At 68.5% G+C, this 57,540-nt stretch carries 54 protein-coding genes and 1 riboswitch (1 of these 55 only partly in view); of the genes, 37 read left to right on the top strand and 17 right to left on the bottom strand.

Annotation, left to right across the window (positions count from 1 at the left end):
* Positions 1-910 carry the 5' portion of a bile acid:sodium symporter family protein gene (locus QM841_RS40330; RefSeq protein WP_283336391.1) on the bottom strand. It extends 95 nt beyond the left edge of the window, so only the first 910 of its 1,005 coding nucleotides appear in the window; it begins with the start codon at positions 908-910; its stop codon lies off the left edge, out of view.
* An 83-nt stretch (positions 911-993) separates the two neighbouring features.
* Between QM841_RS40330 and QM841_RS40325 the strand changes: the two genes are divergently transcribed.
* On the top strand, positions 994-1,854 hold the full coding sequence (locus QM841_RS40325; protein ID WP_105419551.1) for a LysR family transcriptional regulator: 861 nt from the start codon (positions 994-996) through the stop codon (positions 1,852-1,854).
* Positions 1,855-1,894: 40 nt separating this feature from the next.
* Here QM841_RS40325 and QM841_RS40320 read toward each other — a convergent pair whose 3' ends face one another.
* Positions 1,895-3,469: a hypothetical protein gene (locus tag QM841_RS40320; RefSeq protein WP_280779156.1), complete on the bottom strand. Its 1,575-nt coding sequence runs from the start codon at positions 3,467-3,469 to the stop codon at positions 1,895-1,897.
* A gap of 314 nt (positions 3,470-3,783) precedes the next feature.
* Between QM841_RS40320 and QM841_RS40315 the strand changes: the two genes are divergently transcribed.
* The gene (locus QM841_RS40315; protein ID WP_283336389.1) at positions 3,784-5,166 is read left to right on the top strand and encodes an MFS transporter; all 1,383 of its coding nucleotides are present in this window, start codon (positions 3,784-3,786) and stop codon (positions 5,164-5,166) included.
* Positions 5,167-5,169: 3 nt separating this feature from the next.
* On the opposite strand, the gene QM841_RS40310 is transcribed toward QM841_RS40315, so the two are convergent.
* Positions 5,170-6,861: a PucR family transcriptional regulator gene (locus QM841_RS40310; RefSeq protein ID WP_283336388.1), complete on the bottom strand. Its 1,692-nt coding sequence runs from the start codon at positions 6,859-6,861 to the stop codon at positions 5,170-5,172.
* 178 nt (positions 6,862-7,039) lie between these two features.
* Here QM841_RS40310 and QM841_RS40305 point away from each other — a divergent pair, with 178 nt between their 5' ends.
* The 10 genes from QM841_RS40305 (at position 7,040) to QM841_RS40260 (ending at position 15,832) form a co-directional block, all read left to right on the top strand.
* Positions 7,040-7,486, top strand: coding sequence for a GlcG/HbpS family heme-binding protein (locus tag QM841_RS40305; protein ID WP_283336387.1), 447 nt, complete (start codon positions 7,040-7,042; stop codon positions 7,484-7,486).
* A 152-nt stretch (positions 7,487-7,638) separates the two neighbouring features.
* Complete coding sequence (locus QM841_RS40300; RefSeq protein WP_009477440.1) at positions 7,639-8,358, top strand: iron-containing redox enzyme family protein; 720 nt, start codon at positions 7,639-7,641, stop codon at positions 8,356-8,358.
* Positions 8,359-8,426: 68 nt separating this feature from the next.
* A complete protein-coding gene (locus QM841_RS40295) occupies positions 8,427-8,783 on the top strand; it encodes a Rieske (2Fe-2S) protein (RefSeq protein ID WP_005245022.1) in 357 nt (118 codons plus the stop codon).
* 16 nt (positions 8,784-8,799) lie between these two features.
* Positions 8,800-10,038, top strand: a complete 1,239-nt coding sequence (locus tag QM841_RS40290) for an NAD(P)/FAD-dependent oxidoreductase (RefSeq protein ID WP_283336386.1) — start codon at positions 8,800-8,802, stop codon at positions 10,036-10,038.
* Positions 10,035-11,477 (top strand): aldehyde dehydrogenase family protein, encoded by a 1,443-nt coding sequence (locus QM841_RS40285; RefSeq protein ID WP_283336385.1) that lies wholly within the window; start codon positions 10,035-10,037, stop codon positions 11,475-11,477. Before QM841_RS40290 ends, QM841_RS40285 begins: the two co-directional genes overlap by 4 nt.
* A 29-nt stretch (positions 11,478-11,506) precedes the next feature.
* Positions 11,507-11,869, top strand: coding sequence for a Rieske (2Fe-2S) protein (locus QM841_RS40280; RefSeq protein ID WP_283336384.1), 363 nt, complete (start codon positions 11,507-11,509; stop codon positions 11,867-11,869).
* Entirely contained in the window at positions 11,866-13,458 is a 1,593-nt protein-coding gene (locus QM841_RS40275; RefSeq protein WP_283336383.1) for a gamma-glutamyltransferase family protein, read from the top strand. The genes QM841_RS40280 and QM841_RS40275 overlap by 4 nt, the downstream gene beginning before the upstream one ends.
* Entirely contained in the window at positions 13,451-13,891 is a 441-nt protein-coding gene (locus QM841_RS40270) for a RidA family protein (protein ID WP_283336382.1), read from the top strand. The genes QM841_RS40275 and QM841_RS40270 overlap by 8 nt, the downstream gene beginning before the upstream one ends.
* Positions 13,892-13,931: 40 nt before the next feature.
* Positions 13,932-14,579 carry a GntR family transcriptional regulator gene (locus tag QM841_RS40265; protein WP_283336381.1) on the top strand — a complete coding sequence of 216 codons (648 nt, stop codon included), beginning with the start codon at positions 13,932-13,934 and terminating at the stop codon, positions 14,577-14,579.
* Complete coding sequence (locus tag QM841_RS40260) at positions 14,576-15,832, top strand: MFS transporter (RefSeq protein ID WP_283336380.1); 1,257 nt, start codon at positions 14,576-14,578, stop codon at positions 15,830-15,832. Before QM841_RS40265 ends, QM841_RS40260 begins: the two co-directional genes overlap by 4 nt.
* A gap of 7 nt (positions 15,833-15,839) precedes the next feature.
* Here the strand turns inward: QM841_RS40260 and QM841_RS40255 are convergent, their stop codons facing one another.
* Positions 15,840-17,156, bottom strand: a complete 1,317-nt coding sequence (locus QM841_RS40255; RefSeq protein WP_283336379.1) for a M1 family metallopeptidase — start codon at positions 17,154-17,156, stop codon at positions 15,840-15,842.
* Positions 17,153-21,043, bottom strand: coding sequence for a Pls/PosA family non-ribosomal peptide synthetase (locus QM841_RS40250; RefSeq protein WP_283336378.1), 3,891 nt, complete (start codon positions 21,041-21,043; stop codon positions 17,153-17,155). Before QM841_RS40250 ends, QM841_RS40255 begins: the two co-directional genes overlap by 4 nt.
* 220 nt (positions 21,044-21,263) lie before the next feature.
* On the opposite strand from QM841_RS40250, the gene QM841_RS40245 reads away from it, so the two are divergent.
* Both QM841_RS40245 and QM841_RS40240 read left to right on the top strand, forming a co-directional pair.
* Positions 21,264-21,965 (top strand): YciI family protein, encoded by a 702-nt coding sequence (locus tag QM841_RS40245; protein WP_283336376.1) that lies wholly within the window; start codon positions 21,264-21,266, stop codon positions 21,963-21,965.
* Complete coding sequence (locus tag QM841_RS40240) at positions 21,965-23,200, top strand: RNA polymerase sigma factor (RefSeq protein WP_283336374.1); 1,236 nt, start codon at positions 21,965-21,967, stop codon at positions 23,198-23,200. The genes QM841_RS40245 and QM841_RS40240 overlap by 1 nt, the downstream gene beginning before the upstream one ends.
* Here QM841_RS40240 and QM841_RS40235 read toward each other — a convergent pair.
* The 4 genes from QM841_RS40235 to QM841_RS40220 are packed head-to-tail and all read right to left on the bottom strand — an operon-like array spanning position 23,197 to position 27,350.
* The gene (locus tag QM841_RS40235) at positions 23,197-24,222 is read right to left on the bottom strand and encodes an agmatine deiminase family protein (RefSeq protein ID WP_283336373.1); all 1,026 of its coding nucleotides are present in this window, start codon (positions 24,220-24,222) and stop codon (positions 23,197-23,199) included. The genes QM841_RS40240 and QM841_RS40235 overlap by 4 nt on opposite strands.
* Positions 24,219-25,217 carry a nitrilase-related carbon-nitrogen hydrolase gene (locus tag QM841_RS40230; RefSeq protein ID WP_283336372.1) on the bottom strand — a complete coding sequence of 333 codons (999 nt, stop codon included), beginning with the start codon at positions 25,215-25,217 and terminating at the stop codon, positions 24,219-24,221. Before QM841_RS40230 ends, QM841_RS40235 begins: the two co-directional genes overlap by 4 nt.
* A 2-nt stretch (positions 25,218-25,219) precedes the next feature.
* Positions 25,220-25,840: a TetR/AcrR family transcriptional regulator gene (locus QM841_RS40225; RefSeq protein WP_283336371.1), complete on the bottom strand. Its 621-nt coding sequence runs from the start codon at positions 25,838-25,840 to the stop codon at positions 25,220-25,222.
* Positions 25,841-25,868: 28 nt separating this feature from the next.
* On the bottom strand, positions 25,869-27,350 hold the full coding sequence (locus QM841_RS40220; RefSeq protein WP_283336370.1) for a purine-cytosine permease family protein: 1,482 nt from the start codon (positions 27,348-27,350) through the stop codon (positions 25,869-25,871).
* A 296-nt stretch (positions 27,351-27,646) separates the two neighbouring features.
* On the opposite strand from QM841_RS40220, the gene QM841_RS40215 reads away from it, so the two are divergent.
* From QM841_RS40215 to QM841_RS40205, 4 genes are all read left to right on the top strand, one after another.
* Entirely contained in the window at positions 27,647-28,894 is a 1,248-nt protein-coding gene (locus tag QM841_RS40215; protein WP_283336369.1) for an MlaD family protein, read from the top strand.
* A gap of 80 nt (positions 28,895-28,974) precedes the next feature.
* Positions 28,975-29,089, top strand: a riboswitch (SAM riboswitch).
* Between the two features lie 51 nt (positions 29,090-29,140).
* Positions 29,141-30,436 carry an aminotransferase class V-fold PLP-dependent enzyme gene (locus QM841_RS40210; RefSeq protein ID WP_283336368.1) on the top strand — a complete coding sequence of 432 codons (1,296 nt, stop codon included), beginning with the start codon at positions 29,141-29,143 and terminating at the stop codon, positions 30,434-30,436.
* A 4-nt stretch (positions 30,437-30,440) separates the two neighbouring features.
* Positions 30,441-30,533, top strand: coding sequence for a putative leader peptide (locus QM841_RS43690; RefSeq protein ID WP_368680942.1), 93 nt, complete (start codon positions 30,441-30,443; stop codon positions 30,531-30,533).
* Positions 30,534-30,582: 49 nt separating this feature from the next.
* Positions 30,583-31,209 carry an LLM class oxidoreductase gene (locus tag QM841_RS40205; protein WP_283336367.1) on the top strand — a complete coding sequence of 209 codons (627 nt, stop codon included), beginning with the start codon at positions 30,583-30,585 and terminating at the stop codon, positions 31,207-31,209.
* A 5-nt stretch (positions 31,210-31,214) separates the two neighbouring features.
* Here the strand turns inward: QM841_RS40205 and QM841_RS40200 are convergent, their stop codons facing one another.
* The 3 genes from QM841_RS40200 to QM841_RS40190 form a co-directional block, all read right to left on the bottom strand.
* A complete protein-coding gene (locus tag QM841_RS40200) occupies positions 31,215-31,724 on the bottom strand; it encodes a flavin reductase family protein (RefSeq protein WP_342365522.1) in 510 nt (169 codons plus the stop codon).
* Positions 31,725-31,888: 164 nt separating this feature from the next.
* A complete protein-coding gene (locus tag QM841_RS40195; protein WP_005244991.1) occupies positions 31,889-32,362 on the bottom strand; it encodes a YbaK/EbsC family protein in 474 nt (157 codons plus the stop codon).
* A gap of 34 nt (positions 32,363-32,396) precedes the next feature.
* Complete coding sequence (locus QM841_RS40190) at positions 32,397-33,488, bottom strand: ABC-2 transporter permease (RefSeq protein ID WP_280779132.1); 1,092 nt, start codon at positions 33,486-33,488, stop codon at positions 32,397-32,399.
* Between the two features lie 124 nt (positions 33,489-33,612).
* Here QM841_RS40190 and QM841_RS40185 point away from each other — a divergent pair, with 124 nt between their 5' ends.
* Positions 33,613-34,191 (top strand): TetR/AcrR family transcriptional regulator, encoded by a 579-nt coding sequence (locus QM841_RS40185; RefSeq protein ID WP_283336394.1) that lies wholly within the window; start codon positions 33,613-33,615, stop codon positions 34,189-34,191.
* A 2-nt stretch (positions 34,192-34,193) separates the two neighbouring features.
* On the opposite strand, the gene QM841_RS40180 is transcribed toward QM841_RS40185, so the two are convergent.
* The 3 genes from QM841_RS40180 to QM841_RS40170 all read right to left on the bottom strand — a co-directional run bounded on the left by QM841_RS40180 (position 34,194) and on the right by QM841_RS40170 (position 36,655).
* Entirely contained in the window at positions 34,194-34,556 is a 363-nt protein-coding gene (locus QM841_RS40180) for a hypothetical protein (protein ID WP_283336366.1), read from the bottom strand.
* The gene (locus QM841_RS40175; RefSeq protein WP_283336365.1) at positions 34,478-35,260 is read right to left on the bottom strand and encodes an alpha/beta fold hydrolase; all 783 of its coding nucleotides are present in this window, start codon (positions 35,258-35,260) and stop codon (positions 34,478-34,480) included. Before QM841_RS40175 ends, QM841_RS40180 begins: the two co-directional genes overlap by 79 nt.
* Positions 35,261-35,335: 75 nt before the next feature.
* Positions 35,336-36,655, bottom strand: a complete 1,320-nt coding sequence (locus QM841_RS40170; RefSeq protein WP_283336364.1) for a monooxygenase — start codon at positions 36,653-36,655, stop codon at positions 35,336-35,338.
* Positions 36,656-36,737: 82 nt separating this feature from the next.
* On the opposite strand from QM841_RS40170, the gene QM841_RS40165 reads away from it, so the two are divergent.
* Both QM841_RS40165 and QM841_RS40160 read left to right on the top strand, forming a co-directional pair.
* On the top strand, positions 36,738-37,568 hold the full coding sequence (locus tag QM841_RS40165) for a crotonase/enoyl-CoA hydratase family protein (protein WP_280779129.1): 831 nt from the start codon (positions 36,738-36,740) through the stop codon (positions 37,566-37,568).
* Between the two features lie 114 nt (positions 37,569-37,682).
* Complete coding sequence (locus QM841_RS40160; RefSeq protein ID WP_280779128.1) at positions 37,683-39,380, top strand: MDR family MFS transporter; 1,698 nt, start codon at positions 37,683-37,685, stop codon at positions 39,378-39,380.
* Between the two features lie 112 nt (positions 39,381-39,492).
* On the opposite strand, the gene QM841_RS40155 is transcribed toward QM841_RS40160, so the two are convergent.
* Positions 39,493-39,984, bottom strand: coding sequence for an inorganic diphosphatase (locus QM841_RS40155; protein ID WP_009477470.1), 492 nt, complete (start codon positions 39,982-39,984; stop codon positions 39,493-39,495).
* Between the two features lie 131 nt (positions 39,985-40,115).
* Between QM841_RS40155 and dacB the strand changes: the two genes are divergently transcribed.
* The 4 genes from dacB to hpt are packed head-to-tail and all read left to right on the top strand — an operon-like array spanning position 40,116 to position 44,106.
* Positions 40,116-41,501 carry a D-alanyl-D-alanine carboxypeptidase/D-alanyl-D-alanine endopeptidase gene (gene dacB / locus QM841_RS40150; RefSeq protein ID WP_283336393.1) on the top strand — a complete coding sequence of 462 codons (1,386 nt, stop codon included), beginning with the start codon at positions 40,116-40,118 and terminating at the stop codon, positions 41,499-41,501.
* Positions 41,501-42,547: an Rv3626c family coenzyme F420 biosynthesis-associated protein gene (locus QM841_RS40145; protein ID WP_280779126.1), complete on the top strand. Its 1,047-nt coding sequence runs from the start codon at positions 41,501-41,503 to the stop codon at positions 42,545-42,547. Before dacB ends, QM841_RS40145 begins: the two co-directional genes overlap by 1 nt.
* A gap of 22 nt (positions 42,548-42,569) precedes the next feature.
* On the top strand, positions 42,570-43,547 hold the full coding sequence (gene tilS, locus QM841_RS40140; RefSeq protein ID WP_283336363.1) for a tRNA lysidine(34) synthetase TilS: 978 nt from the start codon (positions 42,570-42,572) through the stop codon (positions 43,545-43,547).
* A gap of 4 nt (positions 43,548-43,551) precedes the next feature.
* Entirely contained in the window at positions 43,552-44,106 is a 555-nt protein-coding gene (gene hpt, locus QM841_RS40135; protein ID WP_005244976.1) for a hypoxanthine phosphoribosyltransferase, read from the top strand.
* 15 nt (positions 44,107-44,121) lie between these two features.
* Here hpt and QM841_RS40130 read toward each other — a convergent pair whose 3' ends face one another.
* Entirely contained in the window at positions 44,122-46,260 is a 2,139-nt protein-coding gene (locus QM841_RS40130; RefSeq protein ID WP_283336362.1) for a serine/threonine-protein kinase, read from the bottom strand.
* A gap of 164 nt (positions 46,261-46,424) precedes the next feature.
* Between QM841_RS40130 and QM841_RS40125 the strand changes: the two genes are divergently transcribed.
* The 12 genes from QM841_RS40125 (at position 46,425) to QM841_RS40070 (ending at position 57,481) form a co-directional block, all read left to right on the top strand.
* The gene (locus tag QM841_RS40125) at positions 46,425-47,771 is read left to right on the top strand and encodes an amidase (RefSeq protein ID WP_283336361.1); all 1,347 of its coding nucleotides are present in this window, start codon (positions 46,425-46,427) and stop codon (positions 47,769-47,771) included.
* A gap of 211 nt (positions 47,772-47,982) precedes the next feature.
* Positions 47,983-50,256, top strand: coding sequence for an ATP-dependent zinc metalloprotease FtsH (gene ftsH, locus QM841_RS40120; protein ID WP_283336360.1), 2,274 nt, complete (start codon positions 47,983-47,985; stop codon positions 50,254-50,256).
* Between the two features lie 60 nt (positions 50,257-50,316).
* On the top strand, positions 50,317-50,934 hold the full coding sequence (gene folE / locus QM841_RS40115; protein WP_025431746.1) for a GTP cyclohydrolase I FolE: 618 nt from the start codon (positions 50,317-50,319) through the stop codon (positions 50,932-50,934).
* Positions 50,931-51,788, top strand: coding sequence for a dihydropteroate synthase (gene folP, locus QM841_RS40110; RefSeq protein WP_283336359.1), 858 nt, complete (start codon positions 50,931-50,933; stop codon positions 51,786-51,788). The genes folE and folP overlap by 4 nt, the downstream gene beginning before the upstream one ends.
* The gene (gene folB, locus QM841_RS40105; protein ID WP_280779122.1) at positions 51,781-52,143 is read left to right on the top strand and encodes a dihydroneopterin aldolase; all 363 of its coding nucleotides are present in this window, start codon (positions 51,781-51,783) and stop codon (positions 52,141-52,143) included. Before folP ends, folB begins: the two co-directional genes overlap by 8 nt.
* Complete coding sequence (gene folK / locus QM841_RS40100; RefSeq protein WP_283336357.1) at positions 52,140-52,652, top strand: 2-amino-4-hydroxy-6-hydroxymethyldihydropteridine diphosphokinase; 513 nt, start codon at positions 52,140-52,142, stop codon at positions 52,650-52,652. Before folB ends, folK begins: the two co-directional genes overlap by 4 nt.
* A 20-nt stretch (positions 52,653-52,672) precedes the next feature.
* On the top strand, positions 52,673-53,140 hold the full coding sequence (locus QM841_RS40095) for a DUF3180 domain-containing protein (protein WP_192817860.1): 468 nt from the start codon (positions 52,673-52,675) through the stop codon (positions 53,138-53,140).
* A 70-nt stretch (positions 53,141-53,210) separates the two neighbouring features.
* Positions 53,211-54,179 carry a DUF6779 domain-containing protein gene (locus tag QM841_RS40090; RefSeq protein WP_283336356.1) on the top strand — a complete coding sequence of 323 codons (969 nt, stop codon included), beginning with the start codon at positions 53,211-53,213 and terminating at the stop codon, positions 54,177-54,179.
* A 147-nt stretch (positions 54,180-54,326) separates the two neighbouring features.
* Positions 54,327-55,253, top strand: a complete 927-nt coding sequence (locus QM841_RS40085; RefSeq protein ID WP_011596825.1) for a Rossmann-like and DUF2520 domain-containing protein — start codon at positions 54,327-54,329, stop codon at positions 55,251-55,253.
* A gap of 5 nt (positions 55,254-55,258) precedes the next feature.
* Positions 55,259-56,197, top strand: coding sequence for a pantoate--beta-alanine ligase (gene panC / locus QM841_RS40080; RefSeq protein WP_283336355.1), 939 nt, complete (start codon positions 55,259-55,261; stop codon positions 56,195-56,197).
* Positions 56,198-56,215: 18 nt separating this feature from the next.
* A complete protein-coding gene (gene panD, locus QM841_RS40075; RefSeq protein WP_283336354.1) occupies positions 56,216-56,662 on the top strand; it encodes an aspartate 1-decarboxylase in 447 nt (148 codons plus the stop codon).
* 3 nt (positions 56,663-56,665) lie between these two features.
* Positions 56,666-57,481, top strand: a complete 816-nt coding sequence (locus QM841_RS40070) for a type III pantothenate kinase (protein ID WP_009477485.1) — start codon at positions 56,666-56,668, stop codon at positions 57,479-57,481.
* Positions 57,482-57,540: the final 59 nt, after the last annotated feature.

Raw genomic sequence — 57,540 nt, 5'->3', positions numbered from 1 at the left:
GGAACAGCATGAGCGGCAGCACGATCAGGCCGATCGGCTGGCTCGCGAACAGGACGGTGGCCATCGGAAGTCCGGTGGCGAGGCTCTTCTTCGAACCGCAGAACGTGATCGTGATCTGGTCGGCGCGGTCGAAGCCGAGTCGCTTCGACCCGAACCACGTGACGGACAGGACCACGGCGAGCAGCACCGCGCACACCGCGAGCAGAGCGAGGAGCCGGCCGACGGACAGTGTGCCCCAGATGCCCTCGTTCATTCCCTCACTGAATGCGACGTAGACGACCAGCAGGATCGATCCCCGGTCGACGAGCTTGAGCGGTGCGCCGTGCTTCTTCACCCAGGGACCGATCCACCGCCGCACCGCCTGGCCGGCGATGAACGGCAGCAGGAGCATGACGAGAATGCCGATCGCGGAGGACGCGTCGAAGCCTGCCCCCTCGCTCGTCATCAGCAATGCCACGAGGAGCGGTGTCACGAAGATGCCGAGGATGTTGGAGAACGAGGCGCTGACGATGGCGCCGGGCACGTTGCCCCGGGCGATCGACACGAAGGCGATCGACGACTGGACGGTCGACGGCAGCAGGCAGACGTAGAGGAGGCCCAGGTACAGCGGTTGGGTCAGGATAGTCGGGACCAGCACGCGCGCAGCGATTCCGAGTAGCGGGAAGATCACGAACGTCGCGGCGAGGATGGTGACGTGGAGACGCCAGTGACGCAGGCCGTGCAGCGCCTCCTGCGTGGACAGTCGGGCGCCGTAGAGGAAGAACAGAATTCCGACGGCAACCTTCGTGGCCCACGTGAACGCGGTCAGGGCCGTGCCGTCCGCGGGGATCAGGCTGGCGATCCCGACGGTGATCAGGATGCCGAGAATGAACGGATCGAGTCTTCTGAGCAGCGGGATCTTCGTCAGCATGGTTCGACCGTAAGGAACGCGCGGATATTTCGAAAGACGATAGTCGCGTTTACTGTAATGCCGAACCGTGATAACAATGGGTGATGTTCGATCCCGTTCATCTGCGGAGCTTTCTCGCGGTCGCGCGCACCCGCAGTTTCACGGCCGCGGCCCGGCGCCTGAACCTGCGGCAGTCGACGGTCAGCCAGCACGTGGGAAAGCTGGAACTGGCCGCCGGGCGCCGCCTGTTTCTGCGGGACACACATTCGGTCGAACTGACCGCGGACGGCTCGGTGATGGTCGGTTTCGCGACGTCGATACTCGAGCGGCACTCGGACGCCGAGCGCTACTTCACCCAGTCCGGTGTGCGGGGACGCGTCCGGTTCGGGGCGTCCGAAGATCTGGTTCTGCACGAGCTACCTCATATTCTGGGCGAGTTCCGCCGCAGCCATCCGCTCGTCGATCTCGAACTCACGGTGGCGCTGAGCGAAGTGCTGTTCCGGCAACTGCACGAAGGCCGGCTGGACCTGGTCTTCGGGAAGCGGCGCAGAGGAGACCGGCACGGCGAACTGGTGTGGACCGACCGGTTGGCGTTCTTCGCAGCCCCCGACTTCGTTCCGGATACAGAGGGGCCGGTGCCGCTGGTGACGTATCCGCCGCCGTCGATCACGAGGGAAGCGGCGCTCGACGTCCTGGAGAAGTCCGGGCGCGGCGCGCGGGTGGCCTGCGTGACGGACAGTTTGAACGGGCTGCGGGCCGCGTGTCTTGCGGGTCTCGGCGTCGTGTTTCACGCGGAGACCCTGCCGCCCGCGGGACTGGCGCCGGTGCGGATGCGTTCGCGCGACGAGTGGGGACCCGCCGTCGACGTCGAATTCGTGCTGGAGGCCCGCCGGAGTGTTCTCAGCGAACCGGAGCAGGCGCTGCGCGCCGCCATCCTCGAGAATGCGGATCGACTGCGCGCGTGACCTCGGCGGGAAAATCGCCCCCACCGAGGCCGTCGAACTGTCAGAAGATGAGCACGGACAGCGCGGTGGACAGCACCAGGCCGGACACCACGGGCACGAAACACTTCCTGGCGAGTTCGAGGACGGGCACACGGGCGAAGCCGGCCACCGCGATCAACGACGACCAGGCGACGAGCGTTCCACCGCCGGACCAGATGTTCCCCATCTGACCGATCGCGGCCAGAGTTGCGGGGTCCATCCCGACGGCAGGCCCGAGCGCGCCCGCGAGTGAACCGGTGAGCGGCAGCCCGGTGAATCCGGAGCCCTCGAGGCCCGCGATCATGCCGATGGCGAGGATGCCGAACGACGTGACGAACGCGTTCTGCGGCAGGTGGGACTGCGCGGCGTTCACCAGGTCGAAGAGCAGCGTCGGGCCGGTCGCGTCCGCGGGAAGCCCCAGAATGGCGGCGGAGAAGTCACCGTTGCCGATGAAGAAGAATCCGGCGATCGGGATCACGATGCCCATGGCCTTGAATGCGAAGACCAGACCGTCGATCAGGTGCTCGGACGTCGTCTCGAGGAAGCCCTTCTTGTCGTTGGTCGCGGCCGCGGCGAACAGGATGAGCGCGGCGATGCCGCCGACCATCGCCGCCGCGTCGCCGCCCTTGAGGTCGGGCACCAGATCGGTGAACTTGCCGACCATGAGGTAGACGATGAACGCCAGGTACGCGGTGGGCACGAGTACTGCGAAAGTCTTTGCGGCGCGGATGCTCTTGAACGTGTCGTCGATGACCTGCCGGGCGGAGGCCGTGACGGGTTCGGCGAGGACCGCCGTCGACGTCGGGGGAGCGGCACTCGTCGCCGCTTCGGCAGGTGCACGATCGATCGCGCCGCCGCCGGTGGGGGTCGCACCGCCCTCGGGGGCGTCGCCGCCGGGCTTGCCGAAGTCGCTCTCCGCGCGTGCCTCCCAGTCGGTGAGCAGTTCCGGTGCGGGGCGGCGCATGTGCCTGCGCTGCGTGAAGTAGGCGATGAGGAGTGCGGTGAGACCGACTATCAGGGACATCACCAGGGCGCGGTCCGCGACGACGTCCGGATCGACTCCCGCCGACTTCGCCGACAGTCCCGGCGCCACCTTGATGATGTAGTCGGACGACAGCGCCATGCCCTGCCCGCAGATCGCGATCGCCATGCCGACCGCCATCGGGGGAAGGCCGGCGCGGATGGCGACGGGGATGAGGACGGCTCCGATCAACGGAACCGCGGGGGTGGGCCAGAAGAACAGCGAGATCGTGTAGGTGACGACGGCCAGGACGATGAAGCTGCTGGTGCCGCCGCGCATGACGCGCCGGAACGGGGCGACCATCAACCGGTCGGCTCCCATCTGCCGGAGGGCGCCGAGCATCGCCGTCACCAACGAGATGATGAGGAAGATGTTGAACAGCTCGCGGGCGGCGACGAGGCTCGCATTGAAAATCGACGCGAGACCGGTGACGAGGCTGTCGGAGAACACGAAGGCGGTCAGGAACGTGCCGATGACGGCGGGGACGACGATGTTCTTCCGCATGAGCATCGTCCCGAGGATGACGATGATTCCTCCGAGATACACCCAATGTGCGGCGGTGAGACTTACATCCACGGTGCGCCCCTTCGAAATAGGTACAGACTAGTGGCACTAGTCACAGTGCAGTGATACTGCGCGGGGGGTTTTCCAGGGTCAACGTCCAGAGTGCACATCGATAACCAGCGTATTTGTGCATTGTGCCCGGCATTTTTCGCCGGGATTGCTTGTTGTCACGCGCAAGTAAAGGAATGCTCGGCAGAAGCCGTTTCACGGAATCCTGTGTTCATAATTAGGCTTGCCTAACCAAACTTGGCGAGCGGGCCGCGGTAAGGGATTCCGGCGAGAACTGGCATCGCCGGAACGCGAATTCTCGGATGAAAGTGGACTCTATGAACACGGCGGTCGGTCAGGCTCAGAGTGCAACCACGGGTGACGAACGCGGACCCGGCACGTCGCCCGCGCTGGCGGCGCTGCTCGCCGGAACGTTCGTCGGCACGGTCAGCAACAACATCGTCAACGTCCCGTTGAACGCGATCCTCACCGACTTCGACGCCGGTCTCGGCAGCGGCATCTTCGTCGTCGTCGGATTCCTCCTCACCTTCGCTGCGACGATGCCGCTGGCCGGGTGGATCGGAGACCGGTTCGGGCGCAGGCGCGTGTACTGCGCCGCCCTACTGGGAACTGCGGCCTGTTCGCTCGGTGCGGCGCTCGCACCGTCCCTGCCCGTGCTCGTGCTGTGGCGGTCGCTCGGCGGGATCGCCGCGGCCGCGTTCGCGCCCGCGGTCATGGGCCTGATCGCGTGGTTGTTCGGGCCCGCACGGCGAGCGCGCGCCGTCGGCGCCTGGGCTGCGGTGAACGGGATCGGGCAGGCCGTAGGCCCGTCCATGGGTGGAATCGTCAGCGACTGGTGCGGCTGGCGGTGGGCGTTCGTGCCACTGGTGCCGGTCGCCCTGATCGGGTACGCCGCGACCCTCCGCTACATCCCGCGCTACCCCGGCAAGAAGATGCGGCTCGACGTGATCGGAGCGTCCACCGTCACACTCGGCGCGGTCCTGCTGATCCTCGGCCTCACGACCGTCTCGATGGAGCAGGTACCCGCCTGGGTCAGCATCACGACCATCGGCGCCGGAGTCGTCGTCACGGCCGGGTTCGTGCTCCACTGCCGGCGGGCGGCGAACCCGTTCGTGCCCATCGACCTGGTGATCGAATCGCGGTTCCTGCGTAGTGCGCTCGCTGCGTTCACCCAGATGTTCGCGCTGGGGGCCCTGCTGCTCGCGCTTCCGCTCTACCTGACGGGCACGGGCAGTTCGACCACGCAGGCGGGGCTGATGCTCTTCGTGCTACCGGTCGTCATGACGTGCGTGGCGCCCGTCGTCGGGCGTCTCGTCGACAGGATCGGGGCCCGGGTGGTGATGCGAACCGGTCTGGCGGTGTTGGTCAGTAGTCAAGTGGCCCTGGCGATCACGTTGTCCGCGGACGTCCGGAACCCGGTCGCCGTCGGCGCCGTGCTCCTCGTCGCCGGAGTGGGGATCGGCATGGTCCAGACACCCGCCGCGGCCGGTTCGACCCGATCGCCCGCCGGGGCCGTCGGAACCGGCCTGGGACTGTTCAACCTCATCCGCTTCGGTGGCTCGGCCGTGGGCGCCGCCTGGGTGGGCGTGGCCGCGCACCTGTCGGCCGATCCGTACGGACTGCTGTTCGCCGTGGCGGCCGTCGTTGTGCTCGCCGGACTGGCCGGGACGTTCGCCGGCGAGAACCCGGTGGCCGGCTGAGGGCTAGCGGGTCACGATCTCGTGGTTGACGGTGTCCTGCACCTGGGAGAGCAGATCGAGACGGAGAGCCAGCCACAGCGTGAACTGGTTCTCGGGTTCCCGGATATCCATGCCGATGAGCCGAGACGTGCGATCGAGCTTGGCGATCATCGTGTTCCGGTGGATCCGGAGGCGCCGTGCGGCGGCGTTGATGTTGCCGCCCTCCTCGAGGTAGGCGAACAGCAACTCCTCGGTGTCGGCATGCGAACTCGACGCCCGAAGGGGACCGAGAACGTCACGGATGAGCCGTCGGCTCTCGTCGGTGTCGGTGGCGCGGGCGAGCACACTGAACCCGCGAAGGTCGTTGTAGGCCACCGAACCGGACAGTCCGAGCCGCTGGGCGATGCCCAGGGTGATGCGGGCCTCGCGGTAGCTTTCCCCGACATCGCGGGCACCCGCCGCGGGACGTCCGTGGGCCACCGGAATCCGCTGACCCAAACGGGTTTCGAGATCGAGCGACATGGCGTGGGCGTACTCGCTGATCTCGGATTCGACACCCGGCGTGTCGACGGAGCTCAACGATCGGATCACCACGAGCACGTCGCCGATGACGGTGACGTGCGAACGTACGCCCGGACGCGGCAGGACGCCGGCGGCGTACCGTGCCAGCCGGACCATGCTCGCGCCGGGTAGTCCCGACGCCCGGTCGACGAGACCGGGGGCGACGAACACGATGTAGTGCAGGTCCAGATCGATCTCGTGCAGCGCGGCCCGGGTGCGCAGGTCGTGGTCGTTGGCGAAGTTTCCGTGCACGAGGGCCTGGACGAAGTCTCCGCGCGCCCGCTCCTCGGCCTCGTCCACGCTCCGCTGCCGGAGCATCTCGGTGCCGATGATCGTTCCGGCCTGTTCGACGACCACCCGGTGCTGTGCGATGTCGTGTCTGCGGGGGTTCGCCCCGGGGACGACGACCACGATCCAGCCCTCGTAGCGGCCGGCGAGTTGCATGGCCCCGGCGACTGCCGTCGTGGGCGCGAACAGTCCCTCCGGATGCTCCAGGCGGAACACGTGAACGTTGTGCATCCGTGCCGGTGGTGATTCCTCGAGGCGCGGCAAGGCGTCCGCGAGAGCCTCCAGCAGGGCGACGGTGCCCGCGTCCTCGACGTCCGGGAGGCCGGCGTGCGCGAGGAGGCGTCCCCGGACGTCCAGGGCGACGGCGACGTCCGAGGTCAGCGTCGCGACCTCACGGATCAGCATCGGCAGGCCCGCGCCGCGGTGCAGCAACCCCGCAAGCGACTGGTGCACGGTGAGGGCGTAGCGCATCACGTGCGCTTCCTGGGTGAGTGCGCGCTCGGCGAGGAGCCGGTTGAGTGCGGTGAACCCGACGGGAAAACCCAGCTCCACGACCGTGAGTCCGGTCGGCCAGACCGTGCCCGCGGGCGCCGACCCGTCGACGAGAAGGACCCCGGCGCCCCGCGCCACCAGCGACTCGAGTTCACGTCCGTGCGCGGACAGCGTCTCGGGCCGGGTGTACACAGCGACCTCGGCGAGGGAATCGGGCCTGCTCAGCACCTCACCCCACGGCAGGCACCACGTCACCGGACCGCTCAGGGCGTCCGTACCGGACAGCAGCCGGGCCGACGCGAGCAGGGGCTCTTCCAGCAGGCCGCGTAACGACAGTCGCTCGTCCTCTGCGGCCGGTGTCGTGGTGTCGTCCACTGCGGACCCTCCTCGGGTGGTCGAAAAGTGCAGTATGGCGGAGCGCACGCCTGCACTGCCTATGCACTATGCCCTGATTTCGCCGAGATTGCCGGATAGTTTGACCATGGTTCCTCCGGCGATGCCGGTGATAGAAATCGGTGCATCACTTCCTCCCGAATACGCAACGGAGAAGACAATGCATCAGGTTCACCGAATCACCCTCGACGACGCACTCCCACTGCTCGCCGCGGGACGCGCGAAGGCCGAGGAAATCGGCGTCAAGCAGACCCTGTGCGTCTGTGACGACGGCGGCAACGTGCTGGCCCTGCACCGACTGCCGGGAGCGCGCCTCACCGGCGTCGACATCGCGATCGCGAAAGCGTTCACCGCCGCCGGCCACGAGCGGGCAACGCACCTGTTCAACGAGGCTCCCGACGGTCCCGCGTTGCCCGGGAACGAGGCATTCGGCATCAGCCAGATGCTGCCGGGCAAGTTCGCGGTGTTCGTCGGCGGATTTCCCCTCGTCTTCGACGGCCAGATCGTCGGCGGCGTCGGCATCAGCGGCGGAAACGGCAAGCAGGACAAGGCGGTCGGTGCGGCGATGCTGGCCGAGTTCGAAGTCCTCGCCGCAGTACCCAGCTGAACGTCCACGATGTGCCGACAACGTGCACATCGAAACCCTTCCAACGCAGTCACTTCGACCGTGGTCGGGCAGACCGGGAGTCGATAACGTCGAGTTCACTCCAGTCGGAGCATCCCCAACCAATCTCATACTCGAGGAAGACGAGGCACATCATGACCGAACTTCTAGGCAGGGACGATTTCCGCGCAGCTCTGGAGAACGCGATCAAGGGCCGCGAGGCGAAGAACGCGTCGTTCAGCAAGGCGTGGGCCGAGGGCAAGCTCGAGAAGCACCATTTCGCGCGGTGGGCGGAGAACCACTACCACTACGTCGGACCCTTCGCCGACTACCTCGCGAACATCTACTCGAACACCCCCGACACCTTCACCAATGCAAAGGATTTCACCCTTCAGAACATGTACGAGGAGGAACTGGCCGACATCCGGCACACCGACCTCCTCATCAAGTTCGCCGAGGCGTGCGGCACCACGAAGGAACGCGTCGAGGACCCGTCGAACATGAACGCGATCACCCGCGGTCTGCAGTCCTGGTGCTACGCGGTGTCGCAGCGTGAGCACTTCGTCGTGGCCACCGCCGCACTCGTCGTCGGACTCGAGTCGCAGGTACCGAGCATCTACAAGAAGCAGATCGTTCCTCTGCGTGAGGTGTACGGGTTCACCGAGGACGAGATCGAATTCTTCGACCTGCACATCACGTCGGACGTCGTGCACGGTGAGCGTGGATACCAGATCGTGCTCGACCACGCCGATACCCCGCAGCTGCAGCAGCGTTGCCTGCAACTCGTGCAGTGGGGAGCCGAGATGCGCTTCTCGTACACGAAGGGGCTCTACGACACGTACGTGGCAACCGACCTCGAGCTCGCGACCGCCTGACCGTGCGCAGGGAGGGGCCCGCATCGGGCCCCTCCCGACGCAGGCATCTCGCCCGACAGGAGAGAACGATGGAGACGAACTGGACCCGGCTGGTCACCGTCCGTGAGCTCGGCCGCCGCCGGAAGCTTCGCGTCGAGGTCGGCGACACCGCGGTCGCCCTGTTCCAGGCCGACGACCGGATCTACGCCTTTCGTGATCTGTGCATCCATCAGGATCGGTCACTGGCGAAAGGCACCCTGCTGCACGGGCGGGTCATCTGCCCAGGCCACCAGTGGGCGTTCGACCTCGACACCGGCTACGAGGAAGACCAGGACCTGTGCCAGCCGACCTACGCGGTGAAGGTCGAGGACGACGTCGTCTACGTGGATCTCACCCGCAGCCCCGATTACGCCGAGACCGCGACTTCGCCGGCCGAAGTCGACTGAGAGAGCGAGTGACCCCATGACGTTGAACACCATCGTCACCATCGGCGCCGGCCAGACCGCTGCCGTCGCGGCGCGCACCCTGCGACGCCGAGGATTCGACGGCAGGATCCTCCTCGTCGGCGACGAGTCGCACGCGCCGTATCAGCGGCCACCGCTGTCCAAGGAATTCCTTGCCGGGCAAGAGGATCGCGAATCGTTGATGCTGCTTCCCGACGCGTGGCGAGACAAACAGAACGTCGAACTCCTCACCGGCACGACGGTGACCCGGATCGACGCGAGCGGTGGTTCGGTCGAACTGTCCGACGGGCGAAGCATCGCGGCCGACGCGGTACTGATCGCGACCGGCGGCAGACCGCGCACGATGCCGGTGAACGGGCCTGCGCCCGAACGGGTGCACTACCTGAGGACGATCGACGACGCCGAACGGCTCGCCGCCCACCTTCGTCCCGGCGTCGGTCTGGTGCTGATCGGCGGAGGCTTCGTCGGACTCGAAATTGCCGCCACTGCAACAGCCCTGGGCGCCGAGGTGACCGTTCTCGAAGCCGACGCGGTGCCACTCGCTCGGATCCTCGGACCCGAGATGGGCGACGTCTGCACTCGATTGCACCGGGGGAACGGAGTCACCGTCCGCGGCGGCGTCCGGGTCGACACCGTGACGACCCAGCCCGACGGCGTGCTCATCGCGCTCGAGGGCGGCGAGGTGCTCCAGGCCGACGTCGTGGTGGTGGGCATCGGGATCGTCCCCAACGTCGAGGTCGCGCAGGCCTCCGGACTGGCCGTCGACGGCGGAATCCTCGTGGACGCGCAGGGGCGGACCTCGACTCCACACGTCTACGCCGCCGGCGACGTGGCAGCGCGATTCTCCGACGCGGCAGGCAGGCACGTTCGCGTCGAACACTTCGACAACGCGAGCAAGCAGGGGGCGGCGACCGCGAACCTCATGCTCGGACGCGTCGGGGTGGTGGACCCCGTGCACTGGTTCTGGTCCGATCAGTTCGGCAAGAACATCCAGTTCACCGGCGCCGCCCGCTACACCGACCTGGTATTTCGCGGCAGCGCCGACGACGGCGAGTTCACCGCCTTCTATCTGGACAGCGGTGTCGTGCGCGGCGCCTTCACGCTCGACCGCGGCGACGAGATCAGCGCGGCCCGAGAACTGATCGGCCGGTCGATCGCGCCTGCCCGGTTGGCGGACGAGGACGTCGACCTGTTCGACCTGATGGACGACGACGAGGAATTGGTGACGGTGTCATGATCGAGGGACTCAATCTCATTGACGGGCAGTGGGTCCCGTCGTCTTCCGGAGCGACGTTCGAGCGGCGCAATCCCGCGGATCACGACGACGTGATCGGCGTGTTCCCGGATTCCACCGAGGCCGACGTGGATGCCGCCGTCAGCGCGGTGTCCAAGGCGGCGCCGCAGTGGGCCGCGACGCCCCCGGAACGCCGCGCGGCAATCCTGGAAGCGGCGGCCGCGCACCTCGAGGCGCGGGCAGGCGACCTCGTCGACGAACTCGTCCGCGAGGAGGGCAAGACCCGGACGGAGGCGACCATGGAAGTCGGTCGCACACCGATGAACCTGCGCTTTTACGCGGGCGAGGCGCTCCGCACCACCGGCAGCACGTACCCCACCCCGGGGGAGGGGCTCGTCATCACCCTGCGCGAACCTGTCGGAATCGTCGGGGCGATCACCCCCTGGAATTTCCCGCTCAACATTCCGTCGCGCAAACTCGGACCGGCGCTGGCCGCCGGAAACGTCGTGGTGTTCAAACCATCCGAACTCACCCCGCTGATGGGACAGCGGCTGGTCGAGGCGCTGCTGGCCGGGGGGCTTCCGGCCGGTGCCCTTGCCCTGGTCCAGGGTTCCGGTCGCGCCGGCGGCGCGGTCGCGGCGGACGAGCGCGTCGATGCCGTGACGTTCACCGGCTCCACCCAGGTGGGCCGTGCGATCCACGCGGCGGTGGGTCCGTCTCGCCGCAGCCAGCTCGAGATGGGCGGCAAGAACCCCGTCGTGGTTCTCGGCGACGCCGACGTGGACAAGGCGGCCGCACTGATCGTCAAGGGCGCCTTCGGATTGTCCGGGCAGGCGTGCACGGGCACCAGCCGGGTGATCGCGGTGGACGAGATCCACGACCGGTTGCTGGACCGCGTGGTGGAACTCGCCGAAGGGATCACCGTCGGCCCGGGCGCCGAACCTGGTGTGGGCATGGGAGCTCTCGCGAGCAAGGCGCAGCTCGCCAAGTTCCTCGAGTACGTGCAGATCGGCCGCGACGAAGGAGCCGAACTGGTTTGCGGCGGAGCAAGTCTCGACAGGGGGAACGGCTATTTCGCTGCTCCGACCGTGTTCGCCGGTGGCAGCCCTGACATGCGGGTGGTCACGGACGAAGTGTTCGGACCACTGCTGGTCTTCCTGCGGGCGTCCGGCTTCGACGATGCCGTCGCGCTCGCGAACGACACCGAATTCGGGCTCAGCGCGGGAATCGTCACCAACGACGTAACGAAGGCGCTTGCGTTCGCGGGCCGTTCCGAATCGGGCCTGGTGAAGATCAACCAGCCCACCACCGGCATGAGCATGAACGCTCCGTTCGGCGGATACAAGGCCTCGAGCACGCAGACCCACAAGGAACAGGCGGGTGACTCGATGATGCAGTTCTACCAAGCCGAAAAGACCGTCTACCTCAGCCCTTCGGCCTGAGACCTACCTGTCGACAGAGGGAGAAGACCATGGAATTCACTCGCGTTGCGCGCTCCGGACAGGTTTCCGAAGGCATCGTGCGCCGCTTCTTCGCCGGTGAACACGAGTTCGCCGTGGCCCGCCTGAACGGGAAGGCCTACGCCACGTCCAACTACTGCACACACCTGGACTGCCTGCTCTCGTCCGGGAAACTCGTCGACGACGGTATCGGATGCTCCTGCCACGGAAGCGTATTCGATCTCGAGACCGGGGAACCCGTGTGCCCACCGGCGACGGTGGCCATCAAGACCTACCCGGTCGAGGAACGTGACGGCGAGATCTTCGTCGGCGTCGACCCCGACGACACCAGTTCCATCCCGCGCCGGCGGGCCGCGCGGGGGTGCATGAAGTGAACCCCCGACCGTCCACTCTCTCCGCCGACGGCATGGTCTCGTCCAGTCATCCCGCGGCGAGCACGGTAGGTGCCCGCGTTCTGGCCGACGGAGGCAACGCCATCGACGCGACGCTGGCCATGGCCGCGATGACCTGGCTGACGTTGCCGGGGCAATGCGGAATCGGCGGTGACGCGTTCGCCGTCGTCCGCGAACCGGACGGATCGGTGTGGACGGTCGGGGGCAGCGGCTTCGGGCCCGACGGCGGTGACGTGGACTTCTACACCGAACGTGGACTGCGGTCGATTCCCCTCGACGGGGCGCTGGCGGTGGCGGTTCCCGGGGCGCCGGCCGCCCTCGGCGCGTTGCACGCGGGTGGTTCCACCCGCTCGCTGATGGACCTCTGGGCACCGGCGGTGTGCGCGGCGGAGAAGGGGCTTCCCTGCTCGGCCAGGACCCGCGACGACGTGCGAGAGGCGCAGACCGCGATCGCCGCCGACCCCGGACTGCGTGCGGTGTACCTCCCGGACGGCCGGTTGCCGCAGGTCGGGGAGCGGCTGCCGCAGCGCGACCTGGCCCGGACCATCGAGGCACTGGCGCGCGACGTGCACGGTTTCTACACCGGCCCGTTCGCTCAGCAGGCGGTTGAGGCGCTCCGCGCCGGTGGGGCGCCGTTCGGCGGGGACGAGTGGTCGGCAGGCGCCGACGTGCGACCGGAGTCCGCGATCAGCGGACACTACGCCGGCGCGGTCGTTCACCAGACGCCCCTGCCCACCCCCGGATGGATGGTGCTGCAGCAGGCGGCGCTGAACGACGGCGTCGTCGGCTTCTCCCCGTTGCTCACCGCTCCGGCCGTCGATCGCATGGCGCGAGCGGCCCGTCTGGCCTTCGAGGATCGGTTCGCGACCTGCGGCGCCGGCAACGACGGGTGGCGGGCCGTGCTCGAGCCGACCGCGATCGGGGCGGCGAGAGACAGGCTGGACGGCCGCCGGGCGTCGTCGGGCGCCTTCAGCGTGAGCGCCGGTGACACCACCTCGACCGTCGCGGTGGACTCCGACGGCCGCGCGGTCAGTTTCATCCACTCGCTCGCCTTCACGTTCGGCGCCAAGATGACCGTCCCCGGCACCGGAGTGGTGCTGAACAACCGATTCGGCCGCGGGGCCTATCTGATCCCGGGGCATCCCAACGCCGCGGCGCCGCGGCGTAAACCGCTGCACACCCTCAACGCGTGGGTGATCACCGATACGTCCGGGAATCTCCTGCACGTCGGGAACACCCCGGGCGGAGACGGGCAGGTGCAATGGAACATGCAACTGATCTCGCACCTGCTCGATCACGGACTCGACCCGGCGGAGGCCGTCGCGGCGCCCCGCTTCACGGTCTTCCCGGGCAGTGACGCCGATGTGGTCGGCCGCCCGGCGGAACTGCGGTGCGAGTCCCGCATTCCGGAGGAGGTGCGCACCGAGTTGGAGAGCCTGGGTCACGATGTTGCACTGCAGGGTCCGTGGGCCGCCGGTGGGAGCGCGCAGATCATCTCCCTCGACGCAGCGCGCGGCCTGCTGTCCGGCGCCGCCGACCCCCGCCAGGAAGGAATAGCACTCGGTGTCTGAGCAGGAATCCGTCGCCGCCGCCCCACGGCCCCAGGGCCGCTACATTCCCGCGGTCGTGCACGACGGGATCGCGTACAGCGCCGGGATGACGCCACGCCGCGACGGTGTGCTCACGGTTACCGGCGTCGTCGGACGGGACCTGGACATCCCGCGGGCCCGGGAGGCGGCCGGGTTGGCGGCGAGGAACGCGATCACCGCGATAGCCTCGGCCGTCGGCGGCACGGCGGCGATCTCCCGGTGCCTGCGCATGAGCGTCTTCGTCGCCTGTACCCCGGACTTCCGTGAGCTGTCCGCGGTGGCCGACGGCGCGTCGGACGTGCTGGTCGAATGCCTGGGGGCCGACGCTCTGCCGGTGCGCAGCGCGATCGGCGTGTACGCCCTGCCGTCCGGCGCACCCGTGGAGATAGAGCTCACAGTGGCTGTCCGTGCATAGACCCGCACCCGGCTCCAGGTGTTAAATACTTCTTGTGTCTATGTTGTATTCCGCCGCGGAGCAGGCCTATCGCGAGGTCAAGGAGCTCATCCTGTCGGGCGGTCTGCCCGGCGGTGAGCTGATCAGCGAGGGCGAGATCGCCGGGCGCATGGGGCTCAGTCGTACCCCGGTGCGCGAAGCCTTCCTCCGGCTCGAGTCCGAGGGCTGGATGCGGCTGTACCCGAAGCGGGGCGCGCTCATCGTGCCCGTCGCGGACGGCGAGGCGGAACACGTTGTCGACGCGCGGCAGCTCGTCGAGACGCACAGCGTCCGGGTGCTGGCCGACCAGCCACACGCCCGCGAACTCCTCGTCGCCCGCCTGCGCGAGAACCTCGTCGAGCAGCGGGAGATCGCCGAGCGCGGCGACGTCGCCGCCTTCAGCGCCGCCGACGCCGACTTCCATCGGATGATCGTCGAGGCGGGCGAGAATCCGCTGCTCGCGACGTTCTACTCCAGCATCCGCGAGCGTCAGCGCCGCATGACGGCACACTCGATCACCCGTGACCCGGGACAGCTACCCAGGATCATCGCCGACCACCAGCAGCTGACCGAACTCGTCGAAGCGGGGGACGCCGCCGGGTTCGACGCCGCGGTGCTCGTCCACATGCGCCAGGTCCACGCCCTCAACCCGAGAGGAGCTGCGCGATGACCCTCGTCCGCGAATCCCCGATCGAGGTGCCGGAGACCCTCGCGTCGCCGCGCGCCTGGCTGCTGGTGGCCGCGACCATGTTCGCGGTCGCGTGGGGCGGCAACGAATTCACGCCGCTCCTCGGCATGTACCGCGCCGATCACGGCTTCTCGCCGGTCACGGTAGATCTGTTCCTGTTCGCCTACGTTGTCGGGATCGTGCCCGCCCTCCTCCTCGGCGGACCACTGTCCGACCGGCTGGGCAGACGGCCGATCCTGCTCCCGGCACCGTTCCTGACGATCGCCGGCTCCGCGCTCCTGGCCCTCGGCGCCGACTCTGCGGCCATGCTCATCGTCGGCCGCGTCCTGTGCGGGGTCGCGCTCGGCCTCGGCATGGCCGTCGGCGGCAGCTGGGTGAAGGAACTGTCGACCGCGCCGTGGGATCCCGCGGCCACGGACGGTGCCGGTGCGCGACGGGCAGCGATGAGCCTGACCGGCGGATTCGGCCTCGGCGCGGGCGTCGCCGGCGTCCTCGCGCAGTGGGCGCCCCTGCCGAGTGTCCTGTCGTACGTCGTGCACAGCGCGATCGCCGTCGCCGCTGCCGTCGCACTGTGGCGAGCCCCGGAGACCCGCGCGGCCCAGCCGGTCTCCGAACGAGTCTCGCTCGCCCGCGACCTCGCGATCCCGTCCGCCGCCCACAAGCGATTCCTGTTCGTGATCACGCCGCTCGCACCCTGGGTGTTCGGCACTGCGGCCGCCGCCTACGCGGTCCTGCCATCCCTGATGTCCGGGAACACCGGTGGGCTGCCGCTCGCGTTCTCGGCGCTCATGTGCATGGTCGGCCTCGGGGCGGGATTCGCGATCCAGGCGCTCGGACGCAAGATCGACACCCCCCGCAACGCGCGTGCCGTCGTGGTGTCACTCGTCGTCGTCCTCGTCGGAATGGGCGTCGCCGCCGTCGCCGCGTCGGCGCTGACCGTTCCGCTCGCGCTCGCCGCCGCCGTCGTGCTCGGCTGCGGATACGGCATGGCCATGGTGTCGGGACTGCAGGAGATTCAGCGGATCGCGGGCCCGAACGACCTCGCCGGACTGACCGCCGTCTTCTACTCGCTCACGTACCTGGGATTCGGGACGCCGGCCGTGATGGCCTACCTGTCCGAGACGTTCCCAGCGGTGACGTACCCGAGAATGTTCCTCTTCGGGACGATCGCGGCCGCCGGCTGTCTTGCGCTCGCACTCACCAAGTGGCGCGCGCACCTGCCGAACCCGGAGTGACCGCAGCTCACATCGGCGGCAGAGTCTTCTCGCCGAGCCAGGAATCCCACAGCAGGCGCAGCGGCTCGTCGGTGTAGTGGGTGGCCAGGTCGGTGAACTGCTCGCTCGTGACGGTGGAGTGGCGATGGGCCAGCGTCCACTGCCGCAGCAGCCCGAAGAACTTGTCGTCGCCGAGCCGTCGTCGCAACGCGTGGAGTGTGAGCGCGCCGCGCTTGTAGACGCGGTCGTCGAACATCAGCTGCGGTCCCGGATCGGCGATCACCAGGTCCTGCGGCTTGCGGGCCAGGCCCTGATGCGCCTGCTGTGCGAGCTGGTGCGCCGAAGGGCCGCCGGAGTTCTCCGACCAGATCCACTCCGCGTAACAGGCGAAACCCTCGTGCAGCCAGATGTCCCGCCACTGACCGAGTGTCAGGCTGTTGCCGAACCACTGGTGGGCGAGTTCGTGCGCCACCAGACGTTCGTATCCGCGCCGGCCCGTGCAATGGTTGGCACCGAAAATCGACAGTCCCTGCGCCTCGAGCGGGATCTCCAGCTCGTCGTCCGTCACGACCACCGTGTAGTCGGCGAACGGGTACGGGCCGAACAGTCGGGAGAACACGTCCATCATCTGAGGCTGCCGGCCGAAGTCCACGTCGAACGTCGGACGCAGCCGCGGCGGGTGGACGGCGAACATGGGGACTCCGGCGGAACCGAGGCTTCGGCGTTCGTACGGCCCGATCTGGATGGTGGCCAGATAACTCGCCATCGGCTCGGTCTGCTCGTACACCCACGTCGTCTGGCTGGCCCGCGTCTGCCTGCTCACCAGCGCACCGTTGGCCACCGTGTAGTACGGCGAATCGGTCGTGATCGCGATGCGGTAACTGGCCTTCGAACTCGGGTGGTCGTCGCACGGGAACCAGGACGCCGCCCCGTTGGGCTGGCTGGCAACCAGCGCGCCCTCGGACAACTCCTCCCAGCCGACCTCACCCCACACACTGCGGATCGGTTTAGGCGAACCCCCGTACTGGACGGTGAGCACGAGGGCGCCGCCCGCGGGGATCGCCTGCGCGGGCGTGACGATCAGCTTGCCGTTCCGATGCAACCACTTCGTGTTGCGGGAACCGTTGGTCGCGACCTTCGTGACGTGCAGATTGGACGCCAGATCCAGGGCGAACCGGGAGCGGGCCTCGGTGGTGACCGCGGTGATCGTGGCCTTGCCTGCCAGCCGGTTGCTGTGAACCTTGTAGGTGAGGTCGAGTTCGTACCGGGACACCCGGTATCCGCGGTTTCCGTTCTGGGGGAGATACGGGTCGACCGGCTCGTCGATCCCCTTGTCAGCCTTCACGTGGCCGCCCAGGGGGCGATCGGATTTCCCTGCCACCGCGTGGACGGCGGCACGGTGTCGCCGCGCATGACGAGCGAGGCCGGGCCGACCGTGGCGCCTTCGCCGATCCGGGCGGCGGGCAGCGCGACACAGTGCGGGCCGAGGGTGGCGCCGGCTCCGAGGATGACGGTGTCCATGGACATGATCCGATCATGGAACAGGTGAGTCTGCACGACACACCCCCGTTCCACGGTCGCGCCGTCGCCCAGCGTCACGAGATCCGCCTCGGGCAGCCAATAGGTTTCACACCACACACCCTTGCCGATGGTGGCTCCGAGGCCGCGCAACCAGACGTTGAGGACGGCGGTGCCCGTCGCGGCACGGGCGAACCAGGGTGCGGCGACCGTTTCCACGAAGGCGTCCGACACCTCGTTCCGCCACACGAACGAACTCCACAACGGGTGCTCGATCTTCCCGATCCGGCCGACCACCAGCCACTTCGCGATCACGGAGATCAGCCCGGCGACCGCGCCCGCGACGAGGAGGACGACACCGCTCGCCAGTGCCGCGAGCCAGAAGCCGATGTGGTGAGCCAGCACCTGCAGCGCGAACAGCACGCCGAGGCCGATTCCGAACGTCACCGTCACCGGGATGAGGCGGCACGTCTCCACGACCGCGCGGGCGACCTTGAGCCGGACCGGGGGACGGAACGTGCGGGAGGCGTCGGTGTCGCCGGGCGCCCTGCGGAGGCGCACCGGGGGACTGCCCAGCCAGGAGGACCCGGACTTCGCCTTCGACGGCGTGGCCGAGAGCACCGCGACGAGACCGTTCTTGGGCACGCGCCGACCCGGACCGGTCATCCCGGAGTTGCCGAGGAAGGCGCGCTTGCCGACCTTCGCGTGTTCGATGTGCATCCAGCCGCCGCCGAGTTCGTAACTCGCGATCATCGTGTCGTCGGCGAGGAATGCGCCGTCCGCCACGGTGGTGAACTTCGGCAGCATGAGCACGGTCGACGCTTCCACGTTCTTGCCGATCCGGGCGCCGAGCAACCGCAGCCATCCCGGCGTCAGGAGACTCGCATACAGCGGGAACAGGAACGTGCGGGCGGAGTCCATGAGTCGTTCGGTGGCCCACACCTGCCAGCCGATGCGACTGCGGACCGGGTGGTAGCCCTCACGCAGCCCGATGGACAGCAGCCGGACGGACACGACCGTGAGGAGGGCGAATACGGCGAGGCTGACGAGCGTCGCGACGGGAAGGATCACCAGCGACTGGAGTACGGCGGATCCGATCGTGCCGGCGTCGCGGATCCACCAGCCGATGACCACGATGCCGGCGACGAGGGCGAAGATCGGCAGTCCGGCGATGAGCATCGACGTCACGCCGAACGCGGGAACCCAGTAGGCCGCGCGGCGTGGAGTCTCCTCGGGCCACGGGTGGACGGCCTTGCCGACCTTGACCGCCGGTGAACCCGCCCAGTGCTGATTGGCCTTGACGCGTCCGAACACGGCGGAACCTGCCTCGACTTCGGCGTTTCGCCCGATGGTGGCGCCGGGAATCAACGTGGACCGGGCGCCCACCGACGCACCCGGACCGATCTTGATCGCACCGATGTGGACGACGTCGCCGTCCACCCAGTGCCCGGACAGGTCGACCTCGGGTTCGATGGAGCAACCGTCGCCGAGTTCGAGCATGCCGGTGACCGGCGGGAGCGTGTGCAGGTCGACCCCCTTGCCGACCTTGGCGCCGAGTGCCCGCGCGTAGTAGAGCATCCACGGCGCGCCAGACAGGTTCGCGGCGCCGCTGGCCTCGGTCAGGCGCAGCGCCACCCACAGTCGCAGGTGTTCGCTGCCGCCTCGGGGATACGTTCCCGGCTCGAGTCCGCGCAGCAGGATCCGTGAGCCGATCACCGAGATCGCCATCCGGCCGACCGGGCTGATGAACGCGAAGAACGCGAGCAGAATCCACCACCACGACACCGTGGGCGCCCACGACACCGTCGTGAACCACGAGAAGGCGTTGTTCGCGATGGCCAGCCACGTGACCCACTGCAGGCCGGTGAGCGTGGTGAGCGGAACCGTGGCCGCGATCTGCGCGAGCTGGCTCCGTCGCGGAGTCGGCGTGACGATGCGGGGTTCGGCGGCGTCGATCGGCGCCAGCTCGTCGAGGTATTCCGCGAGCGAACCGAGCCGCGGATGGTCGTAGAGTTGCGCGACCGTCACCTCGGGGAACCGTTCGCGCAGCGCCGTGACCAGCTGGGCTGCCGAGAGGGATCCGCCGCCGAGCTCGAAGAAGTCGTCGTCGGGGCCCGTGATCTCGGCGCCGAGTATCGCCGTCCACAGCCCCGCGACCCAGGCCTGCGTGCCCTCGAGACCCAGTTTCTCCGCGGCGTCGTCGATACCCGGCGGGGGCCAGGGCAGGGCGTTCCGGTCGACCTTGCCCGACGTGCGGGTGGGCAGTTCGTCGACCAGGACCAACCGGGGAACCAGCGCCGCCGGCAGCTGCTCGGTGAGCGCCGCGTGCGCCGCCTTGAGGTCGAAGTCGGGGTTGGTGCTGACAAGGTAGCCGACGAGTACCTGGTGACCGGCTCCGGTCCGGCGGACGGCAGCGGCGGCGCCGCCGACGCCGGGAAGGTTCTGCAGGGCGTTGTCGACCTCGCCCAGTTCGATCCGCCTGCCACCGAGTTTCACCTGATCGTCTGCGCGACCCTGGAACAGAAGTCCGCGGCGGTCGAGGCGGACGAGGTCGCCACTGCGGTACGCGCGATCCCAGCTGAGTGTCGGCATTGGTGCGTACTTCTCGGCGTCTTTCTGCGGGTCGAGGTACCTGGCCAGGCCGACACCGCCGATGACCAGTTCGCCCACCTCGCCCTCGGGGACGGGTTCACCGGTCGCGTCGACCACTGCGAGGTCCCAGCCGTCGAGCGGGAGGCCGATACTGACCGGACTCTTGCCGTCCATCAGGGCGCCGCACGCCACGACGGTCGCCTCGGTGGGCCCGTACGTATTCCATACCTCGCGTCCGTCGACGGCGAGTCGCTCCGCCAGTTCGGGTGGGCAGGCCTCGCCACCGAAGATCAGCAGGCGCACGGCCTCGAGGGCCTCGGCAGGCCACAGCGACGCGAGGGTCGGCACCGTCGAGACGATGCTGACGTCGCGCGCGACGAGCCACGGCCCGAGGTCCATGCCGCTGCGCACCAGGGACCGGGGCGCGGGCACGAGGCAGGCGCCGTGACGCCACGCGAGCCACATCTCCTCGCAGGACGCGTCGAACGCGACCGACAGTCCGGCCAGCACCCGATCGCCGGGCCGGATCGGGTCTTCCTGCAGGAACATCCGGGCTTCGGCATCCACGAACGCCGCCGCATTGCGATGGTTCACCGCGACCCCCTTGGGGGTGCCGGTGGAACCGGAGGTGAAGATGATCCAGGCGTCGTCGTCGACGGTCGGCGGGCGGGCGCTCGGCGACTCGGCCCTGTCGGGGGCGGTGCCCGCGGTGATCCCGGTGCCGGTCATCACGCACCGGACCTGCGCCTCACCGAACACGAGTTCGGCGCGTTCCTCGGGGTCGTCCGCGTCGACGGGCACGTAGGCGGCGCCGACAGCGAGAGTCGACAGGATGGCGACGTAGAGCGAGCAGGACCCGGACGGCATGCGGATTCCGACGCGATCGCCGGCCCCGACTCCCGACTCGGCCAGGACCTCCGCGGTCTGCCGGATCTCCTCGAGCAGTTCCTGGTAGGTGAGCGACGTCGAGCCGTCGTCGATCGCCGGGGCTTCGGGGTTCGCCTCGGCCGTCGCGAACAGGATGTCGACGAGGGTGCGCGGCGCCGGTGCGAATTCACGGCGGAGGAATTCCCGGGGTATACGGAGCGACAGGTCCGAATCCGTCGGCGACTGGAGAGACAATCCAGAATTCCTTCTCTGAGCGGGTGGTGGTGCGTACGGCTCGTTATCTCACGATCAAGTGGCCAGATGGTGAACAGTTGGTGGTTCGTAGGGCTTCGTCGTCCATTCTTCACCCGCAGGTGCCGGTTCTCTCACCGCACGTGTCGAAGTTCGTCCCTCTTCTTCGTCGTCTGGTCAGAAGGAGCACCCGAGTTTCTTCTTTTCGAGGAAGGATGACCCCATGTACTACCTGGCATTGCTGGCGGACGAGAAGAACGCCACCGAATGGGCACCGGACAGTCCGGAGTTTGCGGTGGCCGTTGCGCGCCACCAGGCGTTCACGGAGAGAGCGGGCTCCGCGATCGTCGGAGGGGGTGCCTTGTATCCGAGCGGGGAGGCGGCGACCATCCGGAACGAGGGCGGCCGCGCGCTGATCACGGACGGTCCGTTCGCGGAGACCGCGGAGGTGATCGGTGGTTTCTATGTCCTCGAGGGGCCGGACCTGGACGAGGTGCTGAATGTGGCGCGGCACATCCCGGAGGCGATCATCGAGTTGTGGCCGATGTTCGAGTGGATGCCCGTGACCGATCAGACAGGCTGCTGGATGGCGCTGCTCCGCGAACCGGTGGCGGCGGCGGTGGCGCCGGGCACACCCCAGTGGGACGAGGGAATGGCCGAGCACGAGAAGTTCGGTCGGCTCGCCGGGTCCGCGGTGCGTGGCGGCGGGGCCCTCTATCCGCCGGACTCCGCGACGACGATCCGCGTTCGCGACGGGGAACTCCTTCTCACCGACGGCCCCTTCGCCGAGACAGCCGAGGTCGCGAACGGTCTGTACGTGCTCGCAGCCGAGGACCGGGAGAGTGCGATCGCGTTGTCGGCGAAGATCCCGGTGACGCCGAAGGGCTGCGTCGAACTCCGGCAGATCGTCGCCTACGCCGAGTAATGGACGGCGACACGCTGAGCCGCGTCTTCCGGGAGGAGTCCGGTCGGGCGCTGGCGACCGTGGCACGGATGGTCGGCGACCTGTCCCTCGCGGAAGACGCGGTGCAGGAGGCGTTCGCCGAGGCGATCCGCAGCTGGCCGGAGGCGGGACTGCCCAAGAACCCGGGAGCCTGGATCACGACCGTCGCCCGCAACCGGGCACTGGACCGGTTGCGCCGGGAGTCGTTGCGCGGCGACAAGGAGCACGATGCGGCTCGGCTCGTTCCCCCTCCGGACGAGGAAGAGGTGTGGCCGGTGCGTGACGACCAGTTGCGGCTCATGTTCACGTGCTGCCATCCTGCGCTGTCCCCGGAGTCGCAGGTCGCGTTGACTCTCCGCCTGGTGGCCGGGCTGAGGCCGGCGGAGATCGCCCGGTTGTTCCTCGCCCCGGAACCGACCGTGTCCCAACGGCTCAGCCGAGCGAAGTCGAAGATCCGGACCGCCGGTATCCCCTTCCGGGTCCCGCCCGACCATCTGCTGCCCGAGCGCACCCCGCAGGTACTCGCCTGCATCTATCTGGTGTTCACCGAGGGCTATTCGGCGACGTCGGGCGACACCGCGATCCGCGACGAACTCTGCGAGGAGGCGCTGCGGCTCGGCCGGTTGCTGTGCGAGCTGATGCCGGACGAGGGTGAGGCGTGGGCGCTGATGGCGCTCATGCTGTTTCACGACAGCAGGCGTGCTCAGCGAACGGACGACGCGGGTGATCTCGTCTCACTCGAGGAGCAGGACCGTCGGCGCTGGGACCGGGCGAAGATCGAGGAAGGCGTCGTGTGCCTGCGGGCCGCACGACGCAGGGGAAGCGGTCCGTACAGCGCGCAGGCCGCGATCGCGGCCGCCCACGCGACGGCGCCGAACTGGACGGCGACCGACTGGAACGCCGTCGTCGCCGGATACGACGAACTCGGCACGTACGGTGACTCGCCCGCCGCCCGTCTCAATCGCGCTGTCGCAGTGAGCTTCCGGGACGGCCCCGACGCCGGCCTCGCCGAGTTGGACGCACTCGCCGGGGAGCCGAGGCTGGCGCGGACGCACACCGTGCACGCGACCCGCGCCGACCTGCTGCGCCGAGCGGGCAGGCCCGCCGAGGCGAGCGCGGAGTACCGCGCCGCGATCGGTCTGGCGGCGAACGAACCGACCCGGCGATTCCTGGCGAGGCGGCTCGCGGAAGTGGACAGCGAGAACAGTGCCCGCTAGATCCGCCCGCGAGGCTGGTGCTGGGTGATGCAGTGGATGCCGCCGCCCCGCGCGAAGATCTGCCGGGCATCGACCGTGACGACGCGGCGACCGGGGTAGACGCTCGACAGGATGTCGCGGGCGAGGGCATCGTGAGGGTCGTCGAAGCCGCATGCGATGACGCCGCCGTTGACGACGAGATGATTGATGTAGCTGTAGTCGACCCAGCCCTCCTCGTCACGCAGGACCGTCGGGGCAGGCACCTCGACGATCCGCCACGGCGCACCGGAACGGTCACGGCTGTCGGACATCACCTTCAGGATCTCGGCGGACACCTCGTGGTCGGGGTGGGATCGGTCGCGCTGGGAGTGCACGAGAGCCACCCCCGGTGCGGGCAGCGCCGCGACGATGTCGACGTGCCCCTTGGTGCCGAACTTCTCGGAATCTCGCGTGAGGCCGCGGGGGAGCCAGACGACGTGCTCGGCGCCGATCGTGCGCGCGAGTTCCGCCTCGACTCCCGCCGCGTCCAGGCCGGGGTTGCGCAGCGGGTCCAGTTGCACGGTCTCGGTGACGAGCACGGTTCCGCGACCGTCGACCTGGATCCCGCCGCCCTCGTTGACCATCGACGACGGGACCGGCTGCGCACCGGACCACCGGGTGACGGCCGCGCCGATCGACCGGTCGCGATCCCAGGTCGCCCACTCCTGTTGTCCCCAGCCGTTGAACGTCCAGTCGACGGCACCGAGGCGGTCGTCCTCGTCGAGGACGAACGTGGGTCCGATGTCGCGCATCCAGGCGTCGTCGAGGGGAACCTCGACCACATCGATGTCCGCGGACAAGTACTGCCGGGCGACATCCCGATCCGCCGGATCGACGACCATGGTGACCGGCTCGAATTCGGCGATCGTGTGGGCGACGGCCGTCCACGCGGTTCGCGCCTCGTGCGCGTCGTCCGCGGTCGCGGTCATCGAGGCCCCGAGGGGCGGGAACGCCATCCACACCCGTTCCTGCGGTTCGGTCTCGCTCGGCATCCGCCAGGTCATGACCGGGTCTCCGCGGCCGATACCGTCGTCGGAAGTCCGTAGGGGTGCTCGTGGTCCACGGGATCCGTCAGCCGGGTGTACGTGTCCGGCCTGCGGGTGGTCAGGAACGGGAAGAGATCGAGCCAGTCCTTCCGCTGATCGAGGTCGAGATCGGCCACCAGGACCGCCTCCTCGTCGCGGGGAGCAGACACGAGCACGCGGCCGTACGGGTCGGAGATGAACGAGGAACCGTAGAAGTCGATGCCGCCCTCGTTGCCGCAGCGGTTCGGGACCACCATGAATGTGCCACTGGTGATGCCGTTTCCGACGATCACGTGCTGCCAGATCGGCTGGGTGTCGAAGGACGGGGCGCTCGGCTCCGACCCGATAGCGGTGGGGTAGACGAGGATCTCGGCGCCGCCGAGCGAATACATCCGCGCGACTTCGGGGAACCATTCGTCCCAGCACGTCGGCAAACCGAGTGCGGCACCGTCCAGTTCGCCCGGGCGGTAGACGGGGTAGGCGTCGTCGGCGGGACCGCCGCGGAAGTAGGTGTCCTCGTAGTAGCCGGCGCTGACCGGGATGTGCAGCTTGCGGGTCCGGGAGAGCAATTCACCGGACGGGGCGACGAGGATCGCGGTGTTGAAACCGAGACCGTCGGGGCCGTCGGCTCGTTCGTAGAGGGAAGCGTGGACGCAGACCCCGTGCCGGGCAGCGGCGGCGGCCGCGAAACTGTACGTGGGGCCGGTCGTGAGGTGCTCGGCGTCGCGGCCGGGGGCCCCGGTCGCGCGGGTGTCGGCGGGGTACTTCGACAACGTGAGTTCCGGCAGGAACACCACCGCAGCGCCGAGTGCGGCTGCCTCGCCGATCGCGTCGGTCAACGCGGTGCGCAGTGCGTCCGCATCGGGTCGCCAGCGGTGCTGTACCAGTCCGACCCGCAGCGGTGTGCGGGCGGATTCGGTGAAGCGCGCCGGTGAGGACGGTGCGGGCAGTGCGGTGATCGTGCGAATGGTCATGGTTATTCCTTCGGTGTGGGTGTGACGGGGGTGTCGGCAATGTGGTGGGTGGGCTCGGACATCACGACGTCGATCGCGCCGAGCAGATGGGAGCGGGCGTCCTCGGTGGAGATCTCCTTGCAGAGCCACCGCCCGGACAGACCCTCGACGAGGGCCGTCATCGTGATCGCGGTGGGCTGGGGGTCGAGCGAGCGGGAGATCTCGCCGGTGACCTGCGCCTGGGCGATCGCGTCGGCGATCTCCGACACCCACGCCGCGGTGGTCCGCGCGAGGGGCTCCCGCAGCGCCTCCTCGTACACAGCGGAGGCGCGTAACTCGTTCCAGGCCAACGAGTTCTCTACGACCTCGGGACGGTCCTGGATCTCCCCGAGGAGGGAGCGGGTGAGGCGGTCGCGAGCGGAGTCGCCGGATCCCTCACCCTCGCTGCGGTAGGCGCGGGCACGGTCGTTGATGTAGTTCAGGGCGGCCTCGAGGAGGCCGATGCGATCCTTGAAGTGGTAGTACAGCAGTCCCGGCGACACGCCCGCGACCTCCGCGACATCGTTGACGCGAAGCCCGCGAATGCCTCGTTGGGCAATGGCCGTCGCGCTGGCCTTCAGAATCGCATCGCGTCGCTCGCTCATCGGTGAATCTCCTTCGGTTCGTGCCGCCCTAGGACCTCGGCGCCTCGACCGGGGCCACATGTTCGGGCCACAGTCGCAGCGCGGCGAGGTAGCCGGCCACGGCGATGGCCGACGATCCGACAAGACTGACATCGACACCGTGCGCGATGTCGGCAAGGGGCCCGGAGTACAGCGACGTGTCGACGGCGAGGACGCCGAACACGGATCCGGCCGCCCACGGGATGACGGCGCGCAGGTTCCAGCCGCCGGTGAACCAGTAGCGCCCACCCCTGCGGCCCAGATTGAAGACCTGGAGGTCGACGGCGTCGTACTGCCCTCGCCGCGCAACCAGGAAGCCGGCGACGTTGATCGCCACCCACGGCGCGGCGAAACCGTTGAGCACCAAGGTCATCGCGGTGATCGAATCGACGGCGTCGACGACGAACACGCCGATGTAGAGCAGGGCGACCGCGAGCGCCGACGTGATCAGCGTGGTGTGGACGCGGCGCAACCGGGGGATCAGCGCTTCCAGATCGAGACCGCTGGCGTAGACGTTGAGGACGCCCTGGCCGAGTCCTCCTGCGAGGGCGACGAGGACGATCGGCAGCACGTACCAACCGGGCGCCTCCGCCACCAGGTCGGCAACGTAGGAGTCGCTCAGCGTGGTGAACGTCGACGCGGTGAACGATCCGAAAGCCGCGGTCAGGAACAGCCCGAAGAAGATGCCTGCCATGGTGGCCGCGACGATCGTACGGTCGCTGAACCGCACCCGGGAGATCCGCCTGCTGTAGTCGCCGAGTGTCGGGGCGTACGACAGCGGACCGCCGACGGCGAGCACCACGGCCAGAATCCAGGTGGGCCAGAACCCGCCGAGGAGATAGTCGCCGCTGCCCGACCCGCCGTCGAAGCGACCCCCGAACGCGAACACACCGAGCAGGAGCAGCGCGGCAACGACGGGCAGCACGAACTTCTGGAGCGCGACCACCGTGCCGTGGCCGAACAGCGCGACGGCCACGATCTCGGCGGCGATGATGCCGTAGCCGAGGGCGAGCATGCCGTTGTCGACCGGTGTGCCGAGCAGGCGGTGGGCGGCGGCGATCAGCGCGTCACCCGAGGTCCAGACCGCGATCGCGGCGTACGCGAGGGCGAAGAGCAGGGTGAGCCCCGAGCCGATCATCCGTCCGCTCACTCCGAAGTGCGCACCACTCGACACGGTGTTGTTCGTGCCGGTGCGCGGGCCCAGGAGTGACAGGGGAGCGATGAGGAGCGTGCCGAGTCCGATGCCGACCGCGCTGGCCGCGATCGCGCTGCCGAACCCGAGTCCGAACGTGATGGGGAGCCAGCCGAACACGATCACCGAGAACGCCAGGTTGCCGCCGAAGAACACGGCGAGCATGTTGAGCGGTCGCGAATCGCGTTCCGATTCGGGGATGTATTCCACGCCGATCGTCTCGACGTGTCCGAAGCGGTCCTCCGGCGGGGAGGGGGCGGTGTCGTCGAGGGGCGTCGTCGGGTCGAGATTCGTGGACACTGCGGACCTCACATTTCGGGGCGGAGGTGACTGTCATCACGTCCTGTTGGGAACCGAAGATATTCCAAACTGAAAATTCAGTCAAGACCGTCGAGCGACGTGCGCCACCGAGGGTGGTTCGGAGTTTGCGCTGCTACGGCGACCGGACTAGATATATGTGTGACCGCTTGTCTCACGTATCCCACTGTCATCGGAGTGCCTGTGTCTGCCGCCGCCATCAACAGTCATTTCGCGAACCGGTGCCTGCCAGCCGCAGCGGGGACGGCGTTCGGGCGACGCGACATCGAGGGTCGACGGTGAGGTCGCCGCTCGTCCGGTGGCAGCTGATCGGCTTCGTTCTCGTGGCTCTCACGGGCCTCGTCTACGTGGGTGCCAACTATGTGCGCCTGGGCAATCTCCTCGGGTTCGGCGAATACACCGTGCACCTCGAATCGGAGACGTCGGGCGGCATCTTCACCAATGCGGAAGTCGCCTACCGCGGCGTGCCGGTCGGCCGCGTCGGGGACATGTCCCTGACCCCGGACGGCGTCGTCGTCGAACTGAGGATCGACACGAGCGCGCCCGACATTCCCGCCTCCGCGAAAGCCGTCGTGGCCAACAGGTCGGCGATCGGCGAGCAGTACGTCGACCTTCGGCCCGCCACCGATCGGGGGCCGTTCCTCGCGGACGGGTCCCGAATCGCCGCCGCCGACACGTCGACGCCGGTGCCCGTCGAAGAATTGCTCGCCAGCACACGGGGATTGACGGAATCCGTGCCGATCGACGCGCTCCACACCGTCGTGACGGAACTCGGTGCGGCATTCGACGGCAAGGGCGAAGACCTTCAGTCGCTCGCGGATTCGTTGTCCGGGCTGTCGGGGTCGGGCTCCGAATCGCTCGATCGGACACTGGCTTTGGTGCGCGACGGTCGCACTGTACTGGATACGCAGTCCGAACAGTCCTCGGCGATCAAGGATTTCAGTGCCGACCTGGACTCGCTCGCGGATCGTCTGCGCAGCAGCGACCCGGACGTCCGGCGGCTGATCGACAACGGAAATCCGGCGAGCGATCTACTGGGGCAACTCGTCTCGGAGGCCGGACCCGGTGCCACGACGAACCTCGCCAACCTGTCCGTCACGGCGAAGGCGATCTCGGTGCAAGCCACCGCCCTGCAGACCCTGTTCGTGTACCTGCCGGGGGTGGCGGCAGCGTCGTCGACCATTGCGCCCGACGACGGAACCGTGCACCTGGGCCTGGTGGCCGAGACCAACAATCCGCCGTCGTGCACCGTCGGCTATGAGGGCACCCAGGCGATCCTCCAGGAGATGAAGCGGAACGACCCGAACTTCGACGACACGCAGCAGGACTTCCCGCAGAACACCGCCGCGTCCTGCGAAGCCCCACAGGGCAGTCTCACCGGCGTCCGCAGTGCGAACCGGATCGTGTTCGGCGACCCCGCCACCGTTCAGCCGTGGGACTCCACGCCCAAGAAGGACCCGAACAGGCTGGACCTCAACCCGATTGCGAATCAGCTCGCCCCGCTCCTCGGGGTGACTCCCAACTGACGCGAGTTCTCGGTCCCGGATCCGGGACCCTCCGGGTTTCGGGTTGACAACAGCGCGTCGATCCTGCAATCTTCGAAACAGGTCACGAGTACCAGCGTCAAGCCCCGGCTAGCTGGTCGGCAACCCTCCACCGCGGCGGGGTGCTCCGGGTGACGACCAGGCTGAGGTCCATACCGGACCCGGCAAGCGCGGACTCCGAGAGGGCACCGACCCTGCGACGAGTCCCTGACTACGAGGGATGTCGTGATGACTGCTGTACTGACCGCTGACGTGTGTGTTGCCCCCTTGGCCCAGGTTTCGGGCTCCGACCTGCGGGTTCCGCTCGTTCAGGGCGGCGACTGCGCCTACGTCAACTTCGACTACGCCGCCAGTGCGCCGGCGTTGGCGCAGGTGACCGACCGGATCGGGGCACTGCTACCGACGTACTCCAGCGTGCACCGCGGCGCCGGCTACGCGTCGCGGGTCTCGACCGAGTGCTACGAGAACGCCCGCGACTCTGTCGCCCGGTTCGTCGGAGCGGGGGAGGACCAGGTGGTGGTCTTCACCCGGAACACGACCGACTCGCTGAATCTGCTGGCCGGCTGCGCCCCCGGCAGCACCGTCGTCCTCGACATCGAGCATCATGCGAACCTGCTGCCGTGGAAGAACTCTCGCGTCGTGAGGGCGGCGGACACGCTGGAGGAGACGGTCCGCCTGCTCGTCGCAGAACTGTGCTCCAAGCCCACCGCCCTGCTCGCGGTGACGGGTGCATCCAACGTGACCGGCGAGGTTCTGCCGATCGCCGCCCTCGCCGAGGTGGCGCATCGTTGCGGCGCACGGATTCTCGTCGACGCCGCTCAGCTCGCGCCGCACCGGCGCATCGACGTCGAGGAGTGGGGCGTCGACTACCTCGCGTTCTCCGGGCACAAGCTGTATGCCCCCTTCGGCGCCGGTGTGCTGGTGGGCCGCCGGGACTGGCTGGACGCCGCCGAGCCCTATCTCGCAGGCGGCGGGGCGGTCCGGAACGTGACCGTCGAATCGACCCAGTGGGCGCCCGCCCCTGCCCGGCACGAGGCCGGAACCCCCAACGTGCTCGGCGCGGCGGCGCTCGCCGCCGCGTGCGATGCACTGTCCGAGCTGGACTTCGGCACGGTGGCCGCACACGAGGCGGCACTCACCGGCCGGCTCCTCGACGGCCTCGGCTCCGTCGACGGCCTGGAGTTCCTGCGGCTGTGGTCGGACGCCCCCGACACCGTGGGGATCGTGACGTTCACGATCGACGGGTTCGAGCCGGGAGAGATCGCCGCCTACCTCTCCGCCGAACATGGAATCGGAGTTCGCGACGGGCGGTTCTGCGCCCATCCTCTGCTGGGCCGCCTCGGCAGGCCCGACGGCGCCGTGCGGGTGAGTGTGGGTCTCGGAAGCTGCTCCGAGGACGTGGATCGGCTGGTCGACGCGGTGCGCACCCTGGTGGCGGGCCGCCGGAGCTGGACCTACGCCAAGGAGAGCGGCCAGTGGAATCCGGTGCCGGAGACGCGTTTTTCGCGGGACGCGCTAGTATGACCGCATGGCATCGCAGGCTGGGAGCACAATGATTGCTCACTGGTGCCGTCGGCATGTCGATCTGTGCCGAACCGCCTCGGGTATGTGTTCGAGCTGACCGTTCTTCCAGCTCCGTTTCATTCACACGTCATTCCCGAGGAACCCCTATGTCTCGAGACAATGCCTTCGTATCCCGTCCACTTCGCGTCGCCGTCGAACTGACCGGCTCCGGCCACCACCCGGCGGCCGAGGGTGCCACCGGCACGCGGCCGATCAACGGCGCGGACTACTGGGTGGACCTGACCGCCGATTCGACGGATCAGCTCGACCTCACGTCGTTCCCGCCGAACGTCGTCCGGATCCGGGCGTCCGATCTGCGTGAGGCGCAGCAGGAACGCGCACGGATCCGCGCCGAACTCGTCGCCGACGGTCGCGACCCCGACAGCGTCACCGTCCTGGTGGACCTCGAGGTGCTCATCGCCGTGGAGGCCCGCGCCGCCCGCAAGGAGCTGGCCCTCCTCGACAGCGCCCTGGCGACGCCCCGTGCTCCGGTGTCGTTGCAGTACATCGGAACTCCGGTCGGCCTCGCCGGACTCATCGCCGACATCCAGGCGGCAGGCGTCGCCGACGGTGTGACCGTGCTGCCGCTGTCGCTGCCCAGGGTTCTGGAGCAGCTCGTCGACGGCACCCTCCCGTGGCTGGAGGAGCGAGGTCTCGTCACCTCCGCCGACGCCGTCGACGAGGCGCTGCGTCGCTTCGACCTCCCCCTCCGCGAGCGGGTACTGGCGTCCTGACCTGGTCAGTTGCCGTTGTTCGCTGAACCGAGCGGAGTGGGCCGGTAGTACCGGCCCTCGTGATACAGCAGGGGAGCCGAAGCGGAGTCGTCGTCTGCCTCGGCATGAACGCGGGTGACGAGGCCGATGACGAGCGTGTGATCGCCGACGGGAATCAGCTGGTCCACGATCACCCGCAACCAGCTGGGAGTTCCGTGGAGGACCGGTTCGCCGGTGTCGAGTCGCGCCCAGAGCGACTCGTCGGAGAACCGCTGGTCGGCGCTTCGGGAGAATCGCTGAGCCAGGTGCTGCTGGTGCTCGCCGAGGAGGTGAATCACCAGCGAATCCGCGGAATGAAGTGCATCGATGCTGGACGACGTGTTCGCGATGTTGAACGACACCAACGGCGGGTCCAGTGAAACCGAGGAGAACGAGGACGCGGTGAAGCCGACCGGGCCGGACCCCGAATCGAGGGTCACGATGGTGACGCCCGCCGGGTGCCGACGCAGGGCTGCGCGGTAATCCTCGGCACAGATTCCGGGGGCGAGTCGATGGTCGCGGGGGAGGTCCGAACCATCGACGGTTTCGGCGTTCTCGGCTCTGTCGGACAAATCATTCTCCGGGTCGGCCCGTGCGGGCACTGTGTCATTCTCGTTCACGAGATCTGACGTCAACTATAGGGGCGTCAACCGCCCGGGATTCAGTCGACGTCGATCGCCAGGCCCGCGGTGATCCGCACCAACTCGGAGAACGACGTGCGGAAGACCGTGTCCGGGTGCCCGGCGGCCGCCCACAGTTCCGCGTACTCCGACAGGGCGTTGTCGACGTACGTCGGAAGGTTCGTGGGATGTCCGAGCGGGGCGATACCCCCGATCGGCTGTCCGGTCGCGATCCGCACCATGTCGAGGGGTGCCCGGGTCAGATTTCCCTGCAGTCGTTTGCCCGTGTTCGCCAGATCCACCTCGTGCGCCCCCGACACGAGGAGCAGGATCGGATCGTCGTCCAGGAGGAATACCAGCGACTTGGTGATGGCGCCGATATCGACCCCCAGAGACTCCGCCGCCTCGGCCGCGGAGTGGGTGGAGTCGGGCTGGGTCACGATCACCCCATGGTGTCCTCGCGCGATCAGAGTCTCGGCGACATGCGCGGCGTGGGGGTGCAGGGGCGTCGGCATGAACCAAGAGTAGGTCCATTCCTCCGGTACGACATCAAGAAGCGTCGTCCGACACGACATCGGAACGGGGCGTAGTCGATTCCGGCTTCCGGAGGCGCCGGGCGGTGAACCCGAACAGCAGTCCGAGCCCGACCACGGAATAGAGCGCGAGGGCGAGCGCGGGCTGTCCGAGCCCCACGTCGTCGAAGTACACGATGCTTCGAATTCCCTCGGTGCCGGCGCCCGGGGTGATCCAGCGTCCGATGGCCGCGTAGAAGGCGGGAATGACGTTCGAACCGAACGCACCGCCGGCGCTGGGATTGCCGAGAATGACGAAGACGGCGATCGCGAGGGGCACCGCAAGGATGCCGACCGAGGCGCGCAACCCCAGCGTGAACACGGCGGTGCCGAAGACGACACCTGTTCCGAGTAGCCACAGCGGGAACCAATGGCCTGCGAACGTGCCGAGCACGTGAGTGGTGATCAGGGCGCCGAGGGCGCCGGACACCACGGCGTAGCCGAACAGGACAGCCGTGTGCACGGTCGCCTGGCGGAGGCTTCGCGGGGCGCCGATGAACAGGCCGATCGCCGCCGCGAGCAGGTAGCCGCCGACCACCCACCCGACCGCGAGATAGAAGCCGGACAGTCCGCGGTTGTCGTGTGCGCCGACCGGAATTTCGTCGCGGACCGTGAACTGGCGACCCTGGCTGTTCTCCACCTGGGCGAAGACCGATTCGAGCGCGCTGGAGATGGAGCTGCCGCCCGCGCTCGCCGTGATCAGGGTGTCGGGGCCGACGGGGTTCATGACGAACGCACCCTGGATCTCGCGGTCGTGGAGGAGCCGCCGGGCTTCCGCGGTGTCCGAGACGACACGGGCGCGCAGCGGCCTGTCGTCGATCGCATCGAGCCGGTCGGCGACCTGCTGGTCCGTGCCTGCGGGCAGTCCCTCCGCCGCGACGACGCCGATCTCGATGTCGCGGGGCGTGGGCTGATGGAACGCGGCCACGTAGCTGAGGATGAAGCCGAGCTGGAGGAGGAGAACGCCGAAGACCAGCGCGACCATCACCTTGGGTGCGCCGTACTTCGACACCGGGCTGTCGTGGTGCACGGGAGCCGGGGTGGTGGATTCGCTGTCGGTCATGGTCATCGGACGTCCTCGATCCTTGTCGATACCGTGGGTATTGAATACCCTAGGTATCGTGACTGCAGATCGTCAACCGGACAGTCGTCACACCGAATGGGCGCCCACGACGCGTCCCGGTCGTGACGTCGTGCGTCAGCGCCTCCTCGACGCCGCGGCGGAGGAATTCGCCGAGCGCGGCTTCAGTGCGGCCAGGCTCGCCGAGGTGGCACGCCGGGCCGGATTCACCAAGGGGGCGGTCTACTCGAACTTCGAGTCGAAGCAGGACCTGTTCGCCGAACTCTTCGCCGCGCGCTCACTCGAACTGGCGGGACGGGTCCTCGCCGAGATCGCCGGCATGAACCCCTCGGATGCCGCGGGCAAAGGCGGCGAGGCGATCGCGTCGTGGATGGTGCGCGAGCCGGGGTGGTCGCTGCTGGTACTCGAATTCGGTGTGCTCGCCGCACGCGACCCGCAGATCGCCCAGGCCTACCTGCGGGAGCGGCGGCAATTGCGGGGAAGGCTCGTCGAATTGATCGGCGAGCGCGCGCGGGAGTGGGGGGTCGACGACACGTTCGACGTCCGCACCACGGCCATCTCGCTGATGGCCCTCATCTCCGGTCTCGTGCTCGAGCACTCCGTCGATCCCGAGGAAGTGGATCAGGCGACGATGGGCGCCGCGGTCACCGCACTGTTCGCGGGCGCCGTCGCGAGGGCCGGGCTGACCTGATCTCAGGCGGTGTGCGCGACGACCCCGTCGAGGAATCCGTCGATGTGCGCCCACGTGGAGTCCCTCGCCTTCGGGCCCGCGACGAGCCCGAGGTGGCTGCCCGGCGCGGACTCGAACCGCACCGACGGAGAACCGGTGAACACGTCGGTCGCCGCCCGGACCGACGGGATCGGGGCGATGACGTCCTCGGTGCCGCCGATCGCGAGAACCGGCACCGCGAGATCGGCCAGCGCGATCGCGCCGTTCCGGGTCTGGAAACTCCCCGCGGCGAGCGCGTTCCCGAGGATCAGCTGGGTGCAGACCTGGCGGAAGAACCGGGCCGGATAACCCGGCATGTCGGCCATGAACCGGTCGATGGACTCCATGCGCGCGAGGGTCTCGGTGTCGTGCAGGTTCCGGGCGATGAACCACGGCTTGGTGAGCTCGCGCTGAAGCGCGGTGAAGCGGTAGCTCGCCTGGACCAGCGGCGCGGGGAGTCCGCCCATCGCCGAAGTCGCGGGGTGAGGGGGCGATCGCCGGTGAACCGGCCGACCATCCGCAGCGGCGCGATCATGGTCACCGACTCGTAGTCGATCGGCGTGCCGATCGCCGTCACGGAACCGATCGGCAGATAGTTCCGGCCCGCCGCCGTGAGCAGCGACATCGTTCCCCCGAGGCTCCAGCCGATCAGGTCGACGGGTGCACCGCCGTGGAGTCGGGACACCCGCTCGACCGCCGCCGGGATGAAGTCGTCGATCCAGTCCTCGAACCCGAGGCCGCGGTCGGAATAGCCCATGGTGCCGTAGTCGACGAGATACGCCGCCTTGCCGGAACCGGCCAGGTGCGCGGCCAGGCTCTGGCCCGGCCGGAGGTCGAAGCAGTGTGCGGGCGCGGCGAGCGGAGGCACGAGAAGGACGGGCCGGCCGCCGTCGGTCTCGGTGCTGTCGAATCGGTACAGGTCCTGATGGGGCGCCTCGCGGATGCGCGTCGACGGGGTTCGCTGGACCGGTGCGATTCCGCCGCCGAAGGACAGTCGCCAGGCGTTGCGGGTCAGCGTGTTCAGCGTCGGGTTCCAGGCGATGTCGAGCACGGATTTCCTCTCGTGGCGGCGCAGACCCTTCAGGTATCTGTGACGCAAACATACAGGTAATCTGGCGGTCGCCCGTCAGCGGGAGGCAAGCAGAACCCGCAGCACCGTCGCGGGCCGGAGCAGCACCCCCGGGCGGTCGAGCAGATGCGTCACCCGGAGGAACGCGGACCCCACGGCCGGGTCGACGGACGCCGCCCGATCGAGCCGGGACGTGTACGCATTGACCAACCGGACCCGCGCCGACCGTCGACCGGGCACGGCCGGGATCCGCAGGTCGTTGTCGACGGTGAGCGTCCACGCGGCATCGATACACCGGTTCGCCCCACGGAGGAACCGGCGACCGAGATGCGTCCGCTCCGACCGCAGGCAGTCCCGCAGGATCGTCGCCTCCACCGCGGCGACGCTCATGCCCTGACCGTAGATCGGGTTGAACGAGCAGATGGCGTCCGCGAACGGCAGGTAATTCGACGGTAGATCGTCTGCGGAATAGTGCCGCCGGACGGTCGTCGGGATCCGGTAGCGCACGCCGTCGTCCACCGGCTCGGCCGTGCGCAGTGCGTCGTACATGTCGGGGGCGGGAAACGACTTCACGAAGTCGAGGAAGCCGTCCGGATCCAGTGGCGGCACGTCGTCCCCGTACCCGGCGAGAGTGACGATCCAGGTGCCGTCCTCCTGCACGCCCATGAATCCGCTGCGCGGACTCGACGGTCCCGGCGCCATCCCGATGCCGGAATCCCCGTCCAGATGCGGCGGGTCGAGCCGGAAGTGCCGCGTCGCGTAGCTGACGTCCACGGCCAGCTGCGTCTCGGCCGGCGGCGCGAACCCCAGCTCGCCGAGCCGGGCGACAGTCTGCGAACTGCGGCCGGACGAGTCCACGACGAGATCGGTCTCGACGACCTCCGGCGGGACGCCGCCCCGGTGCTGCACGGTCACGCCGGTCACCTGTCCGCCGTCGACGGTGAGACCCGTGACGTCGGAGCGGTCCCGTATCCGCACGTTCGGCAGGGCCTCGACCCGGTTGCGCATCTGCCACTCGACGAGCGGTCTGCTCGCGAGAATACCGGGGACGCCACTGATCTCGCGCGCCATCCGATGCCCGTCGACGATCCACCGGATGTCGCCCAGTGCGTCGCCCGCGGTGGCGCCGAGGGCCAGGAGCTCGGACACGAACCCCGGCAGGAGGTCCTCCATCGCGGCCTGCCCGCCTGCGAGAAGCGCGTGCACGTGCCGGGCCTGCGGCACGCACCTGCGCGCGACGGCTGTGTCGGGCAGGATGTCGCGGTCGAGGACGACGACGCTCCGGAACGAGCCGGCGAGAGCCGCCGCGGCAAGCAGTCCCCCCATTCCGGCGCCGACGACTACGGCGTTGCCGGCCGGGGTCGTCCGGTGCGTCATGGCGGCTGTCCGTTCACAAGACGGTGCAGAGACCTCCAGGGTATTTCTCCTGACCTCGAAGAGCGGTGGTTACTCTGGAGTAATGACCGAACAGAAGACCTGGAATGCGTTCACCGTCGAGCGCAAGGATCACGTCGCGCAGGTGACGCTCATCGGACCCGGAAAGGGCAACGCGATGGGCCCGGATTTCTGGAGCGAGCTCCCCGAGATCTTCGGGGAACTCGACACCGATCCGGACGTGCGGGCCGTGGTGATCGCCGGCTCCGGCAAGAACTTCTCCTTCGGTCTGGATCTGCCCGCCATGAGCGGCAGCTTCGGGTCCGTCCTCGCCGACAAGGCGCAGGCCGGCCCGCGTACCGCGTTCCACGACATGATCAAGCGGATGCAGTCCGGCATCAATGCGGTCGCCGACTGCCGCAAGCCGGTGGTCGCGGCCGTCCAGGGCTGGTGCATCGGCGGCGGCGTCGACCTGATCTCCGCGTGCGACATTCGCTACGCCAGCACCGACGCGAAGTTCAGCATCCGTGAGGTCAAAGTCGCGATCGTCGCGGACATGGGCAGCTTCGCCAGGCTGCCCGCCATCATCGGCGACGGCCACCTGCGGGAACTCGCGCTCACCGGTAAGGACATCGACTCCGGGCGCGCCGAGAAGATCGGTCTCGTCAACGGTGTCTTCGCGGACGTCGACGCCGTCCTCGCCGCCGCGCACGCGACCGCGGCCGAGATCGCGGCGAACCCGCCGCTCGTCGTGCACGGCATCAAGGACGTCCTCGACCACTCCCGCGCGGCCGCCGTCGACGACAGCCTCCGCTACGTCGCCGCGTGGAACGCCGCGTTCCTGCCGTCGCAGGACCTGACCGAGGCGATCACCGCCGTCTTCGAGAAGCGCGCCCCCGAATTCACGGGCGAATAGTCCGTCCGCCGACGCGGCCGCACCTCCGGGACGGGGTGCGGCCGCGTCGTAGTCGCTTATCCGCAGGTAAAGCCCAGTTCATCAGTTGCCCGAAACCTCGCCGCCCTCGCATACTTGCGGACTACAAGTAAACGACAGCGCAGCGAGGAAACAGTGTCGAATTCGGTCGAAACGCCGGTGGCCTACACCCACCGGCAGATCCTGGCTGTACTCAGTGGGTTGATGCTCGGCATGTTCCTCGCCGCGCTCGACCAGACGATCGTGGCGACGGCGATCCGGACCATCGCCGACGACCTCGACGGGTATTCGCTGCAGGCGTGGGCCACCACCGCATACCTCGTCACCGCCACCCTGGCGACGCCGCTCTACGGCAAACTGTCCGACATCTACGGCCGCAAACCGTTCTTCATGTTCGCGATCACGGTGTTCGTGATCGGCTCGGTCATGTGCACCTTCTCGACGTCGATGTACATGCTCGCGGCCTTCCGTGCAGTGCAGGGGCTCGGCGCGGGCGGTCTGTTCTCGTTGGCGCTCACCATCATCGGCGACATCGTCTCCCCGCGTGAACGGGCCAAATATCAGGGCTACTTCCTGGCCGTGTTCGGCACCTCCAGCGTCCTCGGCCCCGTCCTCGGCGGAGTGTTCGCCGGGCAGGATGTGATCCTCGGAATCGACGGCTGGCGTTGGGTTTTCCTCGTCAACGTGCCGGTGGGACTGGTCGCGCTCACGGTCGTCTCCCGCGTGCTGCACCTGCCGCGGCGACCGAGCGGAAGCCGGCGGATCGACTGGTGGGGCGCGATCGCCCTCGCGGTGGGTGTGGTGCCGCTGCTCGTGGTCGCCGAACAGGGGCACAGCTGGGGGTGGGACAGCTCGAAGTCGTTGGCGTGCTACGTGATCGGCGTCATCGGTGTGCTCGCCTTCGTGTCGGTGGAATTGGCGATGAAGGACGACGCACTCATCCCGATGCGCTTCTTCCGTAACAGCACCTTCGCGCTCGGTGTCGTGATCAGCCTAGTCGTGGGCGCCGTCATGTTCGGCGGTATCACCTTGCTGCCGCAGTACTTACAGGTGGTGAAGGGCTCGAGCCCCACCCTGGCCGGGTTCCAGATTCTGCCGATGGTCCTCGGCCTCATGGCCGGCTCGGTGGTCAGCGGTCAGATGATCTCGCGGACCGGGCGGTACCGGTACTTCCCGATCCTGGGCACCGCTCTGATCGGGATCGGCGCGTTCCTGCTGCACACGCTGGCCGCCGACACCCCGATGCCCGTCGTGATGGTGTTCATGCTGATCCTCGGACTCGGTCTCGGAAACCTGATGCAGCCCCTCACCCTCGCCATTCAGAACGCACTGCCCCCGCAGGACATGGGGGTGTCGACCGGAGCGGCCACGTTCTTCCGGCAGATCGGCGGCACCGCAGGCGTCGCAATCTTCCTGTCGATCCTCTTCTCCCGCCTCACCCCGGCCATCGGCGAACGCGTGACAGCCGCCGCCGGCACAGCCGACTTCCGTCGAGCCGTGGCCGCGGCCGCACAGAGCAACGACCCCGCGGAGGCCGCCATGGGCCAAGGGATCCTCAGCCCCGACCACGCCGGCGTCAGCGGAGTCCTCACGGACAGCTCGGTGATCGGAAAACTCGACGACGTGCTGGCCCTGCCCTTCCGCGAAGGATTCGCCGACGCAATCGGATCCGTCTTCCTCAGCGTGTCGATGCTCGCCGTCGTCGCCTTCGTCCTCACTCTGCTGTGGAAGGAAGTGCCACTCCGCAGCGAGTCCGGCCTCCAGGCCGCGGCGCGGGGAGACGCGCAGGAGTGAGACGCCAACGGCGCCCACCCCTGCGGGGGATGGGCGCCGTTGCCGTAAATATCGGGAGGCTCAGTGCCAGACGATTCGCTGCCGGCTCAGTGCCCGACGATTCGCCGCCGGCTCAGTGCCCGCCGTTGTCCTTCAGACGCTTGAACGAGGCCTCGACCTCGGCCTTCGCCTCGGCCACCCCGACCCAGTCGGCGGCCTCGACGTGCTTGCCCGGCTCGAGGTCCTTGTAGTGGACGAAGAAGTGCTTGATGGCATCCAGTTCGAACTGCGGAACGTCGCCGATGTCCTGGATGTGATCCCAGCGCGGGTCGCCGGCCGGCACACACAGCACCTTGTCGTCGCCGCCGGCCTCGTCGACCATCTTGAACATGCCGACCGGACGTGCCTCGACGATGACGCCGGGGAACACGGACTCGGGGAGCAGGACCAGCGCGTCCAGCGGGTCGCCGTCCTCGCCGAGCGTGTTCTCGATGAAGCCGTAGTCGGCCGGGTAGCCGAACGCGGTGTAGAGGTAGCGGTCCAGCTTCACGCGACCGGTCACGTGGTCGACCTCGTACTTGTTTCGCTGACCCTTGGGGATCTCGATGGTGACGTCGAACTCCACGCCGATTCCTCGCTGTCGTGTCGATGATGATTCGGGGAGAGGATATCGGGTCGAGGATAAGGTTGGTTGTCTGACCACCCACGAATCACAGTGAAGACGGAGGCGCGTTGCCGAGCCAGGGAAAGAAGAAGATGGGCTCGTTGGCGGGACGCCACCGTCGGAACATGCGAATTCTGTTCGCGTCGGTCGTCGTCGTGGTGCTCGCGATGGCGGCTGTTCTGGTGGTCGCGGTGACCGCGCACAACGCGTCGGCGGGGCGCGGTGAACTGACGATCGCGCCCGAACCGGCACCGATCACGGCGGCCCCGCAGGTCACGCCGGTGCCGGACGACGCCCCGATGCCGACGGCGCAGGGGATCGCCGCCGCAGTCGGTCCGGCCGCCGCCAACCCCGACCTCGGCAAGTTCAGCGGAACGGTCGCCGACGCGGTCACCGGTCAGGTCCTGTGGAGTGTCAACCCGCAGACCCCGATGACCCCGGCGTCGACCACCAAGGTCCTCACCGCGGGATCCGCGTTGCTGGCGTTGCCGTCCGACCGTCGCGTGACGACGAAGGTGGTGCAGGGGGCGACTCCCGGCGAGATCGTCCTCGTTGCCGGCGGTGATCCCACACTCACCGCGAAACCGGTCGGGGAGAACGGCTATTACCCGGGTGCGGCGCACATCTCGCAACTGGTCGATCAGATCCGGAACGCGGGCATCCAGGTGACGAGCATCGTGGTCGACACCAGCATCTACTCGGGCGACACCATGGCGCAGGGGTGGTTCCCGACGGACGTCGGCGCCGGATTCATCACCCCCACCGAACCGATCATGATCGACGGCGGACGGGCCGACCCGCTCGTGGACGAGTCGCCGCGCAGTGCGACACCCGCGCTCGACGCCGGGCGGACGCTCGCCGGTGCGCTCGGCGTCGCCCCGTCGGCGGTCACGTCGGGGGTCGCGGCGCCCGGTGCGGCTACCGTGGCGAGCGTGCAGTCCGCGCCGCTGCGCGACCGGTTGCGGCAGATGATGGAACACTCGGACAATGTGCTTGCCGAAGCGATCGGGCGGGAGGTTGCCATGAATGCCGGCGCGGAAGCATCGTTCGACGGCGCCGTCGCGACCATCGGCCAGACCCTGACCGCGGCCGGCTTCGATCTGTCGGGGTTCACCCTGCACGACGCCAGCGGGTTGTCCGTCGACGACCGCATCGCCCCGCACACGCTCGACCAGGTCCTCACGGCCGCCGCGGGCGACGGCAATCCGGCCCTGCGCCCGATGCTCGACTACCTGCCGGTGGCCGGTGCCACGGGCAGCCTGTCGGACCGGTACGCGTCGGGGAACCGCACGGGCGCCGGATGGGTGCGGGCGAAGACCGGCACCCTGTCCACGGCCAGCGCGCTCGCCGGCTACGTGGTGGACCAGAACGGGCGTGTCCTCACGTTCGCGCTGATGTCCAACGACCGCCCGCCGGAGGTCAGCCGTCCCGCACTCGACGCACTGGCGGCCGCGCTCCGCACGTGCGGGTGCCAGTGATGGCCGCCGAGGGAAATGCCTTCAGCGGCGCCGTCGACTGGAAGCTGGCAGCCAGGACGGGGGTGAAACTCGCGCGCAGCGGACCGGTGACGTCGCGGTACACCGCCGAAACCGTGGTCGCGGAACTGGCCGACGCGTCGATGCGCGCGGAACTGCCCGTCCGGGAAGTCACCGGCCTCGCCGACGGACTTCCGGTGCCGACCGCCCAGATCCTCGACCGGGCCGGGTGGATCCACGCCGCCGCGCATTCGATGTCGCAACTCACGGGCGGCGACGCCGCTCCCGGCACGCTGGTCGGCAAGCCGGCAGGCATTCAGGCCGGGGCGATGCTCGCGTACCTGTCGTCGGCGATCCTCGGCCAGTACGACCCGTTCACCGGCGACAACGGAACCCTGCTGCTCGTGGCGCCCAACGTGGTGTCCGTCGAGCGCACGTTGCGGGTGCGGCCCAGCGACTTCCGGCTCTGGGTGTGCCTCCACGAGGTGACGCACCGGGTGCAGTTCTCGTCCTCACCGTGGCTCACCGGATACATGCAGGAGTCGGTGGAGACCCTCGGATCCGCCGAAGACGAGTCCCTCACCGACATGGTCGGCCGGTTGTCCTCCGCGCTGCGCGCCCGCGGGCGCACGGAGCCGGACGACTCGGGCGCACCGGGCGGCATCGTCGGACTGCTGCGCGCGACGCAGGCCGAGCCGCAACGTGAGGCGCTCGACCGCCTGCTGGTGCTCGGCACCCTCCTCGAGGGACATGCGGACCACGTGATGGACGCCGTCGGCCCCGCGGTCGTGCCGTCGGTGGCCGCGATCCGGGCAGCGTTCGATCAGCGGCGCCGCCGCAAGAGCAATCCTGTGCAGCGTCTCATCCGTGCACTGCTCGGAATGGACGCCAAGATGGCGCAGTACGTGCGCGGTAAGGCGTTCGTCGACGCCGTCGTGGACAAGGTCGGGATGGACCGGTTCAACGTCGTGTGGACCGGCCCCGACACGTTGCCCCGGCTCGCAGAGATCGACGCGCCGGACGTCTGGGTGTCCCGGGTTCTGGGCTGATTCGAGAAGGGCTGAGCCGGTGATGGTGCTTCCCGAGGAGCCGGCGATCCTCGAGGTTCGTCACGCCCTGCGGCGCTGGATCGCGGCGCACGCCCCGGACGGTGAGATCGCGGTCGCGTTGTCGGGTGGCGCCGACTCACTGGCACTGACCGCGGCGGCCGCCGTCGAGGCACGGTCGGTGTGTGCCCTCGTCGTCGATCATCGGCTGCAGCCGGGTTCCGCCGACGTGGCCGACGAGGCGGCAGCCCGTGCCCGAGCGCTCGGCTGCGCGTCCGCCGAGGTGCTTCCCGTCGATGTGACCGGGTCGGGCGGGCTCGAGGCGGCCGCCCGACAGGCCCGTTACCGCGCCCTCGACTCGGCGCGCGGAACCCGCCCGGTGCTGCTGGGGCACACCCTCGACGACCAGGCCGAAACGGTGTTGCTGGGGTTGTCGCGCGGTTCGGGCGGTCGATCCATCTGGGGGATGAGCGCGTACGACAGCCCGTGGGGGCGTCCGCTGCTGGACGTGCGCCGCGCGGTGACCCGGCAGGCCTGCGCGGAACTGGGACTGAGCCCGTACGAGGACCCGCACAACGCCTCACCCGACTTCGTGCGGGTGCGGCTGCGCACCGAGGTGCTGCCGCTGCTCGAGGACGTGCTGGGCGGCGGCGTCGCCGGAGCCCTCGCCCGCACCGGGGAACACCTGCGCGAGGAAGGAGCGGTCCTCGACACGCTGGCCGCCGACGCCCAAGCAAAAGTCGTGGTGGACGGCGAAATCGACACCGCCCTGCTCGCACTGTCGGCGCCACCCGTCCGCAGGCGGGTGCTGCGCAGCTGGCTCCTCGCGGCCGGTGCGCGCGGTCTCGGAGACACCCAGCTGCGGGCCGTGGACGACCTCGTCGCACGGTGGCGGGGACAGGGGCAGGTGGCGATCGGGGGCGGAACACCGGACGCGAGGTTGGTGGTCCGCCGACGACGTGGCAGGCTGAACGTCGGATTGGACGACCGACGAAGGGTTTGATCGCGTGTACGAAGGCGACATCGCATCGGTACTGATCTCCGAGGACGAGATCCGTCGACGTACCGTCGAACTGGCCGAGGAGATCGCCAAGCGCTACCCGGAGGGCGCCCCGGAAGGGGATCTGCTCCTGGTGGGTGTCCTCAAGGGCGCTATCTTCTTCATGACCGACTTCGCGCGGGCCCTCCCCATCCCCACCCAGATGGAGTTCATGGCCGTCAGCTCCTACGGGTCGTCCACGTCGTCCTCCGGCGTCGTGCGCATCCTCAAGGACCTCGACAAAGACATCGCGGGCCGGCACGTGCTGATCGTCGAGGACATCATCGACTCCGGTCTGACGCTGTCCTGGCTGATGCGCAACCTGTCGAGCCGCAACCCCGCGTCGCTCGAGGTCGTCACGCTGCTGCGCAAGCCCGACGCCATCAAGGTCGACGTCAACGTCGCGAACGTCGGCTTCGACATTCCCAACGAATTCGTCGTCGGGTACGGCCTCGACTACGCCGAGCGCTACCGCGACCTGCCGTACATCGGGACTCTCGAGCCTTCCGTCTACGGCGGCTGATCTCCGCGCCGCCCGTCAGCGGACGGATTCGTGGGACACGGCGAGCTCCAGCGCCCGCAGGTCCTGTTCCAGTTGCCGGAACAGCCAGTACACGCCGACGAACGCGAAGATGCCGCCGACGCACAGGATGCGGACCGCGATGATCACCAGCGTGATCTCGTCGGGCGACAGGAACGTCACCCCGGCCACACCGGCCAGCGGAACCGAGGCGGCCACCGCGAGATACAGCGTGCTCCGGCGGTCGAGACCCCGCAGTTTGTGCGCGTCGGCGCTGCTGGCGATGTCCTGAGGCAGCAGGGTCGGGTAGATGCAGCGCACCGCGAAGAACGCCACCACGAAGAACGGGTACGCCACCGACACGGCACCGCACACGATCAGTGATGCGATGAAGTGCACGTACGCGCCCGGCGGCACGTTCCCCGCCGCGAGTTGCAGGGAAATCGGATAGGCGATGCCCGCGATGACCCACAACCCGAACACCACCAGCACGACGCGGTCGCCGAGCAGCAGCGTGTCGGTGCGGGCCCGGGCCAGTGTCTGGCGGTCGTACGTTTTCCCCTTGCGCAGACCCCGCGGAACGAGTAGCGGATATCGGCACCAGTAGAGCAGCATGATCGCGCCCAACGGGAACGCGATCGAATTGATCACCAATTGGATCGATTCGAACGAGTGCTGGGCCTCCGGCGTCAGATTGCTGATGATCAGCATCTTGTTGTGGTGATAGTTGTAGGCGCCCGCGAGGGCATTCGGCACCGCGATACCGATCACCAGGATCGGGAGGGCGAATCGGCGCAGCCGCATGCGCCAACTGTTCGGCGGCGGATCGACGAGGTCCCGGGCCCGCGGATTCAGGCACAGGTCGAATTGCTGGGCCAGTTCGGCACCGGACGACCACCGGTCCTCCGGCTTCGGTGCCAGACACGTCAGCAGCACCCGTCGCAGCGACGGCGGGCAGTCGTAGGGCAACTGGTCCAGGAACTCCGGGTCGATGTCGCGGCTGCGGCGGTCCAGCATCGCTTCAAGTGCGACGAGCGACTCGCTCGACACATCCTCGTCCTCGAACGGACGCCGTCCGCACATCAGCTCCCACAACATCACGCCGAGCGCGAAGATGTCGCTGCGGGTGTCGAGGTCCGCCGCCGTCCCCGGCATACCGCGGTGACACGCCTCGAGTTGCTCGGGCGACATGTACGCCAGGGACCCGCCGAAGTAGGCGAGCGGTGACGCCCCGGTGACGGTGTCGCTGAAACTGATGTTGAAATCGGCGAGCTTCGGCACCCCCTCGGCCGTCAGCAGGATGTTCGCGGGTTTGATGTCGCGGTGCAGGACGCCGCGCTTGCCGGCGTAGTCGAGGGCGTCCGCCAGTCGCCGCCCCAGCCACGCGATCGTCTCCGGCCAGGTCAGCGATGCGATCTCGTCCCGCACACTCGAGTCGGTGGGCCTGATCTCGCCCTTCTCCCGCATCTCCTCGTCGACCACGTCCAGCAGCAGGCTGCCCGTCCGGTCCTGTTCCGGGGTCACACGCACGCGCCGCAGAACCCGCAGCAGGGTGCCGCCCGGCAGGTACTGCATGTAGAGCAGGCGCAGCTGGCGGTCTTCGAGCAACCGCTGGTCGAACACGCGGACGATGTAGTTGTGGTCGAGTTTTGCGAGGGTCTGCGGCTCGTTCCCCTTGTCGTGCGAGATCTTCACCGCGACGAGTCGCTGCATCGACCGCTGGCGTGCCAGAAACACCCGGCCGAACGCGCCGCTGCCCAGACTCATCAGCAGATCGAAGTCGTCGACCTGCTGCCCGACCTCCACATCGTCGAGAGCCGCATTGCTCGGCGGCTTGGTGATGAGCGTGTCCGGCTGCCTGGCGGTCACGGTCGGACCGGCGGCCGCGGTCTGTTCGGCGGCGGCGGTTTGTTCGGCGGCGGCGGTTTGTTCGGCGGCGGCGGTTTGTTCGGCGGCGGCGGTTCGTTCGGCGGCGGCGGTTTGTTCGGCGGTCATCGTCCGTGCGGACACGGTGTGCGCAGCAACCACCGTCGACGGTCCGGCCGCGACCGTCGCTTCGCTGCTCTCGTGTTCGGAGTTCGTGACTCCGACGGTCCGTTCGGCAGAGTCCGATCCAGCGGCCGATCCGTCTCTGCCCGACCCGTTTCCTCTGGTCATTGCACATCGAGGGTTCTACTGGGCGGGTTCTCTGGGCACATCGAGGTTGTCTGGAGCGGTGTGAAGAGTCCCATCCAGGGACAAGCGAATGGTAACCCCACAGACCTACCGTATCCAGCGCGAATACTCGAAATGACTGCTTCTCTGCACCATATACTCGGGTAATGGGGGACTCCCCGTTCACCTCAGCCGTCGTCGTCGCCGAGCAGGTTCGCTCGGGCGTCTCGAGCCCGATGGAGCATGTCGAGGCCGCGCTCGCGGCCATCGAAGAGCGTGAACCGAAGATTCAGGCGTTCGTCACCGTCCTCGCCGAACAGGCCCGAGCCGACGCGCTCGCCCTCTCCCGCCGGCCGGATCTGTCCACACTTCCGCTGGCAGGAGTGCCCGTCGCGATCAAAGACGTCATTTCGGTGGCCGGACTGCCGATGCGCGAGGGATCGGGTGCGACCAGTGCGGAACCGAAGATTGCCGATCACCCGGTCGTCGCGCGACTGCGGGCGGCGGGAGCGGTGGTCGTGGGCCTGACCACCCTCCCCGAACTGGCGGTGTGGGGTACCACCGACGCGCCCGGCCACATCACCCGCAATCCGTGGAATCTTTCCCTGACCTGTGGGGGTTCATCCGGGGGAGCGGCCGCCGCCGTTGCCGCGGGGATGGTGCCCCTGGCACACGGGACCGACGGTCTGGGGTCGATCCGCATCCCTTCGGCGAACTGCGGAGTGTTCGGTATCAAACCGGGCAGGGGAGTCGTGCCGTCCGAACTCGGCGCCACCTCGTGGTTCGGCATGGCCGAGAACGGGCCCATCGCCACGACCGTCGACGACGCCGCCCTGATGCTGTCCGTCCTCGCCGACCGACCCGAACTCGCGCGGATCGGCGCATCGGAACCGTTGCGGATCGCGGTGGCGGCAGGGTCGCCGACGTTCCTGGCCACGGTCGATCCGCAGTGGCGGGACGCGGCCGTGCGCGCGGGCACGGAACTGACCGGCTCGGGCCACGACGTCGAGCCTGCGACGTTGCCGTACCCGGTCAACCTGCTTCCCGTTCTCGCCCGCTGGACCGCGGGAACGGCCGCCGACGCGAAGGGGCTCGATCTGCGGCGCCTGCAGCCGCGGACCCGCAGACACGTCGCGGTGGGCCGCGCGCTGGGCCGGTTCGTCCGCCCGGAGCAGGTGGGCAGGCTCGAAGAGTCGCTACGCGCATTCTTCGAGAACTACGACGTGGTGATCACACCCGCTCTCGCGCAGCCGCCGCTCGCGGCGACGACGTGGAGCGAGCGGTCGTGGCTGTCGAACATCGTGGCCAACGTGCGGTATGCCCCGCTCAGCGCGCTGTGGAATCTCGTCGGGTGGCCTGCGGCGAGTGTGCCCGTCGGCACGCACTCGCATTCGGGCACCCCGCTGGCCGTGCAGATCGCGGCGCCGCCCGGGGGAGAGGCCAGGATCCTGGCCCTGGCCGCTCACATCGAGCGGGTGGGCGGCGGCTGGCCGAGGGTCGCGCCCGTGCGGTGAACTCCCGCACATTCGGACTCGGATCGAGTCCGAGGGAACCGATGGGCAACCGCATGCGTTGAAAGAAAAGAGACCGCTCCCAACGGCGGTTGGCTGCTACCTGGAGTCGCCGGGGTGCCTTCGCGGTAACCTGGTTTGTCCGGTTGGCAGCCGGAAGGCGCACCCGGAAGACCCGCACTCTCGAAAGGACCGGCCATATCGGCCGACCTGTATGAACCGTAAGACTGTGTTTCGAAACCTGGCGATAGTTGCCGGCATCCTGCTGGTGATCTACGCCTTCAGCTACTTCGGCAACGACACGCGCGGATTCCAGGGTGTCGACACCTCCGTGGCGATCGCGCAGCTCGACGCGAACAACGTCGACAAGGCGCAGATCGACGACCGGGAGCAGCAGGTGCGCCTGTGGCTGAAGGACGGCAACGACGCCACCGACGGCAAGACCGAGATCCTCGCGAAGTATCCGGCGTCGGCGTCCGAGCAGATCTTCAACGAGATCTCCGACAAGGGCCTGCAGAGCTACAACACCACGGTCACGCAGGAGAGCTGGCTCACGTCCATCCTGCTGTTCGTCCTGCCGATGGTGATCCTGCTCGGCATCTTCTTCTTCGTGATGAGTCGCATGCAGGGCGGCGGTCGCGGCGGCGTCATGGGCTTCGGCAAGTCGAAGGCCAAGCAGCTCAACAAGGACATGCCGAAGACCACGTTCGCCGACGTCGCGGGTGCGGACGAGGCCGTCGAAGAGCTGTACGAGATCAAGGACTTCCTGCAGAACCCGATGCGCTACCAGTCGCTGGGCGCGAAGATCCCGCGCGGCGTGCTGCTGTACGGGCCGCCCGGAACCGGTAAGACCCTCCTCGCCCGCGCGGTGGCAGGCGAGGCCGGCGTCCCGTTCTTCACGATCTCCGGTTCGGACTTCGTCGAGATGTTCGTCGGTGTGGGTGCGTCCCGCGTACGCGACATGTTCGACCAGGCCAAGCAGAACAGCCCCTGCATCATCTTCGTCGACGAGATCGACGCCGTCGGACGCCAGCGTGGCGCCGGCCTCGGCGGCGGTCACGACGAGCGTGAGCAGACCCTCAACCAGTTGCTGGTCGAGATGGACGGTTTCGGTGACCGCACCGGCGTCATCCTCATCGCCGCCACCAACCGCCCCGACATCCTCGACCCGGCGTTGCTGCGCCCGGGCCGCTTCGACCGGCAGATCCCGGTCGGCGCCCCCGACCTCGCCGGTCGTCGCGCCATCCTGAAGGTCCACTCGCAGGGCAAGCCGATCGATCAGCACGCCGACCTCGAGGGCCTGGCCAAGCGCACCGTCGGAATGTCGGGTGCCGATCTGGCCAACGTCATCAACGAGGCCGCGCTGCTCACGGCCCGCGAGAACGGCACCGTCATCACGGAGGCCGCGCTCGAGGAGTCCGTCGACCGTGTCGTCGGCGGTCCCCGCCGCAAGAGCCGCATCATCAGCGAGCACGAGAAGAAGATCACCGCGTACCACGAGGGCGGGCACACGCTCGCCGCGTGGGCGATGCCCGACATCGAGCCCGTCTACAAGGTCACCATCCTCGCCCGTGGCCGCACCGGCGGTCACGCGATGACGGTGCCCGAGGACGACAAGGGCCTGATGACACGGTCCGAGATGATCGCCCGACTCGTCATGGCGATGGGTGGCCGCGCGGCCGAGGAACTCGTGTTCCACGAGCCGACCACCGGTGCGTCCTCCGACATCGACATGGCGACGAAGATCGCCCGGTCGATGGTCACCGAGTACGGCATGAGCGCCAAGCTGGGTGCGGTGCGGTACGGCCAGGAGGGTGGAGATCCGTTCCTGGGCCGGTCGATGGGTCAGCAGTCCGACTACTCCCACGAGGTCGCGCGCGAGATCGATGAAGAGGTCCGCAACCTCATCGAGGCCGCGCACACCGAGGCGTGGGCGATCCTCAACGAGTACCGCGACGTGCTGGACATCCTGGCTACCGAGCTGCTCGAACGCGAGACGCTCACCCGCAAGGATCTCGAGAAGATCTTCCACAGTGTCGAGAAGCGCCCGCGCATCACCGCGTTCAACGACTTCGGCCACCGGACCCCGTCCGACAAGCCGCCGGTCAAGACGCCGCGAGAACTCGCCGTCGAGCGCGGCGAGCCGTGGCCTCAGCAGCCCGAGCCGGTGTTCGCGCAGCAGCAGTCGCAGCAGGCTCCGCCGCAGCAGCAGTACCCGCAGCCGGCACCCGCCAACGGTTACTCGCAGCCGGCACCGGCCCGGCCGCAGGGTGGGATGACGCAGCCGCGTCCGGACTACGGCGCCCCCGCGGGTTGGTCGGCTCCGGGCTGGCCGCCTCGCGACCCGGGGAACCAGAACAACCCCGAGCGTCAGTACCCCGGTAACCAGGGTCCGGGGAACCAGTGGAACCCGCCGCACGAGCAGCGTGGCACCGGCGACGACGACGCGCAGACGAGGGCCTGGAAAGGACCGGACGGATCGAACTGATCCGCCCGACACTAGGCTGTTGCTTCGGGACGATCGGTCCCGGTACTGGAGGAGTTTCGGTTGTCGGTGAATCATCTCGGTAGTGAGCCCGTGGCACTCGAGACAGGCCGGGTGTTCGATCAGCCGCGTGCCGAAGCCGCGGTGCGCGAACTGCTGATCGCGATCGGTGAAAACCCGGACCGTCCCGGACTCCGGGATACGCCCGCCCGCGTGGCGCGGTCGTACCGCGAGGTCTTCGCGGGCCTCTACACCGACCCGGACACCGTGCTGAACACGACGTTCGACGAGGGGCACCAGGAGCTGGTGCTCGTTCGCGACATCCCGCTGTACTCCACGTGTGAGCACCATCTCGTGTCGTTCCACGGGGTCGCCCACGTCGGGTACATCCCCGGTAAGACGGGCAAGGTGACCGGACTGTCGAAGTTGGCGCGCGTGGTCGACCTCTACGCCAAGCGTCCGCAGGTGCAGGAACGTCTGACCAGCCAGATCGCCGACGCCGTCATGCGCAAGCTCGACCCGCGCGGTGCGATCGTGGTCATCGAGGCCGAGCACCTGTGCATGGCGATGCGGGGGATCCGCAAGCCTGGTGCGAGTACCACCACCTCCGCGGTGCGTGGTCTGCTCCAGTCCAGCGCGGCCTCACGTTCCGAGGCTCTGGACCTTATTCTGCGGAAGTGACCGTGATCGAGTTGCCCGCGCCAGGCCGAACCGTGGTGATGGGCGTCCTGAACGTCACCACCGATTCCTTTTCCGACGGCGGACGTTTCTTCGATCGTGACGCGGCGCTCGCGCGCGGTCTGGAACTGAAGCGTCTCGGCGTCGACATCGTCGACGTCGGCGGCGAGTCCACCCGGCCGGGCGCGGCGCGGGTCGATCCCGACGTCGAAGCCGGTCGCGTCGCACCCGTGATTTCGGATCTGGTGGGCGAGGGCATCTGCGTCAGCGTGGACACGATGCGGGCGTCGGTCGCGGAGGCCGCGATCGAGGCGGGGGCGTCGATCATCAACGACGTCGCCGGTGGCCGTGCGGATGCCGCGATGGCCTCGGTGGTCGCGGACGCCGGAGTGCCGTGGATCCTGATGCACTGGCGTTCGGCTGCCGACTACGTGCACCGCGGCACCGCCGATCACTACGACGACGTGGTCCGTGAGGTTCGGGACGAACTGATGACCCAGGTCGACCTGGCCGTGAAGGCCGGGGTGGATCCGGGTTCCCTGGTGCTGGATCCGGGTCTCGGTTTCGCGAAGACCGCCGACCACAACTGGGCTCTGCTGAAGGCGCTGCCCGAGTTCAACGAGCTGGGATTCCCCGTCCTCATCGGCGCGTCCCGCAAGCGGTTCCTGGGTTCGCTGCTGGCGGATGCGGACGGGGAACCGCGGCCGCCCGCCGGACGGGAGATCGCGACCGCCGTCGTTTCGGCGCTCGCCGCGACCCACGGGGCGTGGGGAGTGCGCGTGCACGACGCGCAGGGTTCCCTCGACGCCATTGCGGTCGCCGAGGCCTGGGCAAAGGGTGCAGCCGGACGTGAGTGATCGAATCGAGTTGCGCGGCTTGAAGGTTCGTGGCAATCACGGCGTCTTCGAACACGAGAAGCGGGACGGTCAGGACTTCTACGTCGACATCACCGTGTGGATGGACCTCGCCCCGGCGGCCGCATCGGACGACCTCGACGACACCCTCGACTACGGCGGACTGGCCGAGCGCGCGGCCGCGATCGTCGCGGGACCCCCACGGGACCTCATCGAGACCGTTGCCGCGGAGATCGCGGACGGGGTGATGACCGACCCTCGCGTCCGGCGCACCGAGGTGGTGTTGCACAAGCCGTCCGCGCCGATCCCGTTGACGTTCGCGGACGTCGCGGTGGTCGCGCACAGGTCACGACCATGAGTCGCGCGGTGTTGTCGATCGGATCGAACGTCGGCGACAGTCTTGCCCATCTGCAGTCCGTTCTCGACGGGCTGGGTGACGCGGTCGTGGCGGTCTCTCCGGTGTATTCGACGGCGCCGTGGGGCGGTGTGGAGCAGCAGGACTTCCTCAACGCGGTTCTCGTCGTCGACGATCCCGCCCTCGACGGTTACGGCTGGTTGCGGCGCGGGCAGGAACTCGAGGCCGCCGCCGACCGGGTACGGATCGAACGGTGGGGCCCGCGCACGCTCGACGTCGACGTCGTCACGTGCGACGACGTCCGCAGCGACGACCCCGAACTGACGTTGCCGCACCCGAGAGCACACGAGCGTGCGTTCGTGCTGATTCCGTGGCTGGACGTCGAACCCGACGCCGTGTTGCCGGTCGACGGGAGGACGACCCGAGTGGACGCGCTGCTGCCACTGCTGGACGACGAGGAACGGGCCGGTGTGCACCGGACGCAGCTCGTTCTGGACCGGCGGTCGCGATGAAGCCGGAACCGACGGGCACGATGAAACCCACCCGGATCTGGGATCTGCTGTTCCTGGCCGCTCTCGCCGTCGCCGCCACCTGGATCCTGGTCCGCGTGTTCTACGGCTCGTTTCCGCCGATTCCCGTGTATGCCGGGGCGTCGCTGTACCCGGTCGCGCTGATCGAGGTCGTGCTCGCGTTCATGGTGCGATCCCGGGTCAGCAATCATCAGGTGGGCGACGGACCGCGTCAGCTGCACCCGATCACGGCCGCCCGAGTGGCGGCGCTCGCCAAGGCGTCCGCGCTCGTCGGTGCCGCGACGGCGGGAGTGTGGGGCGGCTTCCTGCTGTACCTGCTTCCGCAGCGGTCGGTGCTCCGGGCCGCGGTCTCGGACACCCCCGGCGCGTGGGTGGGTCTCGTCGCTGCGCTCGCCCTCGTCGGCGCGGCGCTGTGGTTGGAACACTGCTGCCGCACCCCCGACGACCCCTCGGACGAGCCGGCGCATTAGGGACATGGGGGATCGCCGCAGGTCCGATGGAATGCGCGGCGCACCCTTCACGGCCAAGTACCCTGGCACCATGACGAATCCTGGTCGCCTCAAGTCTGCGCGCCGCAACAGGCGCAGCGCGAGCCAGATGATCGTTGCGGGGTTGCTCGCCCTCGCGGTGATCGCGTCCCTCTTCCTGATCTTCAGCGACAGCGTCCAACTCCTGCGGGTGGGCCTGGTGGCCGCGCTGTGGGCCGCCACAGTCGGTGCCATCGCCATGACGAAGTACCGGCGCGAGTCGGCGCTCGACAAGGCGAAGGTCAACGACCTGCAGACCGTCTACGAGTTGCAGCTCGAGCGGGAGATCTCGGCACGGCGCGAATACGAGCTCACCGTCGAGAAGCGGGTACGCAGCGAGGTGCGCGCCGACGCCGAAGAACTCGCCGCGCTGCGTGCCGAACTCTCGTCGCTCCGCAAGAATCTCGAGGCCCTGTTCGACGGCGCGATGCCGACCGAACGGATCGCGCTGCGGGCGGATTCGACGCGCGTGCAGGAACTTGCCGGCGGGTCGTACAGCAGCTACCAGCCTGCTGCGTCGGGCCTGTACATCCCGGGAGCGGGACATGCCGCCGGGGCGGGGCATCAGAGCGGCTCCGCCCAGTCGTCGCACCATTTCGCGAATCCGGACGACGACCCGGTCACCGCCGAGACGTCCATCGTCGAGCCCGCCTATGCCGGATCCACCGAACCCGAGATCGAGGTCGAGCCGGAACCGGAGCCCGAGCAGGGTGCCGAGACCCGGCAGGCACCCGAGCCGGAGCCGGTCGCGGAGGTCGAGCCCGAACCTGTCGCGAAGCCCGAGCCCGAGCCTGACTCCGAGGCAGAGGCAGAGGCCGAGGCTGAGCCCGAAGCGCGGCCGGGCCGCCGACGGGCGCCCGAGGACGACGAACCGTCTGGTGCACACTCCAACGGGCGGTCCGTCGCCGAGATCATGGCCAACATGCAGTCGGCATCCGGGGCCGCCCAGAGCACCGGAGGCAGGCGCCGCCGGGCCGAATAAGGCCGGACGCGCCCGAGGATCAACCCGCATCGTGTGAGGCATATATCACTCTGCCAGCGCATGGCGGGGTGTGTTCGAGCCGGGCTATCCTCACCGTGGAACGTCTGGTACCCGCCGAGCGGGACTGGAACGAACGAGAGGACGAAGGTGACCTCTTTCGGGATCACTAATGGCCCTGCGCCTGCGAGGTTGACGGTAGGAATCGTCTCCGCCGGCCGGGTCGGTACAGCAATCGGTGCCGCGTTGGAGCGGGCAGGTCACGTCGTCGTCGCCTGCTCGGCCGTTTCCGACGCGTCACGTCACCGGGCACGGACCCGGCTTCCCGAGACCGAGATTCTGCCGGTGGCAGAGGTCGCGGCCCGCTCCGAACTGCTCGTTCTCGCCGTCCCCGACGCCGAACTGCCGTCGCTGATCGCGGGGCTGGCCTCCACCCGTGCGGTGCCGAGTCGCGCGATCGTGGCCCACACGTCCGGCGCGAACGGCATCGGGATCCTCGACCCCCTCACCGAGCAGGGCGTCGTACCGCTCGCGATTCACCCCGCGATGACGTTCACCGGGCACGACGAGGACACCGTCCGTCTCGCGTCCGCCTGTTTCGGCATCACCGCCGCCGACGACATCGGTTACGCCATCGCGCAGTCGCTGGTCCTCGAGATCGGCGGCGAGCCCGTCCGGGTCCGCGAGGACATGCGACCGCTGTACCACGCCGCTCTCGCCCACGGCAGCAACCACCTGGTGACGCTCGTCGTCGACGCCGTGGCCGCGCTGCGCGTCGCCCTCGAAGGCCAGGAACTGCTCGGCCAGGAGTTGATCGGCGACGATCCGAACGGCCTGGCCGAACGGGTACTCCAGCCGCTGCTGTCCGCGGCGCTCGACAACGCCCTGCGGCGCGGGCCGTCGGCGCTGACCGGGCCGGTCGCGCGGGGCGATTCGGAAGCGGTCGCCACGCATCTGCGGGTACTCGAAGAGGTCGATCCGCGGATCGCGGCCGGCTACCGCGCCCTGTCCCTGAGGTCGGCGCAACGCGCCGGTGCGACACCTGAACTGCTGGAAATCCTGGAAGACCGGAGGTGAGTTCCGTGAGCGATCTGCAGGGCGGATACAAGCGCGGCGAACTGACCGTGCACCACGACCCGAGCGTGCTGACCCGGGTCTCGAAGGCGCTGCGCGGTGTCGGCCGCCAGGTCGCGCTCGTGCCGACGATGGGAGCCCTCCACACGGGTCACCTGGAACTGGTGCGGCAGGCCAAGCTCACCGGCGCGGTGGTGATCGTCTCGATCTTCGTCAACCCGCTGCAGTTCGGCGCCGGCGAAGACCTCGACGCCTACCCGCGCACCCTCGACGCCGATCTCGAACTGCTGCGCGAGGCCGGAGTCGAGCTGGCGTTCGTGCCCACCGCAGCCACCATGTACCCGGCAGGACCGCGGACCACGATCCATCCCGGACCGCTGGGCGCCGAGCTGGAGGGCGCGTCCAGGCCGACGCACTTCGCGGGCATGCTCACCGTCGTCGCCAAGCTGCTGCAGATCGCGGCGCCCAACGTCGCGTATTTCGGTGAGAAGGACTACCAGCAGCTGACGTTGATCCGGCAGATGGTGACCGACCTGAATTTCGACGTCCGGATCTTCGGCGTGCCCACGGTGCGTGAGCACGACGGACTGGCACTGTCTTCGCGCAACCGCTACCTCGACGAGGCGCAGCGCGGCGCGGCGACGGCACTGTCCGCGGCTCTGATCGCCGGCGCCCACGCCGCCGCCGGTGGCGCCGAGGCGATCCTCGCCACTGCGCGCGAGGTGCTGGCGTCCGTCCCGGAGGTCGAGGTCGACTACCTCGAAGTGCGGGGCGTCGATCTCGGCCCCGCCCCCGAGCGCGGCGACGGCAGGCTGCTCGTCGCCGCCAAGGTCGGGACCACCCGCCTGATCGACAACGTCGGTGTCGCCGTCGGCACCGGGTTCCTCGAACGCGACGCCGAACCAGCGTCGGACGCGTCGGCCGCAGACGAACTTCTTTCCCGCTAGAAGAGTAAGGACCACAACATGTTTCGCACCATGATGAAGTCGAAGATCCATCGCGCCACCGTCACGCACGCCGACCTGCACTACGTGGGCTCGGTGACGGTCGACCAGGATCTGATGGACGCCGCCGACCTTCTCGAGGGCGAGCAGGTGTGCATCGTCGACATCGACAACGGCGCGCGGCTCGAAACCTATGTGATCGCAGGCGAGCGGGGAAGTGGCGTCATCGGGATCAACGGTGCGGCAGCACATCTGGTCAAGCCCGGTGACCTCGTCATCCTCATCGCGTACGGCGTCATGAACGAGCAGGAGGTGCGCGACTACGAGCCGCGTGTCGTGTTCGTCGACGCCGCCAACTTGCCGACCGAGCTCGGCGCCGACCCGGCGCACGCGCCGGAGGGCTCCGGTCTCATCACCCCGCGCATGCTGTCGACGCTCGACGCCGAGCGCGAATCCAGTTTGGTGTAACCCATGCTCCTCACCGTCGACGTCCGGAACACGAACATCGTTCTCGGACTGTTCACCGGTTCCGGTGAACACTCGAAGTTGGTGCAGGACTGGCGGATGCGCACCGACGCGAGGATGACGGCGGACGAACTGGCCCTCATCTTCCGGGGGCTCCTCGGCACGCACACCGATCAGATCACCGGTGTGTCCGCGCTGTCGACGGTGCCGTCGGTGCTGCGGGAGATCCGCGTGATGCTGACGCGGTACTGGGGGCACGTCCCGCACGTGCTGGTGGAACCCGGGGTGCGAACCGGTGTTCCGCTGCTCGTCGACAACCCCAAGGAGGTGGGCGCCGACCGGATCGTGAACAGTCTTGCGGCGCATCACCTCTACGACGCACCGTGCATCGTGGTCGACTTCGGGACGTCCACGTGTGTCGACGTCGTGTCCGCCAAGGGCGAGTTTCTCGGCGGCGCCATCGCGCCCGGCCTCGAGATCTCCTCGGACGCACTCGCGTCGCAGTCGGCGGCGCTGCGCAAGGTCGAACTGGTGCGGCCCCGCTCCGTCGTCGGCAAGAACACCGTCGAGTGCATGCAGTCGGGTGCGGTGTTCGGTTTCGCCGGCCTCGTCGACGGGCTGGTCCGCCGCGTGCGCAAGGAACTGCCCGCCTTCTCCGGTTCCGACGTGGTGGTGATCGCGACCGGTGACCGCGCGCCGCTGATCATGCCCGAGACGGAAACCGTCGACGAGCACGAACCGGATCTCACGCTCGAAGGGCTGCGCCTGGTCTACGAGCGGAATCAGGCTCGCCGGGGTGCGCGTCGCAGCCCGCTCGAGTGACGGGCCTGTTGCCTCATGTCAAGATGCCCGCGAAGTCTGATTCGTTGACTCATCGAGAA

The sequence above is a fragment of the Rhodococcus sp. IEGM 1307 genome, assembly GCF_030056915.1.
GTDB lineage: Bacteria > Actinomycetota > Actinomycetes > Mycobacteriales > Mycobacteriaceae > Rhodococcus_F > Rhodococcus_F opacus_D.
The sequence above is the reverse complement of the archived record's forward strand: the minus strand, read 5'-3'. Positions and strand labels throughout refer to the sequence as shown.

Excerpts from the sequence above, each read along its gene's own strand:
- QM841_RS40325 (WP_105419551.1), top strand. The coding sequence starts at position 994 with ATGTTCGATCCCGTTCATCTGCGGAGCTTTCTCGCGGTCGCGCGCACC.
- QM841_RS40315 (WP_283336389.1), top strand. The coding sequence starts at position 3,784 with ATGAACACGGCGGTCGGTCAGGCTCAGAGTGCAACCACGGGTGACGAA.
- QM841_RS40305 (WP_283336387.1), top strand. The coding sequence starts at position 7,040 with ATGCATCAGGTTCACCGAATCACCCTCGACGACGCACTCCCACTGCTC.
- QM841_RS40300 (WP_009477440.1), top strand. The coding sequence starts at position 7,639 with ATGACCGAACTTCTAGGCAGGGACGATTTCCGCGCAGCTCTGGAGAAC.
- QM841_RS40295 (WP_005245022.1), top strand. The coding sequence starts at position 8,427 with ATGGAGACGAACTGGACCCGGCTGGTCACCGTCCGTGAGCTCGGCCGC.
- QM841_RS40290 (WP_283336386.1), top strand. The coding sequence starts at position 8,800 with ATGACGTTGAACACCATCGTCACCATCGGCGCCGGCCAGACCGCTGCC.
- QM841_RS40285 (WP_283336385.1), top strand. The coding sequence starts at position 10,035 with ATGATCGAGGGACTCAATCTCATTGACGGGCAGTGGGTCCCGTCGTCT.
- QM841_RS40280 (WP_283336384.1), top strand. The coding sequence starts at position 11,507 with ATGGAATTCACTCGCGTTGCGCGCTCCGGACAGGTTTCCGAAGGCATC.
- QM841_RS40265 (WP_283336381.1), top strand. The coding sequence starts at position 13,932 with ATGTTGTATTCCGCCGCGGAGCAGGCCTATCGCGAGGTCAAGGAGCTC.
- QM841_RS40260 (WP_283336380.1), top strand. The coding sequence starts at position 14,576 with ATGACCCTCGTCCGCGAATCCCCGATCGAGGTGCCGGAGACCCTCGCG.
- QM841_RS40245 (WP_283336376.1), top strand. The coding sequence starts at position 21,264 with ATGTACTACCTGGCATTGCTGGCGGACGAGAAGAACGCCACCGAATGG.
- QM841_RS40240 (WP_283336374.1), top strand. The coding sequence starts at position 21,965 with ATGGACGGCGACACGCTGAGCCGCGTCTTCCGGGAGGAGTCCGGTCGG.
- QM841_RS40235 (WP_283336373.1), bottom strand. The coding sequence starts at position 24,222 with ATGACCTGGCGGATGCCGAGCGAGACCGAACCGCAGGAACGGGTGTGG.
- QM841_RS40230 (WP_283336372.1), bottom strand. The coding sequence starts at position 25,217 with ATGACCATTCGCACGATCACCGCACTGCCCGCACCGTCCTCACCGGCG.
- QM841_RS40225 (WP_283336371.1), bottom strand. The coding sequence starts at position 25,840 with ATGAGCGAGCGACGCGATGCGATTCTGAAGGCCAGCGCGACGGCCATT.
- QM841_RS40210 (WP_283336368.1), top strand. The coding sequence starts at position 29,141 with ATGACTGCTGTACTGACCGCTGACGTGTGTGTTGCCCCCTTGGCCCAG.
- QM841_RS43690 (WP_368680942.1), top strand. The coding sequence starts at position 30,441 with ATGGCATCGCAGGCTGGGAGCACAATGATTGCTCACTGGTGCCGTCGG.
- QM841_RS40205 (WP_283336367.1), top strand. The coding sequence starts at position 30,583 with ATGTCTCGAGACAATGCCTTCGTATCCCGTCCACTTCGCGTCGCCGTC.
- QM841_RS40195 (WP_005244991.1), bottom strand. The coding sequence starts at position 32,362 with ATGCCGACGCCCCTGCACCCCCACGCCGCGCATGTCGCCGAGACTCTG.
- QM841_RS40190 (WP_280779132.1), bottom strand. The coding sequence starts at position 33,488 with ATGACCATGACCGACAGCGAATCCACCACCCCGGCTCCCGTGCACCAC.
- QM841_RS40180 (WP_283336366.1), bottom strand. The coding sequence starts at position 34,556 with ATGGAGTCCATCGACCGGTTCATGGCCGACATGCCGGGTTATCCGGCC.
- QM841_RS40170 (WP_283336364.1), bottom strand. The coding sequence starts at position 36,655 with ATGACGCACCGGACGACCCCGGCCGGCAACGCCGTAGTCGTCGGCGCC.
- QM841_RS40165 (WP_280779129.1), top strand. The coding sequence starts at position 36,738 with ATGACCGAACAGAAGACCTGGAATGCGTTCACCGTCGAGCGCAAGGAT.
- dacB (WP_283336393.1), top strand. The coding sequence starts at position 40,116 with ATGGGCTCGTTGGCGGGACGCCACCGTCGGAACATGCGAATTCTGTTC.
- QM841_RS40145 (WP_280779126.1), top strand. The coding sequence starts at position 41,501 with ATGGCCGCCGAGGGAAATGCCTTCAGCGGCGCCGTCGACTGGAAGCTG.
- tilS (WP_283336363.1), top strand. The coding sequence starts at position 42,570 with ATGGTGCTTCCCGAGGAGCCGGCGATCCTCGAGGTTCGTCACGCCCTG.
- QM841_RS40130 (WP_283336362.1), bottom strand. The coding sequence starts at position 46,260 with ATGACCAGAGGAAACGGGTCGGGCAGAGACGGATCGGCCGCTGGATCG.
- QM841_RS40125 (WP_283336361.1), top strand. The coding sequence starts at position 46,425 with ATGGGGGACTCCCCGTTCACCTCAGCCGTCGTCGTCGCCGAGCAGGTT.
- ftsH (WP_283336360.1), top strand. The coding sequence starts at position 47,983 with ATGAACCGTAAGACTGTGTTTCGAAACCTGGCGATAGTTGCCGGCATC.
- folK (WP_283336357.1), top strand. The coding sequence starts at position 52,140 with ATGAGTCGCGCGGTGTTGTCGATCGGATCGAACGTCGGCGACAGTCTT.
- QM841_RS40095 (WP_192817860.1), top strand. The coding sequence starts at position 52,673 with ATGAAACCCACCCGGATCTGGGATCTGCTGTTCCTGGCCGCTCTCGCC.
- QM841_RS40090 (WP_283336356.1), top strand. The coding sequence starts at position 53,211 with ATGACGAATCCTGGTCGCCTCAAGTCTGCGCGCCGCAACAGGCGCAGC.
- panD (WP_283336354.1), top strand. The coding sequence starts at position 56,216 with ATGTTTCGCACCATGATGAAGTCGAAGATCCATCGCGCCACCGTCACG.
- QM841_RS40070 (WP_009477485.1), top strand. The coding sequence starts at position 56,666 with ATGCTCCTCACCGTCGACGTCCGGAACACGAACATCGTTCTCGGACTG.